The following is a 57,202-nucleotide window of genomic DNA, read 5'->3' on the forward strand; positions in this document are numbered from 1 at the left end:
AGAGAACAACTCCACCATCACCGGATCTGTCGCCGAGATCACCACCCGAGAAACGATACCCGTTGCCGCTCAACGACTTACGGGACATCCCTTAGTTCAGCTTCCTTACCAGAAGCCAAGGAGCGCGAGTAGTTGTGGTGCGCGTGCCTGTGCAGACGAGAGGCCTCGTTCGATTTCTGGCGCAGCGACCGTAGTAGCTCATGCCCAAGTTGAACGATCGACAGACCGCACGCGCCCAACATGGCCTCGCTGCTACCAGTCGAGATCGCCGGAAGCTCCCACGCTTTGCATCTATTCTGAGCCAACATTCCCTGGCGTGTGATGGCGCCGGGGGTCGAGCCAGCCGGACACCGCATTCCAATCGGCCGGTGTCATACGACTGCTGAGGCTGTTCCCGCCACTGTGGGCGCAAAGATGCCGCTGTTGCTCAGCGACGTACTCCATCCGTTTTCCACACCACCGGCACTTCTCAAGTTCCAACTTTACTTTCTTCACCTCTTCTACGCACAGTACTAAGTTCGTTCCGAACTGCTGAATATGATCAACTTAATGGGAATTCTCCGCTACGAGCAGCTACAAGTAAGTTCCAAGATCACCTTAGGACCGCCCCTCTGCACACTCCTCTGCTACAATAATTTCAATCGTCGTGAACCACCAAACCTCGCGACTGCCAGAGCCAATTCGAGAGCCACTACCGCTGTACCGGCATAACAATAGCTCACGTATAAACAGTCACAGAGGTGAGGCTTCATCCTTGGCTAAGATCTGGTAGGACCCGCGAGATGGATCTGTGCGTTTTAGCGTCACCAAGCTACACCATTCCGTCAGTAACGTTATGATGCCAAGCTTATTAAAATATTCGACAGATCCCCTGACGCATCTAGCCCGACTGATCGGCAGATCATGAGCCGTCGACTCAGGGACTACTGTACGGGCACTCGTCTATTACGGCTCCAGGGCACGGCCAACAATATATGGAATATGAGTCAAGATATCTAAAGTCACTTCTTTGCCACGGAAGAACGGATAGAGTTAAGCCACTCAACGGTGGCTTTCTTGCCGTCTATCCAATGTTTTTCAATTAGCGAAGATGCTGACTTGAGATCCGACTCTTGAACGGCAGCCAATATCTGCCTGTGCTGACGATCTGCACTCTCCCGCGCGAGAACCTCTCGCATGTAAGTTAATTCGTACCGGGAGATGCGCATGCGGGACTGCCCCAACATTGAGATCAGACGTGAGTTGTTCGAGGCCTGGACAAGAGCACTGTGCCAGGCGCTATCAAGCCTCCATCTTTCGACCGCCTCTGTGCATTGCTCAAGCTCGTCGAGAACCTTCCCGAGTTCGACATAAGCGTCGGAGCCAAGGGGTTTCGATGATCGAACCGCGAGACTTTCTAATGCTGCATGGATCGGATAAATCTCTTCCGCCTCGTCGGCGCTGAGGGGGCGGACAGTAAACCCTCTCGCTAGTTTCGATACAAGGACTCCCTCGGATTCCAAACGTAGCAGCGCTTCACGGGTGGGAGTCCTGGAGACACCGAAGGCTTCGCTAATAGATGCTTCGGTTATAGCCTCGCCGGGGGTGAAGGCCCCTTCGGCGATGCCCAAGGCGATCCGTCGGTAGACCGACTCCCTGAGCGGTTCACCACGTGGAATCGGGTCCACAGACGCGATATTCAATTCGTTACCTCCAGGCCAGCAGTGAATGCCGAAGCGAGTTCTGCACGAGTCGTCCATCATATTCCAGTGGATCTCACGCCCCGGAAGCGGCATCAATCCCCAGTTCCGATGCCGGCGCCTGTTCAGGCGAGGGCCTCGGTCACCAATTCTCCGCCATGCAGGGCTCGAGCTAGCTCGTCGGAAATGTTGCTTCCTGTTAGGATCGTCCCCACGCGACCTCGACAGAGTCCGGGGTCTTCGATCAGGGCCGCAACACCCACGGCTGCGGCCGGCTCCAGGGTAAGGCCGAGCGTGTCGCGAACAAGCACCATTGCGTTGTAGATGCTGGTCTCGGAGACACTCACGACGTCGTCGACGGTCGCTTCCATCCAACTCAGTGCCGCTGGCACCGGGATCCGGATTGCGATGCCGTCTGCAATCGTCGCGGCCTGCGCAGGTACCTCAGCCTTTCGCTGCCAGCTAAGGAGCATCGACGGTGCTGCCTCCGCGACGACACCGATAATCCGGGTCTGAGGAGAGCGAACTTTCATCCATGTGCCGACGCCAGTCACCAGAGCCCCATTTCCCAGAGGGACCAGGAGTGTATCGAGGTCTTCATGGGCTAGTTCGAGCCCGATCGTTCCCGCGCCCTCGCTGATCGCGGGCTCCCGACCATCCTCTACAAACAATCCGTCAGGATGGCTAGCAGCGAAGTCACGCGCGGCGGCCTTGGCGCTATCGAAATCGTCTCCAACCAGGGTGACTTCCGCACCGAGGGCGCGCATCCTGTCTACTTTTCGCTTGTTGGCTGTTCGCGCAGCAAAAACGCGGACGTCCAAAGCCCGGGTTGCACCCGCCCACGCGATGGCTTGTCCGAAGTTTCCCGCAGACGCCGTGATCACAGGTCGCCCCTTCTCCACCTTACTCATGCAGTAGTCCGCACCCCGCCCCTTGAATGAGCGAAGTAGGTTCATGCACTCGACCTTGACGACCACTGGAGTGCCGAAGTGATCGGATAGCCCAGGATCTTCAAACTGCGGAGTATCGGTAAACCTCGGGCTTATCGACAGCGACGCTTCTTCGATGTTGGCAACGCTAAGTTCTGAAACCATCTGTCTATCGTATACGATAGACAGACAGGACGGAAGGGGTACAAGCTGCGCAGACTCTCATCACCGCTAGACGATCTCAAGCACAGTCAACTAACAGCCGCTGTGAGCATGCCGCGCCATCCCGATCGGCGCCACAGCCTCTTCGCCTGCCCGGAGGTAGGGCAGAAACAGGTATGTCCCCCGTGGTTCGGCGGTAGCGTCCGCCGCAAGCATGTATCAGAGTGTCGAGAAAGGGCAGGCCACACATGCGGAGACTTTTCGGAGAGAATCCCTCCGATTCGGCCGACCGGCTTAAGCGGGAGGCCAGCGTGAGTAGAATATACAACCGCGAGTAGGACTGAGTGTTGCCCCGAGGGCCAAGGGCCTGGAGGCGACCAGGTCGGTAAGTCGACCAAATCGGTGGACCGGTCAGTACGGAAGAGGTGCGACCCGGTTGACGGTTCGCTGGGCGCCGTTCGGTGGCGCCGGCGTAGATGGTCCGCTCATCAGTCCCGGCGCCACTCATTGGCGATTCATGCAGGTTGCTCCGCGACTCGTTGCAGCCGCGCTTCTGTGAACACCAGGACGCACGAATACCGGATGCAAATCTCCTGGATTCGCTCTCGTGTTCTTGGCAAGCGCATGCAGGTTCCGCAGCCCCCTTTCTCGGACGGTGGCTGCAGCCCTCATGGCGAACACTATCTTCGTGGCTGGCGCGCCGCAGAGCTCCGCAGAGACCGTGTATGAAGCCCCCGGCAGCGGTCAAAACAGCGGCTGTCAGCCGCGGAGAGGCCCCATGACAGGAGCCCATTCGACAATTCGCGTTGATTCCAACAGATTGAGACGAGCGAAGGGATCTTGAGCGAAAAGCTCGTACGCTGTCGCAGCGTCGGTCGCGACGATAACGATGAATGCTCCGGTTTTGTCGGCGAACGGTCCTGATGCAACGATCGTACCGTTCTCGACAAGGCCTTTGAGCCACTCGCGATGCTCAGCACGGTGCGTATCTCGCGCCGAGACGGTCTCGGCCGAATAAGTGTACTCCACGACGAAAAGGGGCATGTTCTCTCTTTCATTGTTGGGTGAATAGTCGAAACTGGTCGGTGCCATAGCCGACGCCGACGCTGAGTGCGCAACCGAGCACCGTCGCCGGATTCCACTTCGCCGACCTGCTGCGTCAGCGGCATCGCGCAATCCATTCATCGTCTTGACACCAGTATCGCCTGGTCGAGGTGGCAGTTCCGAGGCAGAGTTCAAACCGCCAACAGCGATCTGGTCATAAATGGTTGTCCTCCATCCTCCGCCCTCCGATGTATCTTGCGCCGCTGTCACATCCAACTTGTCCGTTAGTTCCAGGAAACCGAGGCGCGTATCGTCTAATATTGCACTGATCCGAACCCACCGGGATTGGGACGGCAGTGTTTACTTCATTGCTTGGACGTAACCAGCCAGCGTCTGCCGCGACCTGGCGGCCTGGCTACTCAAGCAAGAGTCCTACACTGCGGACCGACTACACGCATTGCCAAGTGGGATGCCAGGTCCGGCTCGGTACCATCTGACAGCAGGCATGCACCTTCGTCGCTAAAAATCACTAGAAAACGACGTGCAAGGGCCCATAGGAGCGATGACTAAGTGCGCGGAAGTGCGGCGCCTCCTCCTCGGGGTCGAGGCGCACCTCCGGAACACGGTTCATAATTGCCTTCATGGACTCTCGCATCATGAGCCGAGCGAGCCACATGCCCAGGCAAACTCGCGGGCCGACGTTGAAGGCGAGATGGTCGGCCGGAGACTTTCTCTCCAAATCAATCGAATGCGGGCAAGCGTAGTGCTCCGGATCCCGATTAGCGGCAGCGTTCACAAGGCACAGCGTGTCATTTTGCTTCACCGCGGCACCCCCGAGCGTCAAGTCCCGATTAGCGACCCTGTACCTCCACTGGACAGACCCTAGGGATCGTAGTGTCTCTTCGACACATCGATTGAGACCGGCTTCATGGTCACTTGACGCGGCGTCACGGATCTCCGGGTTGGTCAAGAACAGATAGAACAGATTCGCGATGGCGTTCGTAGTAGTTTCCCCGGCGGCGATCTCGATACCTCGCACAATCGCCAAAACATCATCGACGCTAACCGGCCCGTAGTATTCCGGTGCTTGGGTCCAGATCTGGCTGATTATGTCGTCACCGCGCTCATCCCTACGCGCGAGAACTAGAGGTCTGAAAACTTCGTTCAGCTTGTCAGAAGCCAGCTTCGCTTTCCGAGTGACTTCCTCGCCCGAGTAGCCCATTCCAACCCAGGTTACAATATCGCCATGCCATTTCTCAATGTCAGCGAGAAGTCCATCATCCTTCCAAGGCAGCCCGAACATAGATGCCATAATTCGAGCCGGCACCACTTCCGAGAATTGACTAGAAAGTTCGGCCCTTCCCGCGTCAGCGAACCGGTCGATGGCATCATTGATTACGGGGAGAACATGCTCATCACGGTACTTCGGCATCATCGAGGGGCCCAGGAGGTTCAGGTAGAGTCGACGCATACGGGTATGGTCGTCTCCGAGCAGTGAGCTAACCGCCGTCTTCCCGCCCTTAATTTCGAACGACAGAGGAGGCGCGTCCGCCACGACGATTCGATATGTACCTTCGTCTGATTCGACTTCTTTGCAGAGCTCATAGCTCAACACGAGCCAGCAGTTCATTCCAGGGTCCCAAATGACAGGGCCCCTCTCTCGCAGAATCTCGTAGGCCGGGAACGGATCGATATCCGCTAGCGAGAGCATCGACCATTGCGCGGACAACGGTGAAAGCTTGGCGGTACTCATGGTGTAAATCCTTGTCTTTGGTCCAAGAATGAGCGCCGTGCCGGGCGACGCTTTACTGAACTGCAATCAGTTGGAACCGTGAGTGCATCGGCTTTATCGACCGCTGGCGGGTTCCCATGGGAGTTTTCAATCACTGCGTGCCCGAATTCCCGGAACAAGCAGGTGTAACAAGCGGACGAGCCGAACGCGCCCCGAACTGGGATTCTTTTCATTGTCTGGACGGCACGCTCGGCTCACCACTCCTACCTTGAACATTGCGCGACCTTGCTGGCCAAGAAAATCCAGCCTCAAGCCGACGCAATATATCAGAGATCCACAATGGGCAGTTTCTCGGGCGACACCTCGGTCAGGAATTCCACACCGTTTGACCTGACTCTGATTACTTCCTCCAACTCGAAAACGCCACCGGCAGCCACAAGCTTGGGCTCAACGTGGAGGATCATGTCCTCCAGAATAGTTTCCGTAGACCCGGGCGCCAACGACGGAGGCTCGGTAATCCCGACTCCTGAGCCGTGTCCTACGCGGCCCGCACCGGGCGTCAACCCGTCAGCCGCAACGTTTCGCGCAGTCCAGGTATCTTGGAACATTGAGAACACGTCACCGCCAGTCATTCCAGGACGAATCCCTTCGGCCACGCGGAGAGTTACCTCTCGAACGAACTGATACAACCGCTCCTGTTCGGAGGTGGCCTTACCAACCTTGGCAACCCGGTTCAGATCACTGATTGAGTCGCCGCGGCGAGCGCCGAAGTCAACCCAGATGAAATCGTCCACCTCTAGTTTGCTGTCACCATTCGGCTGAGTGGGACTCTTGACTTCCTGCTGAAATCGGACCGGAAGCCAGTCGACCGTATCAGCGCCGAGAGCGATAAGGCGCTGCTTAAGGATCTGACCGTACTCGTACTCGGTCATTCCGAGGCGCAGGTCCCCCAGGCCCGCATAATAGGTGTCCGTGGCAATCTTGCAAACGATTCGCTTCGCCTCGAACTCATGCTCGCTCTTAATGACACGCTGACTCCAAATTACATCGTCGGCGTCCGTAAGCCGGAAGTTCTTGGGTTCAGCTCGAAGAAGGTCGGTCAAGGCAATCGAGCCACGTCCGAACATGTTTAGGCCGTAGTCGAATCCGACAACGGAGCCGCTCGGCAGGCTATCGAGGCAAGCTGCCGTGCTTTCCATAGCTACATTGACAAACCCATTATAGAAAACTGGATGAACATTGGCGTTGCGGCCGCAGTACTCATTGTGGCCTTCAATCTGGCTAATCACTAGCGCAATCCCTGGCGCGTCGGGCCGCACGACTGCGAGCATCGGACGCGTGCTTCCCGACCAGAGAAGCGTCCTAAAACCCGTGTAATACTCGATGTTCTGCTGAGAGGTAAGGATCAGTCCATCTAGCTGCGCTTGCGCCATGTTCTCCTTCAGGCGATCAATCCGCGCGTTGATTGTAGACTCACTTGGCCAAACAGGATTAGTTGCCGACATGCTATGCTCCGTTGGTAGTCGTTATATAAGTTCATCTTGAGCTGCAAGAATTAGGACGTGATCGCTTCTATAGTTCCACTTATATGTGATCCCCGTTCGCCTCGTGTTGGCCAAGCTTAAGTACCGTTTGCTTCGGGCTCCATGACTAAAATTGCACCCATCAGTTCCATACTGGTACCGGTCCAGTGCGAAGACTTGCACTCGCAAGGCAACCCTCCGATACTCCGGCCCAGTCGCCGCTGCGGCTTGACACGATCATTGAGAGTCCTTTTCGGATGCATAGCCGAGGAGTTGTTCGACTCACCGGTGCACTCGCCGGACCGGATGTGACTGAGACTGCGCAGCCGCTCCCCGCGCGATGAGCCCATCGGCTGCTTCGGGTGTTAGACCTGATTCGATCAACAACTCGCGAGTGTGACCGCCGAGCGCGGGAACATCTCCCATGGCAGCCTCGACGTCGGAGAAGGTAACTGGAGGAAGAAGCGCGGGCACAGCAGCGCGTTCAGTGCCGACCTTGCGCCAGCGATCGCGTGCGGCCAGCTGGGGGTGATCGACCATCTGCGCCACCTGCTTGATCTGCGCAGAGGGCACTCCTGCCCGGCGTAATGCCTCATCTAGATCGGCGGTCGCCCATCCGCTGGTTCGCGCGGCGACCAGAGCATCGCATTCGAGACGGTGCCGGACTCGGGCGACGTTCTCAGCGAAACGCGGGTCGTCGGCTAGTTCGGGACTGTCGAACACGTCGGTGACAAGAGACCGCCACGCGCCGTCGGTCTGGACGCCGATGAGGATCTGCCCGTCGCGCGTTGGGTAGGCGTCATATGGTGCAATCGCGATATGCCCCAACCCCATTCGCGGCGGCTGATTTCCGGTGTACATCTGCGTGTACATGGCGTGCCCCATCCATTCGACAGTGGATTCGAGCATCGACACATCGATGGTGGCGCCCTCGCCAGTCCGGGAGCGGCGTAGCAAGGCCGCCAAAACACCTTGGGCGCAATACATGCCGGAGGCGATGTCAGCGGTGGGGATGCCGGTTTTCACGGGCGTCTCCGGGGTTCCGGTGATCGAGATCAGACCCGACTCGGCCTGTATCAGCAGGTCGTAGGACTTGTGTTGCGACATCGGCCCCCTGTCACCGAAACCGGACAGATTCACCACCACCAACTCGGGCTTGTCCCGCCGCAGTTCCTGTGCACCCAAACCGAGCCGTTCCGCGGCACCCGGCGCCAGGTTCTGGACGAAGACATCGGCTGCGGCGATCAGATTCCGGATCACCTTGTGTCCTTCGGGCGTCTTCAAGTCGAGGGCGATCGACTCCTTGCCGCGGTTGAGCCACACGAAATGCGCGGCGGTACCCTCCACGATGTGGTCGTATCCGCGAGCAAGATCGCCACCGCTGGGGTTCTCCACCTTGATGACACGGGCTCCCAGATCGGCAAGGTTGCGGGTCGCCAAGGGGGCGGCGACCGCCTGCTCGATGGCGACCACGGTGTATCCCTCAAGTGGGCGGATCATGCCGCCCTCCGCTGTTCGGCCCGTACCAGTCCCCCACCGATGATCAGACGCTGAATCTCACTGGTGCCCTCGTAGAGCCGGAGCAGACGGACGTCGCGGTAGATACGCTCGACCGCTACCTCGCGCATGTAACCCGATCCGCCATGGACCTGCACGGCGAGGTCGGCCACTCTTCCCACCATCTCCGTGCAGAAAAGCTTGGCAGCCGACGGTGCGATCCGCCGATCGGCACCGGTAACCCAGGCCCGCGCGGCGTCGCGCACCATCGCGCGGCCGGCGGCGACCCCGGTGTACTGGTCGGCCAGCATCGCCTGGACCAACTGGAATTCACCGATCGCGACGCCACCCTGAGTCGCGGTGGCGGCGTAGGCGACCGATTCATCCAGCGCGCGCTGAGCTTGTCCGACCGCCAGGGCCGCGATGTGTACCCGCCCCCGCGCCAGGGAGGTCATCGCCGCCCGGTAGCCGACCTCTGCATCGGCGCCCACCAAACCGTCGGCGCCCACGCGGACACCGCTGAATGTGACATCGGCGGTGCCTGCGCCCTGCTGCCCCATCTTGGCGTCCTTGCCGCCAACTCGAACCCCGGATGCATCGGCGGGAACGAGAAAGACAGCGATGCCGTTCCCGGACTTGGATGCCGGATGAATACGGGCGAACACAAGGAAAAGGTCCGCGATGGGGGCGTTGGTGATAAAGCATTTACTGCCGTCGATTACCCAGGCACCGCCATCCGCCCGCGCGGTCGTGCGTAAACCAGCGGGGTTCGACCCGGCACCCGGTTCGGTCAGCGCGAATGACGCCGTAATGTCTCCCGAGGCCATCCCGGGCAGCCAGCGGGCGCGCTGCTCATCGGTACCGAAGCCGACCAGCACTTGCCCCGCAATCCCGTTGTTGGTGCCGAACATCGACCGGAAGGCCAGCGAGCTGTATCCCAGCTCCATCGCGATCTCGACGTCCTGGATCAGGTTCAGTCCCAGTCCGCCCCATTGCTGGGGCAACGCATATCCGAACAACCCCATATCAGCGGCTCGAGCCCGCAGGTCGGCGGGGATCGAATCGGTTTCCATGATCTCCGGTTCGCGCGGCACCACGCTGGCGCGCACGAAATGGCTCACCTGTCGACGGACGTCCTCGAAGACGTCATCAGGCACCTCCGGATTCAGCGTGTTCATGCGAACTACTATCACCCAGCCCTTTACGATCGGTCCAATACTTAATCGGTAGATGTGCAATACCAAAAGTGCAATAATCGTCGACATGGAGATCGAACAGCTCCGGGCGTTCCTCGCCGTCGCGGAAGAACTGCATTTCGGACGCGCTGCAGAGCGCTTGCATATCGCCCAGCCTCCTCTCAGTCGCACGATCAAACAGCTCGAGCGAGACCTCGGCAGCACACTGTTCGACCGCAATACCCGTTCGGTGAAACTGACCGAGAGTGGTAAGGCGTTGGTAGGTCCCGCGAAGGAAGTTCTCGGTGCAGTACGCCGCGCCCAGGCCTCCGTGCGCTCCGCCGACAACGGCGACGCCGGAGTAGTGCGCATCGCCTTTGCCGGAGTGTCGACCCACCGCTTACTCGCGCGGTTGGCGCGCGAAGTCCGATCTCGACGGCCCGGCATTGAACTGGAACTGTCCAGTCAGAATTTCGCCCAGCCCGCTATGAAGAAGCTGATCGACGGCGAGACCGACCTCGCGCTGGGGCGCTGGGATATCATTCCGCCTGGAATCTCCGCACATGTCGTCATGCCGGATTCGCTGGTGATCGCCGTGGCCGACACCCATCCACTGGCCGGTGCCCGAGAGGTCTCGATCGTGCAGTTCGTCGACGAGGCGTTCGTGTCGCTGACCAGGCACGAGGGAGCTGTGTTGCCGGATCGATTGCGGCGACTGGCCAAGGACCACGGTTTCGTCGCCGACATCGTACAAGTGGCACCCGACACCCAGACCGCATTGGCGCTGGTGAGCGCCGAGGTCGGCTGCCACCTCACGCTTGCATCGGTGGCCCACAACGTCAACGACCCGCACGTCATCTTCCTGCCGCTGGCGGATGCGGCTCCCGACGTAGATCTGCGAGCCGCTTGGCGCGCCGACGACACCAGCCCGGCTCTACGTGCGGTCCTACTCGAGGTCACGGCCCTGGACCCGGTCTTCGTCCACCAGCTTTGAGCGTGCCACGTGCTCTCGTCGGTATTGAGGCCACCGGAGGCAGCCTCCGGTGGCCCGGAACCAGGAAACCGAAGACCGCGGTGGGCGCCGAGTTGGTGGGGCCGGCTCATGGCCCAGGCTCGCGCGAGCGGGCTGCAGCTGACAGGCGAGGGCGGGCTGCTGGGGCAGTTGACCAAGCTGGTCACCGAATCCGCCTTTCGACGGCGAGATCACCGATCATCTCGGTTACTACCGCGGTGACCCGGCTGGTCGGGGAACACCCAACTCCCGCAACGGAACCCGCTCCCCTAGCCCATTTAGCCGCAGACTGCAGCCGCGTCCTTGACACTTCTAAAAGACGACGTGCAAGGGCCCATAGGAGCGATGACTGAATGCGCGGAAGTGTGGCGCCTCCTTCTCAGGGTCAAGACGCACCTCCGGAAGACGGCTCATGATTGCCTTCATGGACTCTCGCATCTTGAGCCGAGCGAGCCACATGCCCAGGCAAACTCGCGGGCCGACGTTGAAGGCGAGATGGTCCGCGGGAGACTTTCTTTCCAAATTAATCGAATGTGGGCAAGCGTAGTGTTCCGGATCTCGATTAGCGGCCGCGTGCACAAGGCACAGCTTGTCATTCTTCTTCACCGCGGCACCGCCGAGCGTCAGGTCCCGATTAGCGACCCTGTACCGCCATTGGGCCGATCCTAGGAATCGTAGTGTCTCTTCGACACATCGATTGAGACCGGCTTCATGGTCACTTGACGCGGCGTCACGGATCTCCGGGTTGGTCAAGAACAGATAGAACAGATTCGCGATGGCGTTCGTGGTAGTTTCGCCGGCAGCGAGCTCGATATCCCGTACGATCGTCATCACCTCGTCGACGCCAACCGGACCGTAATACTCCGGCGCATGTGTCCATACCTGGCTGATTACGTCGTCACCGCGCAGATCCCTACGCGCAAGAACCAGAGGTTTGAAAAGATCATTCAGTTCGTCAGATGCCAGCTTCGCTTTCCGCGTGGCTTCGCCGCCCTCCTCCGGGTATCCCAATCCGATCCACGTTACGATGTCTCGATGCCACTGTTCCATCTGGGCGAGTAGACCGTCATCCTGCCAGGGCAGCCCGAACATGGATGCCATAATTCGAGGCGGCACCACTTCCGAGAATTGACTAACTAGTTCGGCCTTTCCAGCGTCGGCAAAACGATCGATGGCGTCATTAATTACGGGGACAACGTGCTCTTCACGATACTTCGGCATCTGCGAAGGGCCCAGAATCTTCTGGTAGAGTCGACGCATCCGGGTATGGTCGTCTCCGAGTAGTGAGCTGAGCGCCGTCTTGCCGCCCTTCACTTCGAACGACAGAGGAGGTGCGTCCGCGACGACGATTCGATATGTGCCCTCGTCCGATTCGACTTCTTTGCAGAGTTCATGGCTCAATACGAGCCAGCAGTTCATTCCTGGGTCCCAAATGACAGGTCCCCTCTCTCGCAGAACCTCATAGGCCGGGAACGGATCGTTATCCGCTAGCGAGAGCATCGACCATTGCGCGGACAACGGCGATAGGTTGGCGATACTCACAGTGAAATTCCTCCTGTACTCCGAGAACGAGCCCGTACCGGGCGACGCTTATTTAAACTGCAATCAGTTAGAACGGCAGGTACGCCAAAGCTCCAGCGACATCTGGCGGGTCCCGTGAGAGTTTCAACCCCGGCGCGCCCGAAAGAGCGGAAAATTCGGACCCAACTGACAAGCCGAATTCGCCCTGAAATGGCTATCGATTGAAGCGCCTGGAGGGCACGCTCGGCTCGCCACCCTGAACGTTGCGCGACCTGGCCGCGGAAAAGCCTAGGTATCAGGCCTGTCCGCGCAACCTGTCAGAGTTCCAAAACGGGCAGCTTCTCGGGCGACACTTCGCTCAAGAATTCCACGCCGTCCGACCGGACTCTAATCACTTCCTCCATCTCGAAAACGCCACCGGCAGCCACGAGTTTGGGCTCTACATGGAGGATCATGTCCTCCAGAATAGTTTCCGTAGACCCCGGCGCCAACGAAGGGGGCTCGGTACCGTCAACACCCGAGGCATGTCCGACGCGGCCCGCGCCGGGCGTCAATCCAGAAGGTGCAATATTCCGTGCAGTCCAGATATCGTGGAACATTGAGAAAACGTCACCACCGGTCATTCCAGGACGAATCCCTTCGGCCACGCGGAGAGTTACCTCTCGAACGAACTGATACAACCGCTCCTGTTCGGCGGTAGCCTTACCTACCTTGGTAACGCGGTTCAGATCGCTGATCGAGTCGGCGCGGCGGGCGCCGATGTCAACCCAGATGAAATCGTCCACCTCCAGCTTGGTTCCATTATTCGGCTGGGTTGGACTCTTGACTTCTCGCTGAAAGCGGACCGGAAGCCAGTCAACCGAATCGGCACCGAGACCAATGAGGCGCTGCTTAAGGAGCTGACCGTACTCGTACTCAGTGATTCCGAGGCGAAGGTCGCCCAAGCCCGCGAAATAGGCATCGGTGGCGATCTTGCAAACGGTCCGCTTCGCCTCGATTTCACGCTCGGTCTTAACGAGGCGCTGGTTCCAGATTAGATCGGCGGCTTCTGCAAGACGGAAGTTATTGGGTTCACTCCGAAGAATATCAATCAAGACGATCGAGCCGCGTCCGAACATGTCTTGGCCGTAGTCGAAGCCGATAACGGAGCCGCTCGGGAGGCCCTCGAGACAGGCTGCCGCGCTTTCCATGGCTACATTGACAAACCCATCATAGAAGACTGCATGAACATTGGCGTTGCGACCGTAGTACTCGTTGTGGCGTTCAATTCCACTCATGACGAGCGAAATCCCAGGCGTATCGCGACGGGCAACCGCGAGCATCGGACGCGACTTCGACACCCAGAAAAGTGTCCTGAATCCCGTAAAATACTCAACGTTCTCCTGAGAGGTGAAAAGCAGTGCATCAATCTTCGCCTGCGCCATGTTCGCCTTCAGGCGATCAATTCGCGCGTCGATCTCAAGCTCGCTTGGCCAAGAGGGAATGGTTATCGACATGCTGGCTTCCCTTTGTAGGTCGTTGAAGTGGTTTGTTCAGCTCAATCACGCGAGTAGCTGGTGGTGCTATGTGTCTCTCTAGCCCTGGTTGCGACATGACACCCGGACGCCGCGTGTGGCACCACACTAAGTACCGGTTTCCTCAGCGTCCATTACCAGTACTGCACCCAACAGTTCTGCATTGGTACCGGGCCAGGTGCGGAAGTGTGCACTTGCTGTACAGCAGCCCCACCTGGCCAACATCACGGCCAATCCCTGCCGCGTGGTCGGTGTCCACTTCTTCAACCCGGTGCCGGTGCTGCCGTTGGTCGAGATCGTCGCAACGCTGCACACCGATCGCGAGGCTGTCGACAAGGTCACCGCTATGCCCGCGACGTGCTGGGTAAACGCACCATCGACTCCTTCGCCAGCCACAAACGGCCCTTCGCTTGGGCAGTTGCGCCGCCCGCGTGAACAACGGTGTGATAACGGGGATATCCGGACAATGCAGCGGGATCGCGGACGAGGAATCCGGTGTGCTCCAGCACAGTGGAGAGTGCTTTGATCTGAAAGATCGCGTCGTCAAGCCCTCTTCGCCGAGATCTTCGTCGTCTCGCAAGAATTTGATGAAATCCAGGCAGGTGGGCGGGTCTTCCCCGGCGGGTTGGGCGGCGCCCAGACCCTCTCGCGCAGCGCAGAGTTGTCCGCTGGTGCAAAGTCATTCAGCATCTTGATCTCAACGACCCATCCGGGTGCGAAGAGACAGCGGTGCCGACGGGTACACACTCGCGCACGATCGATATCAAAAGAAGTGGCCTTTCACCAACACGTACACATATACCGTGCCCACCGTGTCGGTTGCCGCATGCGAACCACGTCGCCGCCACGGGTGAACATCCTCGCCCGACTTCCCTTGCCACGATGGCGGAGACTACGACCGCAACCGGCGGCGGCGAATGTAGACAGTGCGCCGTTGACAGCGAAATCCATCGCTCTAGACCTGACCGCCGGCCCCAGAACGGTCCGGCCGGCGGCAGGACCCGCATTGCGCGGATACGCGAATGGTGCTGTTGGCCAAATGTAATGCGTCTGCACCAGCGGCCGTGACTGGAGCCCTCGGAACGGGTCCAGCGGTTGTGGGAGTTCCTTTGCGCCACAATGGGTGCGGGAGGAGACGATCACACCATGGCACGACGTCGGCACACGCCCGAGCAGATCATCGGCAAGCTGCGTGACGGCGAGAAGCTGCTCGGACAGAATTCCTCCGTTGAGGATGTGTGCAAGCACCTCGAGATCGCCGAGGCGACCTGGCATCGCCGGCAGAACAGTACGGCGGCATGAAATCCGATGACGCCATACGGCCCAAGGAGCTGGAGAAAGAGAACACCAGGTTGAAGAAGATGGTCGCCGAGCAGGCCCTGGACATCGACATGCTCAAGGAACTGTCCTGGAAACTTCTGAGCCCGGATCGGCGCCGCAGGGCCGTTGTGGTGCTGCGGGATCGATTCGGGGTGTCCGAACGCCGAGCCGGCCGGGGGGCTGGGCAGTCACGCTCGGTGCAACAGCGACCACCGGCGATCGATGAGATCGAGCGGGTGCTGCGGCAACGTTTGCGGGCGATCTCACGAATGCATCCGCGGTGGGGGTGGCGCAAGGCGCACGCGCTGTGCCGTGTCAAGGGATTGGTGATCAATCGCAAACGCACGCACCGTCTCTGGCGTGAGGAAGGGTTGAAACGTCCGGCCCGGGTTCGGAAGAAGCGCCGGATCGGGCCGGGCCGGCATCAACGGCTACGAGCAAGGATGTGGGCGACATTGGGATCCGCTTCGGCAAGGGTCGATCACCAGAGAAAGGAGCTCGCGCATCGACGCACCGGGATCCGCCATCACCTGCTGTCAGTGTCACCGCACCCAGACCAGCGTTCCGGATGAGCGCCAGCCTTCCGGATGAGCGCGATCGGCTCCTCCGGGCTCAGGCCCAGGCGTGCCCGCTCTGCGGCTCCCTCACCGATCGTGGTGATCAGGTCCCGCAGCTCACACGAGGACAGACCAATCGGAGCTGGTACCCTGAACAGATTCCGCGCTCATCAGCCAACATCGGCACGAACGCGCTCCTGGCCTGCACCGGAGTTTCCGACGTAAACGGGCGTCGTGTGGTAGTTACCGGTCAGACGCTGCTGCCCGTACCCGGAGCCTGCCGAATCCAGCTGCTCTGAGCTTGTCCACGGCACCGGAAAAACTTCGGCTTCGACGGTCTGACGGCGCATGACGACCGGTACGCCTGGGCCGACGAGGACGTCCAGGTGGCCTACAAGTTGTGGGAAGGGTCATGGGACGACGGTGCGCTGATCCAAGATAAGGCATCGGGTCTGCACGGCGACTTCTCCAAGGTCCACAAGATCAATCACGACGGTGACCGCTACCGCGTCGAGGGTCCGCATCTGGTGGCCCCGTCCCCGCAGCGCACTCCGGTGCTCTTCCAGGCCGGATCCTCCCCCGCCGGTAGACGATTCGCCGCGCGGAATGCAGAAGCCCAGTTCATCATGTCGCCGAATCCGTCCGTTGCGAAGCGCCTGATCGAAGACACTCGGGCGCTGGTCGTCGAAAGTGGAAGAAAAGCAAACGACCTGCAGTTCTTCCAGGGTTTTTCCTTTGTCATCGGGTCTACCGAGGAAGAAGCCCACCGCAAGGCGGCCGAACTCGATGAGTACATCGACCTCGATACCATCGTCGCGCACTCCGCCGGCGGCATTGGGATCCACCTAGGGCACTACGACCTCGACACCCCCATCGGCACTGTCGAGACCGAAGGCTCTCGGAGCATACTGAAGTGGCTTCGTGAAGCGGTGCCCGGCAGAGAGCCGACCGTGCGTGACCTCGCCCAGCTGCGCAGCCGCAACGGCCGAGTCGTGGGCGCCCCCGAACAGATCGCCGACCACCTCGAGCAGTGGCGCCACGCTGGGGTAGGCGGAATCAACGTCGTCAACGCCACCATTCCTGCGAGCTATGTCGAGTTCATCGACCATGTCATCCCTGTCCTGCAGGACCGTGGACTCGCGCAACGCGAGTATGCAGAGGGCACTGTGCGTCACAAGCTCACAGGCTCGGACATCCTCCCGGACAGCCACCCCGCCGCCGCGTACCGCGGTGCATTCACCAGCTGAGGGCAAGCGGAGTTGGTTCCAGCCACACCCGAAATCATTCGGCTCGAACGGTGTGCATTTTCGGCGGGTGCAGATCAGCTCTTCGCTATCGGGGGCCATGTCGGCAGCGCTTCGGTCCACCGTGCCGCGAGCACAACCACCCGAAGCCCTTTGAGGCCACTACCAGTACTAGTCCCTTTCGACCCTGCCGAAACCGCAGATCACACCGACAGAAGGGGACCTTGACCGAACACTGGTTGGGCGGCGGGCGCCTTGTCCCGCACCTGGTCGGCCGTCTTGACAGGTTGTGATCGCGGCTCTCAACGCGCTTATTCTGGCTTGTGGTGGGATTGCTCTGCGGACCAGGCCGCAATCTGCGTCCGCGAGGTGAATCCCAGTTTGGTGAGGATGTGCTCGACATGTCCTTGCGCTGTGCGCTGTGAGATCACCAGCCGGGCGGCGATCGCCTTGTTGGTCAACCCCTCAGCGACGAGGTCGGCGACTTCGCGCTCACGCTTGGTCAAACCCGCCGATACACCTTCGGCTGCTGCCACGGCTTGATGCTGCTCACCCAGCGCGAAGTCGACCGCCGCCTCGAAACTCATCGCGCCACCCTCGCGGTAAGCGGAATCGTATCGCCTGCCGAGTAGGTCGCGGATGCGCCGCTCGCATTGCTGATGGTAGGTAAGAAACTGGGGATACACGATGCTAGAGGAGCCGATTGCGTGACCGAGTCCGTGGGCGGCGCCCAGCAACGTCGCCGCGCGCCGGGCATCATTCTTCTCGGCCATGATCCACGCCAGTATTTCCAAACCGACCGCGGCGACAAGCGGATTGTCCACCCGTCGCGCCAACCGAAGAGCCTCCTCCAACAGCTGCACCGCCCGCTCGCGCTCACCCTCCCGCCAGACGGCGAACGCCATGGGCCGCAGTGCCAGCGAGCGGAAGTAGGTCTCGCCGAAAGAATCCGAGACAGTCAGCACTTTCTCAAGGCAGCCGATAGCACCGGGCATGTCCCCCTGTAGCACGAAAGCCCAGCCGAGCGAAACAAGTGCCCTCATTCGGATTATCACCTCACCGCGGGCAGTGAATGCTTCGACGGCATCGTTCAATCGGGCGCTCGCGCGAGCGAGATCGCCATTGCAGAGAGCGGTGTACCCGTCGGTGAAGGCGAGCAAAGCAGCAATAGCGGGATCGGCCGTCTGCTCGGCCAGGGCGCGAAGCTCGGCCGTGCACTCCATTGCGGCCGGAAGGTCACCCAGATGCGCGGTGAGCACGCTGTTCGTGGTGAGAGCCTTGGCTCGGTCGACTGCCGGCGCGTCGAATGCGCTGGCAAGCATGCGGTCACACCATCGGCGCGCCTCGCCGAACCGCCCGCCCGAGATCCAGAAGAAATGTAGTGCAGCGGTGGTTCGTAGCCCGGCCTCGGCGACCTCCGATCGGCTGAACTCCAGTGCCTTGCGCAGATTCGGTAGCTCACGGGTGATTCGGGCGATCCATTCGAGCTGGCGTGGACTGACCCAGTCTGCCTCCGCCTCAAGCGCCAACTGCTCGTACCAGTCCCGGTGGCGTCGGCACAGTTCCGCATCCTCGCCGGCCTCGGTGAGCTTCTGCATGCCGTATTCCTGCACGGTCTCCAGGAATCGGAATCGGACTACGCCTCTGGCTTCCTCGCGGATTAGGACCGACTTATCGACCAGCGCGGACAACCTATCGAGGAACTCCGGCTCGGTTATCTCGCTGCCGCAGACGTCCTCGGCGGCGTCGAGTTCGAAACTGCCGGCGAAGACCGACAGCCGACCCCACAGCCGTTGTTCGGCTGGCGTGCACAGGTCAAAGCTCCAGCCGATGCACCACCGCAGCGTTTGCTGCCGTGTCGGTGCGCCTCGACTGCTGCGGGTCAGCAGGCCATACCGGTCGTCCAGACGCGCCAGGATCTCTTGCACAGACATGGTGCGCAGCCGTGCCGCTGCCAGTTCGATCGCTAACGGCAGCCCGTCCAGCCGGGCACAGATCCGGGCAACGTCGGCCCTGTTGTCCTCATTCAGGGCGAAGCTGGGCACCGCCGTTGCGGCCCGTTCGGCGAACAATGTCACCGCATCGTAGTGGACCACTTCTCGCAGCGTAGGTTCGTTGGCTTGTTGCGGAACTCTCAGCGGCGGCACCGGAAACACCGATTCCCCGCCGATATCCAGCGCCTCTCGGCTGGTCGCCAGAATCCGTGTCTGGGGGCAGGCCCGCAGCAGCGCCTGGGCCAGCTCGGCAGTCGCATCCACTATCTGCTCGCAGTTGTCCAGTACCAGCAATCTGTGCACGGACAGGAATTCCATGAGCACCTTGAGCATCGGTCTGCCGACCTGGTTGCGCAGACCGAGGGTGGCGGCCACGACGTCGACAAGCGACGCCGCATCGCGCAACTCACCCAACTCGACCAGCCACACCCCGCCCGCGAAATCCCGCCGAACCTTGTCAGCGACCCGTAGCGCTAGTCTGGTTTTGCCGACGCCGCCAGTTCCAGTCAGGGTTACCAAACCCGACCCCGCCAATAGGGTCTTCACCTCCGCCACCTCGCTGCGCCGATCCACAAAGGTGGTCAGCTCCCGCGGCAGATTCCCCATGCCATCGCCCGCCGAATCGAGGGCTCGACCTAGGATCTTGCTCTCATCCACAGTTGCGGGCGTTGCCTGTTCGGCTCCTGGTTCGGCCCGCAGCGCCATCTGATCGACACCGAGTCCATGCGCGCGCTGCACCCGCTGCAACTGCTCACCCAAAACCGCGGCCGTGGGACGCTCCTGCGGGTCACGCGACATCGCCACTTCGATCACCGCGCACACGTCCTCCGGGATTCCACACTCGCGCAGGTCCGGAACCGGCTGGGTCGTGATCCGCAGGAACTGCGCTACCACCTGTTCACCGCTGCGGCGCTCGAACGCCGCGTGACCGGTCAGCGCACAAAATAGTGTGGCGCCCAACCCGTACACGTCAGAACCGCGGGTCGGTGAATCCCCAGCAAGGACCTCCGGTGCGGTGAACGCCGGCGAACCGGTCACCGCACCGGTTGCCGTCCGGAAACCCCCGGCCAGACGGGCGATGCCGAAGTCGGTCAACGCCGACTCACCGTAATCGGTGAGCAGAATGTTCGCGGGCTTGACGTCACGGTGCAGAACCTCCGCGCGATGTGCCGTTTCCAGCGCACCCGCCATCTTCACCCCCAGGCGGAGCACTTCCTCCACCGACAGCGGGCCATCGCGGCGGATCCGCGCGTCCAGCGAACCCTGCGGGTGGTACGGCATCACCAGGTACGGCCGACCGGTCTCGGTTTCGCCGACCTCGAGCACCCCGATGATGTTCGGATGGCCGGTCAGCCGGCCCATCGCTTGTTGCTCACGAAAGAAACGTTCCCGATTCTCATCGAGTTCGCAGGTAAGGACCTTCACCGCCACCATGCGGTCCAGAACAGGCTGGATGCAGCGGTATACGACGCCGAAACCACCCCTGCCGATCTCCTCGGCATTTTCCAACCCGACAGCACTCAACTCCGTGACCACATCAGTGCCAAGATCACGTTGCGTCTTGAATAGATCGGAGTCCACCATTAGCCACTCACATCACACTGCTCGGCTTAACAAGACGATACCCCGCCCACATCGTGGCACGTGTGAATCGGGAGGTATGCGATTCTCCTCTCATCGTGGAGATTCATAGAGGGGAGAGGCCTGATGGCGGAGAAGAGATGCAAGTTCGATAGCGAGTTCCGCGAGGGAGCGGTGCGGATTGTGCGCGAGACGTCGCCCGATCGCGCAGGTCGCCCGGGAGCTGGACATCAACGAAGGCACGCTGACAACCTGGGTGGCCCGGGATCGGCAGGTTCGTGACGGCGCCGCCGGTGACCGGTTGAAGCGAATCAGAACAACGGCAGGAGCTGCTGCGGCGGCGCCGGGAGAATGCCGAGCTGACGATGGAGCGCGTTATCTCCGGCCCGTTGGCTGTCTGTCGTTGATACAGTCGCGCATACGCCCGCACCGTGTTCGGCGACCGCTCCACCGCATGGCAAGTACGCGAGAACATCTCGACCGGCTCCACAACCGCGCGGCGCCGCCCACCACCGTCCACGAGTCACGAGCCCGCGGCACGCGGCCAATCGGGCCGAGCCGCTGCCCGCGGCGTGTCCGCTCCTCTGCAGGATGAGCGTCGGCCAAGGCACGTTCCAATGTGACCGTCAAAAACGCGCTGATGCGCGGGTGCAGCTCCTCAATGCAGCCCAAAAGGACATGGGTGAGCTCGACAGGACGCAGATCACCAGCATCGATCATTGGCCGTCTCATGAGCCGACAGGTAAAAAGATATCTTTCATGGATTCTCCGGTGAGCAAAGCTTCCAGTAGAGATCGTCGATGGTTTCTGACGCTCAGCCGGCTGCCCGAATATCTGGAGGGCGGCCGCCATTTCTGCGACAGCTAGATTGCTCTTATTTGTTTGGCTTTTTATCCCGTTTACCGATACAGTCACCTTTCGATGCCGCCGGCGAACTAAACTCTAACTCCTGGGAATTGAATCGTGCTGCGATGTTTTTTTCTTTGTCTTATTCTTCGGCCTCAGATGAGTCACCCACCCATCGATCCTCGCCCTGATTTCTCATCGTTTTCTTCCCTTTAGCAAGAACTGCTGATATCGGGTTGGGTGGATGCTCCCTCGGGAGTCGCAGCGTCAGGCGCGCCACACCAGTGCCAACATCACAAGCGCCGCCGCCGCGGGCGCTGCACACGTGAACCACACGGCGATATAGCCGCTCATCGTCGGTGCGCCGGAAGTGGCTGAGGTGAAGCTGGACAACAGCGTGCCGAAGGACGCGGTTGCCACGGATGCACCCAGCACCTTCAACGTGCTATATGTTCCCGTCGCGGTGGCGACGTTATCTCTGGGCACAACCCCCGAGATATAGATCGGCAAACCCGCGATCAACAGTCCGCAACCGAAGTTTAGTGCCGCTCCCGCTCCCAGGATCATCCATACGGAACTATGGAAGAACACCATGCTAACGTAGGAAACTCCGGCGACACCGATTCCGATCGACAAAACAGATCGAACCCCGATCTTGTTAGATATGGGGCCAGAGAGTGACGAACCGACCACCAGAGCCACCAGGATGGCGGCGATGGACAGGGAAATCGCCGAGGAGGAGAACCCGAATCCGTAGCCGAGCTTCTTCGGGTCCGCGGATAGAAAGGTCACCAATGGTACCGTCTCGCCATAGACGACAACGCCATAGCACAGCGTGAGCAGCATAGCCGGCAAAATCGCTGTGCTAGCGAACAGACGCAAGTTCACCATCGGATGGTCAGTGCGCAGTTCCCACCAAGCCCACGCCACGAAAACCACCGACCCTGCCGTGATGCCAATCCAGATTCGCGGCGCCGCCCAGCCGGTACGCCCGGCCTGGAGCATGGTCAGCAAAATGGCAGCCAGCCCTAGTGACACGCTCAAGGCGCCAATCCAGTCGATCGGCCGATTGGTTCGGGTCGTGGACTCGGGAACGAGAAACATCGTCACAACACCGCAGAGGACCGTCAACACCACAGGTATTGCCAGTGTTAGCCGGATGTCACCGAGTACAGACTGAATCGAACCGGCGACCAAGCTGCCGAGAAGGTAGCCAGCGCTTAAAGAGCTGGCCAGAAGGCCGATCCCGGTGGTAGCCCGCGCTCCTGCGAGCTTGTCTCGCACCAAGGCGATCTCCAATGCGAGCCATACCAGGATCGGTGCCTGTATACCGCATCCGAGCAGAACGACGAGGAACGACGGTGCCAGGCAAATCAGAGCGGACCCCGCGGCTGTCGCCCAGACCGCTACATTGAGCAGACGGCGATGACCATAGCGATCGCCGAGCGCCGAGAGAATCGGTATCGAGACTGCCGCGCCCAGCAATCCGACACTGAAGAACCAGTTCAAGGGGCCAGCCGCGACATGGAGATGAGCGCCGATATCGGGCAGGAGCGGGAGATAGAAGCCTTGGATGAGGCCGGCCCCGAACTGGAGCGCCGCCAGGACGGCGACGACAGACCAGATGCTCAGCCTTGTGCCCGGCGATGGTGGCTCCGCGGCGTAGTGGGGGCCGGGGTTGGTATTCAATGGCATCGTTGCCGCTCCTCGTGCTTGCATCCGCGTCGCGCCAGTGCGGTGACCTCATCGGTGGCGCCGGCCTGCCGCAACGCAGCCACCAGCGCGACCGTGCTGCGAGCGTCGGTGAGGGAGAGGTCCTCCACAGATCAGGTTGCGGGCCGGCTATCAGTTCTGTCCAGCTGCTGCAGCGTGCGGATCAGCTCAGCCCTACACGACCTGCGAAAGCTGCTCAGCAATGGTCCCCGACCGCGCGGGACCGACGAGCAAAGACCATCCCACGGGCCGATTCTCTGCCTTGGTCGTTGACGGAAGCAACCGTCTCACTGAGCCACCCCGGTCAGTCTAGAGACTCGTCTTCTGTGCCAGGTCAGGAGACCAAGATCTGGGGGAGTTGCGCCAAGTGCAGAGCCAGTGCACCGGTCCGCCGATGGTGTCGGCTCGGGTTGTGCACGTTCGCCGCTTCGATAGTCGGTGAATATTCTTCAGCCACAACCGTTTTAGTGCCGTCGCGATGAATTCACAAGCGACGAGGTAGTCGTGGACGGGCGGGGCAACACATCTGCCGGTCCGCGTTCGCGAGCGAACACAACCAGATCCGCTGCTACGAGTGCAGCTGAAAACGACGGCAGGCAGTGGTATCGGCGAATTTCACCACGGCATTCGCAAGAGCCTCGGCGGCCTTGCTTCGATTGTCGCCGAACCGCTGCAGCGCCCGCGCAATGGCATCCCGCTCGCAATTTCGATCATCGTCCACCGCTACCGTGAACCCGCCTGCCGGATGGTGGCGGGCAGGCCAGCCGCTTGCATGATCCGTCCTGGCATACGCTTGACCAGCAGTTCGACGATACGGCGCAGCTCGGCGACCTTGCCCAGCCACGGCGATCGCATCAGCAGCTGCTGGGCTCCCGACAAGAATCTCGTGGTTCGTTCGGGCCGGTCCACACCTGCCCGGATCAGGCCGACGAACGCGGGGATGTGTTCGGGTATCTCGCGCAGGGCCGCCAACCGGACCTTCGTCGCCATCTGACAGACAAGTGCGCGCGGGTGATCGGGTGAGTCCGCGGCGGTCAAAGTGATGACCGGCGGTGCGCCCGAGGACGACGCGCACCGCACGAGGGCCTTTAGCCGGTTCCACGTCCGCGGGATCGAGATTCTGCAGATGTCGCAGGATCACGGCCCGACCGGGTCCGAAATGAACGCGCACTGGCACATCGAGGTGTTCGAGCACCTGGCAGTTGTCGCGCTCACCATGTCGATGCTCAGACAAACGAACACTCGCTCGCCTCAACCTACGCAGCGGGGCCTGACACGCCGCAAGGACTCTCAGTTCGAACCGACCGCATAGTTTTCGAAGATGGCGGCCAGGCCCTGGCCGCCGCCGATGCACATCGTCTCCAAGCCGAAGCGTGCCTGTCTGCGGTCGAGTTCACGCAATAGTGTCGCGAGGATGCGGGCGCCGGTCGCACCGACCGGGTGACCGAGCGAGATGCCCGAGCCGTTCGGGTTCAGGCGCGGGTCGTCGGGATCCAGACCCCAGGTGCGAGTCACGGCGAGAGCCTGAGCGGCGAAGGCCTCGTTGAGTTCGATGACATCGATGTCTGCCAGTCCCAGCCCCAGTCGGCCCAGCGCCTTCTCGGTCGCCGGCACCGGTCCGATGCCCATCGTCCGCGGCGCGACACCGGCCACGGCCCAGCTCACGAGCCGGGCCAGCGGACGCAGACCGAGCGCCTTCGCCTTCTGCTCGGTGGTGACGACCGCGAGTGCGGCACCGTCGTTCTGACCGCTGGCGTTGCCAGCAGTGACGGTCGAGCCGGGATCGATGTCGGCACGAATCGGCCGCAGCTCGGCCAGCGACGACAGGCTGGTGTCGGCGCGCGGGTGTTCGTCGGTGTCGACGACCAGCGCAGCGCCGCGGCGCTGCGGAACGGTCACCGAGACGATCTCCTCGGCGAAAATCCCGCTCCGCTGAGCCTCGACCGCGCGCTGATGAGACCTGACCGCGAGTGCGTCCTGATCGGCACGGCTGATGGCGAATTCGGCCCGCAAGTTCTCGGCGGTCTCGATCATGCCGCCGAGCACCGGATGATTCCGCCCGCCGGCAGTCACCCGTGCACGGGCGAGCCGGTCGTTGAGGGCCACCGCGTCACCGCGGATACCATAACGCATTCCCGTGGCGTAGAACTCGGCCTGACTCATGGACTCGACACCGCCGGCGAGGACCAGGTCGCTGCCGCCGGATTGGACCTGCATCACCGCTTGGATGATCGCCTGCAGCCCGGAACCGCAACGGCGGTCGACCTGCAGACCCGGGACATCCACGCTCAGACCGGCATTGAGTGCCGCGACGCGGCCGATCGCCGGGGCCTCGCCGCTCGGGGACGCCTGGCCGAGAATCACGTCGTCGATATCGGTGTCGGAAATACCTGTACGGGAGAGCAATTCGGCGATGACGGTGGCCGCGAGATCCTCGGGGGCGATGTCACGCAGGACGCCGCCGAAGCGACCGACGGGTGTGCGGAGAGGTTCGCAGATGACTGCTTCGGGCATGTCGTACTCCTTGTGCGGGCGAGAGGGGTCGGGAACCCGGTCATGCGACGATGAGGGTGACAGTTTCGGCGACCACGGCGGGCTTGTCGCTGCCTTCGACCTCGACCTCGAACCGGACAGTGAGGAAGGTCCCGGCCTCCACGCTGCGGCACTCGACCGGTGTGGCCGATGCCCGGACGCGGTGTCCAGCCCGGACGGGCGACGGGAAGCGAACCTTGTTGCTGCCGTAGTTCACCCGCGCCGATCCAACCGCCACCTCGTAGAGCCCGGCGGCGAGGTAAGGCAGCAGCGACAACGTCAGATAGCCGTGCGCGATGGTCGTGCCGTACGGTCCCGAGACCGCGCGCTCACGGTCGCAGTGGATCCACTGCCGATCACCGGTGGCCTCCGCAAAGCGGTCTATGCGATCCTGCTCGATGGTCAGCCAGGGACTGGGACCAATAGTTTCCCCAAGACTGTTCCTCACCGATTCGAGAGAATCGAAAACGCGTAATGCCTTCTTGGTCTTTTCCATTGCAGTCGTCTTCCCGGGGGATATCCCCTACATGTAGCGTCCGCCGGTCACTTCGGCCACAGTGCCGGTCATGTACGACGACAGATCGGAGGCGTAGAACAAAGCGACCGACGCGACCTCTTCGGGTTCACCGGCGCGCCCCATGGGGACCTCGGTCATCTTCTGGTCCCATACCCTCTGCGGCATCGCCTCGGTCATCGCCGTTCGGATGAGGCCGGGCTGAATAACGTTGATACGCACGCCGAGATGGGCGACTTCCTTCGCCGCCGCCTTGGACAAGCCGACGATGCCGGCTTTCGCCGCGGAGTAATTCGTCTGGCCGACGAAGCCGACCTTCCCCGAGATCGATGACAGGTTGATGATCGAACCGCCCCCGTTCTCGCGCATGATTCCGGCAGCGAGACGGGTGCCGTTCCAGCATCCTCGCAGATGAACGTCGATCACCTCGTCGAACTGCGTTTCGGTCATCTTGCGCATCGTCGCGTCGCGGGTGACGCCAGCGTTGTTCACCATGATATCGAGCCCCCCGCACCGGTCGGTCGCAGTGGCGAGCAGGCGGGTGACGTCGGTGGAGGACGTGACATCACAGTGCACGCCTAGCGCGTCGGTTTCCAGGGTCGCAGCGGCCCGCACGGCCGCTGATTCGTCGAGGTCTCCCAGCACCACCTTGGCGCCGTTGGCGGCGAAGGTGCGCGCGATGGCCAGTCCTATGCCCTGCGCGCCTCCGGTGATCACGGCGGTACGTCCGGTCAGCATGTGTATTCTCTTTTCGTCGGGTTACGCGGAGACGTCATCGGGTCTATCGGATTCGTGGGCCTGAAGCGCATGGTCGGCCACTATGAGAGGTTCTGCTGCGGCAGTGTCCATACCGGATTCGAGCAGCAGCGCGAGAGCGTGCCGACCGAGCTCCGGTAGGTCTCCCATGGACGCTTCGAGATCCGCGAAAGTGATGAGGGGGAAAGCAAGTCTTCGATGTCGGCATACTCGGTGCCCAGGATCCGCCATCGATCACGCACGCGCAGTTGCGCGTGTTCGGCAACCTTGTCGATTCCTTGACCTGCGCCACTGGGATTCCGGCAGCGGCGAGCTCGACGTCGAGTGCGGCCGTGGACCAGTAGATCGTTCGCGCGGCGACCAAGGCGTCGCACTCCGATCGGCGCCGGATCCGTTGCACATCGGTGGCGAATCGAGGGTCCTCGGCCAATTCCGGAGCGCCGGCCGCCTCGGTCACCAGGGCGCGCCGACCCGAGTCGCTCTGCACCCCGGTCAGTACCTCGCCATCACGGGTCGGAAACGCGTCGTATGGGGCGGTCGAGCTGTGGCTCAACCCCATTCGAGGCGGCGGACTGCCGGTGTGCAGCTGCGTGTAAAGGGCATGCCCCAGCGATTTCACGGTGGCCTCGAGCATGGAAACCTCGATGGTGGAGCCCTCGCCGGTGCGCGATCGGCGCAGCAGTGCCGCCAGAATCGCTTGCGCGCAGTACATTTCCGAAGCGATGTCCGCGGTCGGGATGCCAGTCGTGACCGAGGTCTCCGGGGTGCCCGTGATCGAGGTCAGCCCTGCCTCGGCCGGGACCAGCTTGTCGTAGGCCTTGCGATGTTCGAGCGGGCCACCGCTGCCGTATCCGAAGAGGTTGACCACGATCAGTTCGGGCCGCTTCGGCCGCAGTTCCGCGGCTCCGAATCTGAGGCGCTCGGCCGCTCCCGGCGCGAGGTTCTGAAGGAAGACCTCGGCCCGGTCATCGAGACGACATACGACAGCGCGGCCGTTGTCGTTCTTGATCTCGACGGGCAGCGATTCCTTCCCACGATTGAGCCATACGAAATGCGCTCCGATGCCGTAGACGACATGGTCGTCGCCGCGCGCGAGGTTGCCGCCATCCACCCGCTCCACCTCGATGACTCGCGTGCCGAGATCCGCGAGCCCGCGGGTGGCGAGGGGCGCGGCGACAGCCTGATCGAGGGCGACCCCGGTGACATCGTCGAGTGGATGGCTCATCGCGCCGCGTTCCTCATCAGTCCGCCAACCGATGATCAAGCGCTGGATCTCGCTGGTGCCCTCGTACAGCCGCAGTAGCCGTATGTCCCGGTAGATCCGTTCGACGGCGCACTCACGCACATAGCCGCTGCCGCCGTGCACCTGTACCGCCAGATCCGCGACCTTCGCGGCCATCTCGGTGCAGTACAGCTTGGCGACCGACGGTGCGATGCGCCGGTCCTCGCCCGATACCCACTTCCTGGCGACGTCGCGCACCAACGCGCGGTCCGCCATCACCCCGGTCTGCTGATCTGCCAGCATCGCTTGGTTGAGTTGGAAGTTCCCGATCGGTATGCCGCCCTGTGTCATGGTGGCGGCGAAGGCGATCGACTCGTCCAGTGCGCGCTGGGCCTGGCCGACGGCCAGGGCCGCGATGTGCACGCGGCCTCGGGCCAAGGAGGTCATGGCCGCCCGGTAGCCGACGTCCTCATTGCCGCCGAACAGCGCGGACGCGGGCACGCGAACGTCGTTGAAGTGGACGTCCGCCGTCCAGGAACCCTTCTGTCCCATCTTTCGGTCCTTGGTTCCGACCGACACTTCCGGCCCGTCGGCGGGTACGAGGGACTGAGCGACACCCGTGCCGTCGGCGTCCGCGGAGTGGGTGCGCGCGAAGACCACGGACAGATCCGCCAGCGGCGCGTTGGTGATGCGCTTCTGACCGCTGATGCGCCAGCCGTTTCCCTCACGCACCGCCTTGGTGGTGAGTCCTGCTGGGTTGGATCCCGTACTCGGCTCTGTCAGCGCGAAGGAGGCCACGATCTGGCCGGAGGCGATCGGGTCCAACCACCGGGCCTTCTGCTCGTCGGTGCCGAATCCGACTATGACCTGGCCTGCGATGCCGTTGTTGGTGCCGAACATCGATCGCAGCGCCAGCGCGGTATACCCGAGTTCCGTGGCCAACTCGACGTCCTAACTGAGAACGAGTCCCAGCCCGCCCCACTGCTGCGGGATCGCGTATCCGAACAGGCCCATGTCCTTGGGCCTGGTGCGAATGTCGTCGGGGATCGAGTCGCTGTCGGCGATCTCCTGCTCGCGCGGCATCACCACTTCGCGCACGAATTCGCGTGTCTGGCCGAGCATTTCAGCTAAGACGTCATCAGGTACTTCGGGAGCGGCGTGCATGCGATTACTATCGCCCGACATATTGCGATCAGTCCAATACCTAAACTGCGTACGATTGATATCAACTTGCTCATCAATGGAGGTCCGGGGCATGAATATGGAGCAGCTGCAATCGTTCCTGGCGGTTGCCGAGGAACTACATTTCGGGCGCGCCGCCGAGAAGCTGCATATCGCACAACCTCTGCTCAGCCGGACGATCAAATCAGCTCGAGCATGAACTCAGAGCCCGACTCTTCGAGCGAAACACCCGCTCGGTGAAACTGACCGCGAGTCGCGAGGCGCTCGTCAGCCCGGCTCGGGAAGTCCTCGAAGCCATCCGCCGGCTCGAGGCGGCGGTACGTTCGGCGAGCGATGGTGAGATCGGATTGGTGCGAATCGCCTTCGCCGGTGTCTCGACCCACCAGCTCGTCAGCAGACTCGCCCAAGTCATACGGTCTCAACGACCGGGTATCCAGCCCGAACTGTCCAGTCACAACTTCGCTCAGGCCGCGATGACGAGTTTGCTGCACGATGACACCGACCCAGGCCCCGCGTCGAACTGAGTTGAGGGGTGGCACCGCTGCGCGATGCCACCCCTCAACGGTTCTGCGGAAACTGTTGTCTGCGTTGGCGCATGGGTGAGGTGGTCACCGGCCGCGCCGTGCTGTCCGCTGCCCGCTGACCCGCTCCCCCGCCGCCCAGGTTGCCGAGGAGCTCACCGGCTTCGGCACCGCGCCGGCATACGGCTGCTCGCGGCGCTTCCGGTCCGGCCGGCCGCCATACCGCGATCCGCAACTGCCTTCCCCACCCGCACAGGGGGCCACCTCACATCACCACTAGGACGCGCACTGCTTCGGCGTGGTCTGAACTGCTCGCGGCAGCTCGGTCTGGCGCTCAATACCGTCAAACGCTATGCCCGAGTTCCGCAACCGGATCGGCTGCGCCGCCGCAATATCGCGCTTGCCTGGTCGACCCCTTCCAGGATCACCTGAGAACCCGGCGGGCACCGGCGACACCCCACGTCCAGCGCACCAACGGCAGTACCGCCGCCACGAACTGCGGTAGGCGCGCAACGTATTGGCTGCTTTGGCATTTGCGCGCCGCACCCCCATACGGACGTCATCGTCGTGCGTGATCAGCGCCGCGGCCGGTGACACGACGACGGCTCGGGGACGGCCCACGCGGGTCGGTGTGACATCGAGATGCGCCAGGCGCGCCCGGTCGGTGGCAGTGAGTGCGACCCCGGCCAGATCCGACCGTGCGTGCACAGTCGAGGGAGGCCGGTTCACCGTTCCGCCCAGGGACGTGCTGGTCCGGTTCAAATGACGCTGCGTGGCGCCGTGCCCACGACGATGGTGGTGCGGCCCGCGGTGAGGACCTCGACGGCCGCGCGGACGCGGGCGTCGGTCGCCAGGAGCGATGACAAGCGAGATTCACGGACCGGACCGCGAGGGGGCGGATTTACCCGGCCGGTGCAGCGGGAAACCCGCTGCGCAGCAGACCATCCCGCCCGTTTGAGGAACTCCTCGAGCACCTTCGCACCCGCGTGTTCATGCCGCCAGCGATGGACTTTGACCAGAGCCTCGTCCCACACCAGCCCGACTGCCCTGACCGGAGCGGCACCCTCGGCATCCACGCATTGAAATGCTGGAGTCGCCTTGCCCAGATCATGAACACCGCACAGCCACACGAACAACCGACGCCCAGCCTCCCCACTACCGGCCGCCTCGGAAACCTGCCACCGAACGGACTCGGCCAGATACTCGTCCCAGATCAACGCAGCAACAGCCGCGGTATCCAGCATGTGCGACAGCAGCAAGTTCACCGTGCCACCCGCACGACCAGCTGACTTACCCCACAACGCCGACAGCCACACCCTCTCCTGCTCAGGCAAATACGCCCAGCAATCCACCCCGGCAACCCCTCCAGTGGTCATAGCCGACACCATAGACACACCTACCGACACGAAACCTGGAACACCGTCCCGCGGGCCGACGAACCCACCCCCGCATGCGCGGGGCCGACTCGATAACCCGCCCCGGCCGACTCGACGAACTCGGACCATCCCCGCATGCGTGGGGCCGACGGCCATCGGCGGCGCCACCGTCGCCGACGACGCCATGCTGTCCATGGCCCTGCACCCCCTGCGCCAGCAGAACCACAGCCTGCGCGACATCGCCGCACGCCTGGTCATCAGGTCACCGAGTCGGCGACCGCGCCGGCGGCGTGCTGGTGTACCCGCACGATCGTCGAATCGATCCAGACCACCCAGTCCAGATCACCAGTGGTATCGGCCAACGCCACCAACGCGGTCGGCACCCGGTCCCAGGTGCCGTCAGCGGCGTAGCGACGGTGGCGTTTCCACACCGTCTGCCACGGCCCGAAGTGCGCGGGCAGGTCCCGCCACGGCAAACTGGTGCGCAGCCGACACAGCATGCCTTCGACCACCAGGCGGTTGTTGGCAAAGTTACGGCCCACGCGGCCTTCGGAGCGGATGTTCATACGGGTGACCAGCTCCTCAACGCGGGATGTCGAAACGCGGAATTTTGGGGAACGGTGGTGGGAGTGTAACAACGGCGCGATCGACGTTGATCAGTGGTGAATCCGAAAGTGGCTGGAGCGGAGGGCGATAGCCGCTGCCAGGAATGAACACGCGGCCCGACTGTGGTGGAAATACAGGGGCTTGATGTCGAGTCGGTGCGATGCCGCATCCGCTGTACATGCTCACTCGCTCTGCCGGTCGAGGACATCGCACAGTGCGGCCAGGCCCGCCCCCGACAGTATCGAGAAGTGGTCTCCGGGGCTGACGTAGACGGGAGTGCGGTGATAGGCGAGATGGTAGGCCACACTGTACTCAAGGCAATCGTCGATCGACATGTGGGTTTCGCGGACCCGCAGAGTCGTCTCTGCCGCCTCGAGCGACGGTGCGCCACTGTTCCCAGCTGGCCAGATCTCGATACGATCCGCCACCGGCTGCTGTACGGATCGACCCTCGAGGTCGATCCGTGGCGCACCGCGCTCGACGGAATCCGATCCCTACCTCCCGCGACCTGCTTCCAGGTCCAGCGGGGAACCGGACAGCGAGCCCCCAACGAACTCCAGGGTCATTTTTTAAAAAGGACCGGTAGCAACACCGGCACCGCGCTGCGGGCCGACTCAACCGGGGTCATCGGGCGCGGAGGAGGAGGTGAATGGTGCTGTGGTTGGCGAGTCCACCGAGGGCGGCCAGAGCCCGGAATGTCAGGGTGACGTCTGCGACAGCGGCGGTGTTGAAGCGGATCCGGAACGTGGCGTCCTGGCGGTGTTCGCCGGTGAGTTCGTGGACCGGTAGATCGAGGTCGATGCCGCGGACCGGTGTGGCTTCGATGGCTAGCGGGCCGGTCACGAATCCGTCGTTCACCACCGTGACGTCGATGGTGTGCCAGTCACCTGGAGTCAGCTCGCCGAGCGGCGCGCTGGTGCGCGCCACGTTGACCCGGGCCTCCGGGTTGATGACGACCGCGATCGGCGCGTCGGTCTCGACCGGCCCGCAACATCCGACGGCGGGTGCGCAGTGACTCATCAGTCGACCTCGCATTCGTCGCGCCGGGTCAGGTAGGCGGCCTGCGCGGCATCGTAGGCCTCCCGGGCGGCGCCGCGCTCGCTTTCACGGATGAACCCGGATTTCGCCTCCCACAAGGCGTCGACGCAGTCGTGTAGCCACTGTGCGCTGCGCCGTGAAGCGCGGATCGGGTTGCCTGCGATCTCGACGAAGATCGGCTGGGTGTGCACGCTGCACAGGATCCGCATCGCAACCCAGGATGAGCGCTCCAGCGTGACGTCGAACGCGACCTCGTGTTCGATGCCATCGGCAACGATCTCCTGCGATGCCACGGCGACACCGTTGACCACCAGTTCGAGCACAATCGTGCGGGACGCACCGATCCGGGCGCGCTCCAGGTGCCAGCCCGCCGGCGCGCTATAGGCCGGACGGCCTGGTGGTGGCGCAGGCGGCTGCTCGGGCAGCCAGGCCGTGATCGTCGCGGTCACCTGCACCGGGCCGGGCGCTTCGGCCATTTGCTCGCGATTGAGATCGCCGTTGACGGCGAGGTCGAACATGTGACTGCGGCCGTCACCGAAGTACGACGCGTCTTCCTTCAGACCGGTGATCCAGGCCTCCAGCGCCCGCTTTCCTTGCGGAGGCTCGGGCAGTCGGACGTAGGTGCGTCCGACGCCCGGGCCTTCGTCGTAGATGCACGGGTAGTCGGTCTCGCCGAGCATCAGGGTGCGGTATCCGACGTTGAGCAGGTGGTACCAGATGTTCAGCTCGGCGGTGGGGGCGAGCTGGGCACCGCATTGGAAATCAGCGGCGCCGAGCGGAACATCGACGATGATCTCGTTGGAACCAATCGCCCCGAACCCCGGGATCACGTAGTTCGGCAGCTCATCCGTGCCCACCGACAGCCCGAGTCCGCAGTGCGCGTAGCCCACCAGCGCGTCCTGCGAGTGGCCCCATCGCATGATCGGCAGATTCCACGACGGCCAATCCTCGATGAGGGTGGTGTTCGGGTAGTCCTGGTCGGTGAGCCCAAGCAAGATGGCGTGGCCGGAATGACTGGACGGGAACCCGGACACCTCCAGGTCGTATCGGAGCGTGCTCTCGCCGTCGCGGTCGGTCGGCTGCGGAGTCCAGGTCATGCCCTGGGCCTGCTGCATCTGCGGATACTCCAGCAGCGCCGCCGGGCTGATCGCCTCGCCGCTGAAGAACTGCTTCTGGTGGTAATAGCAGGGACCCCAGGTCAACACGCTACCGAGCCACAAGCCCTCGCCGCGGACGTGCCGGATCATGGTCTCCGGCGTGACGCCCTCCGTCGGCACGCTGTAATGCGAGCAACCACCGGCGTGGATGTGCGGATCGCCCGAATAGTAGCCGCGGCCGGCCGGGTCGACCCAGCGGTCGAGTACGACCGAGACCTCCTCGGTGCCAGCCTCGATATCCACATCCACCCGGACCTCGCGGTACTCCGGCCCACGCACCGCGCAGACCTCGTAGCGCCCCGTGGGCAGCCGGATCACCTCACCAGTGGCCCGGTATACGTGCTCGTGGAAGAACATGTCCGGGGCCAGCCGCATCGCCTTCGACGGGTACGACCGGCCGTGCGCGTCACGCACCGTGATAGCGGCGACGCAACTGCGGCCGTCGGGCTCGCGGACGTCGAACCTGATGTCCCGGGCCGGCACGCAGTCGAACTCGAAGTTCGCGGCGAACGCCGCGGTTTCGAACCAACGCCTGAGGAATCCGGCTGGCGTCTCCTCGATAGCGATGGAGAACTGCAGCTGCCCGGTCCGCACGCCGCTTTCCCGGCAGTACACGCTGACGACCTTGTACTCGACCTCGAGCCCCGAGAGCTCTGCCGGTGCGGCAAGCTTCGCCTCGAGCCAGGCGTCCCTGATGCGCGGCACGCTGGTCAGCGCGTCGGGCAATTTTGTTCGCGCCGCACGACTCTTCTGGTCAATCAAGCCGAACACACCCTGGGTCAGGTCGACCAGCGGCGCCTGGAACCGGTGCGGATTCACCACCCGCATCAGAAAGCTACGCCAGCCGTGCTGCACCAACCGCGGCGGTGCCACGCCCGGTGTGCAGGCACACATACCGTACTCGTCGATGTGAATGTCCACCAGTACGAACCTCTGCAGCAGCACCTCCAGCTCCCGGCAGAGCTCGCCGTCGGACAACGAACTGGCCTCCAGCTTCACCAGCTGAGTAACCACATGAGCGGGCAGCAGATCGCCGAGATCCTCCAACTTACGCACGGCGCGAGCTGCAGACGCAAAGACGGGCTGCGCAGCGGGGACAGACATCGAGATCCTACCTTTCTTCTTGGGTTCGATCGGGTCTTCTTGGGTTTGATCGGGCCAGTCGTAAGGCTTGGGGATCCCGACTCGCGTTCACGTCATACGCTGCGGGCCGACTACCACAAGCGTTGGCAAGCGGGGCCGACAGTCTCAATTCATTGGTGAAAGCTGTTGTCCGCGTTGGTAGTTGGGTGAGGTCTCAGGTAGGTGGTTTAACGACCGAGAACAACCGGAGACCTCGTGAACAGCGCAACGGTGGCGGGGGCGAGCGGACCTGACCGATGCTCAATCTGCGCGGTTCGGCGGCCACGATCGGATGCACCACCGCCGCCGCACCCTCAAGCACGCCAGCCTCGATGAGCGCTGGAACGCCGCCGGGTACCGGCTTCTCCGCGGGCTGAAAGAAGCCTGACTTCGCCGCGGAACGCCCTTTCGCAACGAGAGAGCCGTTGGCGAACCCGAGCAGGATTTCGGTGTGGCCATCGTGGCCACAGGCATGCATGACGCCGGGCCGGGTTGAGGCGCAACTGGTGCGGCTCTCCTCCTGGATTCGTAGCGCGTCGATGTCGGCGCGGATCAGAAGCACGGGCCCATCGATGTCGCCGCGCACACTCACGACAGCCGCTGTCTCGAGAGGCGTTGTGTAGGGCAACCGCCACTCGTCGAAGAGTGACCGGATGAACGCTGCTGTCCGGTGCTCCTGGACGCCCAGTTCTGGATGTGCATGAAGGTGACGTCGCCAGGAGCGCATCTCATCGCATATGGCGCGCTCGATGCGCTTGACCCAGTCGCTCCCTGGGCGGCTCACTACTGTGTTCCATTTGACCTCCTGGACGACGATGTCTCAGTGTCGGCGTGACCCGAGCTTCTAATGCTCTGACGGGCCCCGCTTTCCGTTGCGCCACCTGTGGTCCGCCGCCGCCTTCAGCACTCTGCAAAGCGAAACGACACACCGAACCGGTCACCGAACTGCCGTCCTTCTGGGTTCGCGAGTTCAGCCACCCGCTGTTGAGGCATGGTGGGTCGCAGGGCGGTGCACTCGCCTGCAACCCGAGGCGGCGTGTGCATATCGTATACGGTAAGCGTCCGGAGCGGAACCAGCAATCGCGTTCCGCCGCACCGACGAGTGCGTCTGCTTGCAGTAGCTGAGTCGAGTCATCCCTGTACGCCGCGGCTCGATCGATTCGGTCTCCAGAGTCCGGGTCTGGGCGACGCCGATGCCGGTTGGGCGCGGGCTGCAACGCACCCTCGCGCAGGTCTTGAGGACCGGCTCCAGCGAGCCCGCGTAACCCGCATCGGATGAGCGTTCCCGCAGGATGCATGAGCTCGACGCGCTGCCCGAGCGCGAGAGGCTCATCCTGCGCGCCAAGATCGACGCCTACTCCAACGACGAAATCGCCGAGCTATGCGGCTTCCCGTCAGCCAGTGCGGTCCGCGCGGTACGACAAACGGCTGCGCCGGAACATTCCGATGCTCACTGGCATTCTCGGGTCGGAGAACCAGGACCGATCACCACCGAACGCGACCCCACCGGCAGCGATCTACATCTCTTCGCCCGATGTCTCGGAGGTCGATAATCAACTCCTGTTGTCGGTGCCGGAGAGCTACGGTCTTGGAATGTTGGTCGGTCGGCGTTATGGCTTGTCTCTCACCGAGACTCAAGCGCAATCCGTGGCACTGATCGGTGACACCTGCCGCACCGTCTGGAATATCGGCCTGTGGCGCAACTCGTTGGTGACCCCGTTCCAGAGAGCCAGCGGCAACGTCTGGCGCGGAGTCGCGTCTCCTCCGCGGCAGCAGGAGTCGCGCAACTACTGGGGCTGGTCGGCCTATGACGTGGGCCGCGACCCGGCTGCGATGGTCATCGGATGCTCGCCGGGTCTCTGACGAAAGTTCGGCGTCAGCGGGCCAGCGCTCGAAATCCCGGGGACATCGGGATGTGCGGCAGCCCCGGGCGCAGGACGACTCCAGCGTCGGTTGTGTCCACGTTGGCCTGGGGGTAGACAACGAGGACTTGTTTGAGGGATGCGGTGAAGTCCTTGCGGAACTGGTGACGACGGCGTCGGTCGGAAGTGTCTGCGGCGGAACCAAATTGGGCCATCAGCGATTCCCAGGGCACGGTGGTCTCGCGTTTCACCGAGAACATTCGGTAGGTGAGCCAGGCGTAGATGTCCAGGCGCAGTGCGGATCCGCCGAGGGCTTTGATCGCGTTCATATCCAGGGGCACCGGGTGGGCGGTGACTTCCCGGAAGAACTCGTCACTGAGCCGGACGGTGGAGGTGAACAGGGAGGGCTGCCCGGTCTCGGAGTCGTTGCCACACCAGATGTTGTAGGCAGTGGCCACATAGAGTTTCGCGCCGATGCGACGGTTGGGGTCACCCTTGTATTCGATACTGAGAGTGGCGTTGAACAGGCGGTGGGATTGGTTGCGCATCCGGGTCAGCGACCCGTTCTTGCCACCGGTCGCAGTCAGTCCCATGCCGGCCATGAAGTCGGTGAGGCTGTCGCCGAGGACGACTTCGGGAGAGCCCGTGCGGACGGCTTCGGTCGACAGGAAGGTCAAGATCAGGCGTGGCATGGTGCCGTACGGGTAGCCGATCGACACGGGCCGGTTCTTCTCGTCGGTGGTCATGCCGGGCTGAACCGTCAGTGACAGATCGCCGTTGCGTCGGCCCCAGGCGGGGACGTCGCCCGGGTCTCGGTACGGCAGCGACGTCTGGGTGAATACACGAGCCAGGTACCCGACTTCCTGTTCTCCGTCCCACACTTCGGCCGCCGCCCGGACGATGTCCAATGGACTGCGTTTGGGGCGTGGCATGCCGCTTAGCATTCCAATATCCAGGCGGAAACTCCAGTTCTTCGCTATCCCGTGTCTGGTCGTGGACGCATATCTGGCGGACACTGTAAAGGCGGGAGAGGGCCGCATATCTTGCGGACAGGGGCCCTAGACGTCGGTTTTCGGTCCCGGCGGCGCGTCCGCGATGTCCGCGATGTGCGTGCATGGGGTAGATGATGGAGCGAAAACGCCGGTGGGGCGGGGATTCGTCACGCCCGACGCTGGCTGTCTCTCCGCCGCATTCTTCTGCGCATAACTCACGGACACAGGTATCTGCGCAGGTCGGACCACGCATACCTCGCGGACGGGGCGAGTTGACAGGAGCATCTCGAGGCGGTGGCGCAGCACGCATGACTGGCGGACATCCGACTCCCGGCGCGCATAACTCGCGGACGCTGATCGCACTGCTACGCATAACTCGCGGACGCTGAGGAGTTGTCCGCGCATAACTTGCGGACACCGAGGAGTTGTCCACGCATACCTCGCGGACGGTGGATAACTGTGGTCCGCGTGATATGCGCGGGAGGCCATATCACTGGTGCGCAGCCGAAGACAGTTCGTTGCAGGTTGATAGGGGTTTGCTACCGAATCGAACGCCTCGACGGCTCGCAGAGAATGCCAAGACGGCACGCATATCTTGCGGACTGTGGATCGCCGAAGTTATCCCCGCATACCTCGCGGACGTTGTCCACAGCTGTGACTGTGAAAAGGGTTCGCACCGTTGGTTTTTCACGCATATCTTGCGGACATGGGGCGTGCCGTTCGCCCAGGACGGCGCGCATATCTCGCGGACACGGCGCGCATATCTCGCGGACACGGGCCCGGTATTTCCGCAGGTGACACGCAGAAAACGCGGGCCCCATGTAGTTCTTTTCCTAAAAGAGATTCCTGTAGTAGGCTCGGCGACGGCTGTGGATAGAGACCTCGCACAGCCACTCCCCCAAATGTCATCCTCACCCGGGCTTTCCGGTTGCATCCGCGTTCTCGGCCTGGCTCTTTTATGCCTCTGACCTGGGCGAGAAGCGTTTTCGGCCGCCGTAATGGCTCTCGACCAATGCCCAGGTCCGGAGTCGAACGATCATCGCGGTCGTGTTCGGAGAATCCGTACGACCTCCGAACGCCATGACGCCGCTCCCCTACTCCCCTGCTGATTCCACCGTGTCGTCCTCGTCTGCTGCTTCGGCGATCTCCTCCGCGAGGTAGCGCTTGAGCGCTTCGTCGACCAGGGCACTCCGACTGCCTGCCTGCCATTCGATGACGAGGTTGTCGAGCAGTTCGATGTCGGGCGCGATGATGCCGGCCAGCGGGATCTTCACTGGAGGTTCGGTGTGTCGTCGCCGCCGCGGACGAGTCTGGTCCACACGCCGGAACAGACGTCCTGTCGGCTGTGCGTTGGCCTGTTCCTGGAAATGTGTACGCAGCTCGGTTTCGTACTCCTCGATGGCGTCGAGAACTACCTCACCGTAGCTGCGCCCCTTGCCTCGCTGTTGTTTTTCGCTGTGTGTGAGTTGGCGCAGCGCTTCGGCCACCCGTGCGGTGACGTGGGCTTCGGCGATCGTCTGGGCGGCTTTCGTCCGAGCCGGTGCGGTCCGGGGACGTTTTGTGCCCGCATCACCGCTACTCGTCGTTTTGGGCGCAGCGGCCTTTCGCGCGGACTTGGGAGCGGCTGGAGCGGGCCCGTTGCTGCTGTGTCCGTTGGCCGGCAGTTCGTACGCAGGTGCGGTGATTGTTGCCGCGCTGGGCGGTTTCGGGATCGTCGCGGCAGCTGCGGGCGGCGGGGACGGTTGCAGGAGCTCGTCGATGTCGTCGAGATCGTCGGCCGTGAATGCTCCTTTCCGAGCCATTTACACACCTTCTTTCGCACGTTCACCGGCCGCCAGGCGGACGAGTACTTCCCTGGTCAACTTCTGGTAGTCGGTAGCAAGCGGCTCGGTGTCGCGTGAGTATTTCTTCGCTGGGGCCTCACCGGGGTCTGCTGCGTCGCCGTTCTTGGGCGGGGCGAAGTCGATGAGTTCCTCGGCGGTTCGGTGAAAGGCGCGGGCGTCCAAGGCCGTTGCCTTGTCCTGGCGGACGAAGCTGCGGAAGGGTTCGATGCCGGTGCCGTCGAGCAGATCCATGATCTTGCCGAGTGTGTCCTCGTTACGGCGCACGGCGCGGGGGTTGCAGTCGAAGAGGATCATGCCCATCAGTTCGACCTGCGCACCGTTCTTGCGGGCCCAGAGATAGCGCCGGGCAAGCAGTTCCGCGCCGTCGATGCTGCCGTCATCTTCCTTGGTGGGAACGATCAGCCAGCTGACAACCTGGAGCAGAAGGTCGAGGACGCCACGGTCGCCTGGGCCCGAGTCGATGAGGACGAGGTCGTAGCCGCCGCTGTTGACGAGAGCCTCGAGTGCGACGAGCAGGTTCTGGCGGGGGTCGATGCCGTGCTGTTCGGCGCCGGCGACAACAGCGCCGGCCATGGCGAGAAGCTTTCCGCCGCAGACGACGTCGAGTCCCGGTCGTACATCGTGGACAGGTTCGAGCGCCGATCCGTACTGCAGGGTCATCGCGAGCGATCGGCCTTCATCGGAATCCTTCACCCCGAGGTCGCGGATAGTGCAGTTGCCCTGCTGATCGGCGTCGACCACGAGGACCCGCTTGCCCCTGCGCGCGACCGCGACCGCGATGGCCGCGACGATCGAGGACTTCCCCACTCCCCCTTTTTGGTTGGCCACCAATATCGTTCGTCGCACCGCACGGAGATCTGACAGCAAACGCGTACTCGTCACGCCGTGGACAGTACCGGAGGTAGTGCCGCAGGAACAACCATCTTGGAGGGGTGTGTCGCAGGCAGAGCGATGGTGATGGCTCGGCCTGAGTTCAGGGTTAAGGCTCGTGTAAGCCAATTGCTCTGAGCTCCAGCCAGACATTCACCGCTTTCCGTGGTGCAGGCTGAGATCGACGGACGCACAGGATCGCGTATCAGGTGTCGCGTACTTGCTCAGGTCATGGTGGATATCGCGGCTCGGCAACTATCAACTGCCTTGTTGGCAAGCGTTTTTGGTGGCAGATGGATGGCCGATGGCCTGGTCGGTACCGAGAGTCTTGCATGGATGGTAGCAACGGTAGTCGAGTTCGCCCGATATCTACCCTCATCCATTGTCTGGACATATGCGCTCATCTCGACGCCTCCAGCGTCCCTGTATGTCATACGGGGCATGAGCGGTTCTACGGGCGCAACACACGTCGGGATACTCGGCTGTGGATTTGCCAATGCAGCGGTAGTCCGGCAACTCGGAAACATGGCTCGTGTCAAGGTTTCTGCAATGGACTTGAGAAGGGTTGAAGCGATGGCGTGATGATTCCCCACCCCATGGGTATTCGTCAGGGTACGTAGTAGTGCAGCGGAGTCGGTCCAGAGAAGTAGCCTGAACCAGGTAGCACGACCAATAGCGGCTCGGTTCCTGACATGGATCGTGTAGGCGATCCTCTCAGTAGCTTCATGTCCGGTGCAGTATCGGGTGGAGTCGCCTGCCTTGACATAGGCAGAGGCAGTGGACGATTCCCATGTCATGGCGACGGCATCTGACCATTCCGCTGACCGGGTCCACGTCATTGCCAGCAGCATGGCACTGGTGACCGTACGTGGTATTGCCGCGTACCTGTCCCTTTTTGTTACCAGCGCACAGCGCAGGGAAATGACCTGACGATGTGTGCAGTTGACGGCCTGATGCGCGAGCGTCTGACCGGCCGTTCTCACCGCACGACCAAGAACCCAGTATCTGATGGTCTCTGTGACTGTCCTACCGACCCTACCTTCAACCATCATGTGCGCCTTGCCTGTAACAGGTGTTGTTGCCCTGAACGGCGCGCTCTCAACGGTAGTTGGAGGGATCGCTTGGAGGAACACTGCAACAGCCATCGACTCGATCGATCCAGCATCCTCATGAACAGTCAGAGCTCGCGGACATGCAATGGACTGTCTTAACGTCTTATGTGTCGTCTCATCATCTGTCGCAGGATGGGTCTTAAATACTGTCTCATGTAAGACGTTAAGTCCTGCCTGAGAGTGGGTCGGAGACGCGAGCTCACTCTCTGCAGTACACGATCTCCGCAGTTCAGATCCGATTTTTTCGGAGACATTTACTCTCCGCGAGGCCTCACACTTGGGTGGCACAGTGGCGTAGATCGAGCCGTTTGGGCGGCACGTCGGGCAGGGGAGGGCGGCTCGGCCGAACGGCGAGATCGCTTGTGCGATCATGGCGCTCACCTCCTACGGCAGTCTCGATCGTTCGTGCTTCACGGTGAATCCCCGTTGCCGCGAAGTCTAACTTCGATCGCCTATGCCATGCACGATCGAAGCGTCACAGTCGTGTCCCACGCTCAGCCCTATCTTGCTTGAGCGGTAGACACAGGCCCGTCGACTACTAGTGGGTCGTCTCGTCCGCCGATCACTGGGCGCTGCGTTCTTCAGCGGGACCAATACGCGATGGCTTCAAAGCGGCTGCGATGGAAGCGGGTAAGTTCCGCTGTGTGCATCTCGCTATTCGTCGCGGTGAAGTCCACGCCGCCGCTACCCGCGCGGCATTGGCGTGTCGAAGGTCTGGACCCCACACCGCGTCGTACTGATGCGAGGACCGAAGGGGTGTCAGCGTGAGTGGGGGGACATTTGGCGATCTCACCAACGCGGGTGAAGCAACCAACATTGTCGAGAGTGCGCCCCCGTCAAGCACTCCGGGACAGTCGAGAAGTCGATGCGCCGTGGACAGCGTCCGCCTCCTATGCGTTCCTAGTGATGCTGTCCGGTGAAGGGTCTCGCTCGTACGGGACTGGAACAGCGGGAGTGGGGGTATTCCGGTGCGCAACCGATTGCCTTCGTATGGCGAGCCCCCGGCGCTAGTTCGCCCATCGATGCACAACGTCCCGTTCAGTGCCGGCGTGGGTAGACGTGTCGGGACAGTTGTCGTGCCCAGACCTTGGCGAGTTCAACGCCTTATGGTGGGGGCAGCAAGCAGCGGTCCTTTGGGCGCGGCCTCCGTCGGCGGCCGTCGAACCGGGGCGGTGCGGAGGAAATACCTACAGCTGCGAGCCATGATCACGCAATCTATGGGGGGGCGATCTGAGTAGCCGGCGCTGTAGCTTCGATCATCAGTAGCTGAGGGTGGTGAGGGTCGGTGCCTGCGGCGGTTCATGTGCTGCAACGCTTCTCTCGTAATGCCGGAGCCTGCAGGTGATGGTTGTGCTGGTTCGTCGGTGCCCTGTGCTCGCGGATATACCTGGGTGGACGGCGGAAATTATCATTGTGCAAAGTCCGTACTCGCATTCGACCGATTGCGCGAGACCTGCTGCTCGCCCCCTGTATTGATGCGCTTCGCGGTGGGGCTCGAGGCGGCGCGGATCGTCTGTAACGACATCGCACTTACGTCGAGTGGACTGCGGCTCGGGGGTGCGAGAGATGACGCGAGCCCCGCCACCTAGCGTTTGCTGGCAGGATGCTGAAATCGGTCGATTTACGTCCAGTTTGACCGCTTTTGAATGCCTGGGGGACCCTTGTTGGGCCGAATTGCCCTCCAATCTGTCCATAGAGCGATCGGTACCCCGTTTTTAGGTATGGGCATGGGAATGGCCAGAAAAGTCCGACAGCGTTCGATCTGGCACAGTTTGCGGCCCTGGCCTGCGCCGATCATGGGCGGCCGGTGCGGACGGAGGCATGAGGGGGTCGTTCTCAGCGGGCGAGGACCGTTGTGTCGAGCCGCGTGCCCCACGGCCGTACCCCCCTCCGCCTTGGAGCCGCATTCCATCGTGAGACTCTCCGCAGCGGCCGCAGCGCAGAGCGATTCTGGTCGAGGCCGGTCAGGCTGGAATTGCTCACGGCCGCGGAGACCCGCGCCCATTCGAAGCCCGGCTAACTGCCATCGGACTGCGCGTCCACATCCCCAGACCCCCGTTGCGAAGTCTCCGGCCCGCCCGAGGGCGTCTACGGTGAGGTCGCCATCCCGCCGCAAAGACCGCGCCCTCACCTACGACGTGCTGTCAGCCGACACCGAACGTGAGCGACGGCGGATCGCCGACCAGGCGGTGCAGCTGTTCTACGACGGCCACACCCTCCCCGCCGTGCACAACTGACATCTTGGCCCGCGGCCATTCGCTGACGGTGCGATGCGTCGCGCAAGAACCAGCAAGTCCCGAACGGGGTGACAGGCGGCCGCCCACGGACCCCGCGGGCCCCGCGTAGCGCGTGGCGTACCCCGGGGGAGCCGAGCGGGGGACCGATGGTGGGCCGGCGGGGGTCAGGATGCTTTGGGGTACTCGTCGTTCTCGTGCTTTGCGATCACGGCGAGGAGTTCGCGGACCTACGCCGGGCGCTGCTCGCCGATCCCAGCCGTGGCGATGTCCCGTTCGATCAGCGACCGGATGTAGGCCGACTGCGATATGCCGAGGTGGTCTGCACGGCGCTTGCATGCGTTGTCGAGGTCGTGGGTCAGCATCACAGACCGGGGGACCATGATCGGCTCGGTGTCCGGGCCGGTCACAACCGGGGGTTCGATCGGTTCATCGGTATAGACGAGACGTTGGGCCATCGCCGCCACCTCGGCGGGGCTCATCGTGTCGAACGGCGGGCGGGGAGATCGTGCAGAATGCCCGGGTGACACCGTCCAGGCCAGCAGTAGAAACCGAGGGGAAGGTAACAGGTGCAGGTGGACGAGCGGATTCTCGCAGCGAGCGTGCGACAACTGATCAACGAGGTACTGGCGCGTTACGGGTCGGTCGAAGCATTCTGCGACTACCTGCGAAGCCTGCTCGAAGCGCCGACCGACCGGCTGCCCGCCACGGTCACGGAGATCCCGGTGTCAGCTGGCCGCCACGGCCGCCGGGAATCAGTGGCCTGATCTGGGCCAGGGCACACAGCAGATCGGTGCTGGATGGTGCGTCACTCGCCTCAGGGGAGTCCTGTGTGGTGTTGTCGTTTCCGTGGTGGGCGAGTTCACTCTGCGGCAAGTCGTCGGCGCGCTGGTCGGCCTCATTACCCACGACGCCGTGACAGGCCCAGGCCGGTAGAACCCCGAGAAAATTCGGACATGCGCATCATGCCGACCTCGTAGCTGACGGCCCCTGCATCTGGGCGGAAGAATGTGACCCGCGCGCCGGCGGCCTGACGTTGTGCTGATCGAGCCGACTCAAGAATTCGCCGCCGCGGTCACGCGGTAGTCGGAGACCCGCGACCCCGCGCGCGGCCGAGCACGTCGAGCATCGACATGGGGTGGTTCCCCCTCTGGTCTCGCGGATTCGTGGGAGGGAACGCCAGAGACCGGAGATGCGCGCGTTGCAGATCGTATTCGTCCAGTTCGTAATCGAATACACCGAAACATTTCCCGGGTGAGGAGGGTTCAGCGGGATGTGGAAGGCGTACGGTAGTGCGCGGCAGCGGGTGCGCGTTCGATGCGCCAGGTGTTGCCGGGCTTGACGTCGATGAGGGCACCGCTGGGGATGTCCAGGTGTCCGGTGCGGTCGGGGTCGACGTCAAAGCCGACACCGCCCTGGAGGGTGACGACGGCGCGGGGCCAGTAGATCATCTGCGGGGTGACCAGGCCGCCGACGCTACCGATCAGAGGCATGCCGCGGTCGACGACGTCTTGGGCCAGGTCGTCGCTGATGCGCCAGATGGAGGTGATCGCGCGGGCCCGCTGGTCGGGGGTGAGACCGTGGGTGTTGTGGTGGTCGTAGCCGGCGTGGGTGCGGTAGAGCGGCCAGGGCGGGTCGCGGTGGAAAGCCGGGCTGTTCGCGTCCACCGGGAGGAGTGAGACCCCCAGGTACTCGAACCCCAGCACGCGGCGGGGGTGGCGGATCAGCAGCATTTCGAGCTCTGTGGGGTCGATCCGGACGCGCTGGTTGGTGGAGCGGTTGGTCAGCAGTCCGGCGCCACACAGGGTGCGAATCCAGCGGGTGTGGGCCTTGAAGCCGGTACGGGCGCGGATCTCGTCGGCGGCTTGCTGGCTGCTCAGCAGCGAAGAGGGCATGACCCGAGGCTACATTCAAAGACATCTATGCATATCTTCAACTTCCCTGCCCAGTTCTCTGACGCAGTTCAGGTCGGCGTCCGATAAGGTCCGGGGCGGAACTGCGCGGCGTCGCCGTAGCCGGCGTCGGCGACCACGACCGGCGGCGCGGGGCATCCCCAGCGCAGCAGTTCGTCGATCATCTCGAGGGACTGTTCCCATTTGCGGCGATGCCGCTCGCCCTCGGGGACGGCGGCCTTGGTGCGGCGTGCGGTGATCGCCGTCTTCTGCTCGGGGGTGTCGGTGAGGGTGTCGTCCCAGCTCTCGGGCAAGAACAGTCGCCAGTCCCCCGGCGCGGACGCCTCGTCGGTCACCGCATGCACGCTGACGGCAACCTGGGGAGTTGCCGACCTTGCCGAGAGTGCCCGAGTACTGCCGTGCCACCCACGGCGAGGCGTCACCGTCCTTGGCGAACCCGGTGTCGTCGATCGCCCACGCCTGCGGGCCGATAATTTCACACGCCTTGGCCGACAACACTTTCCGCACCGCAGCCACATCCCATGGCGAGGTGGTGACGAATTGCTGCAACCGCTGGTGATCGGTCCGCAGCCGCTCGGCCATGGGCTGCATCGACTTCCGCTTGCCATCGAGCATCAGCCCGCGCACATACACCCCGGCGGTGGCGACACGGTCCTTACGCGACAGCGACGAAAACACCTCACCGACAAACGCATCCAGCAACGCATCGACCCGGGCCAGCTCAGCATGATCCACGCCCAGCATCGTCTCGAGAATCACCACGACACTCGAGCACGACACACCGACCTAACAAAGTCCTACTAGTGCTGCGTTCCTCAATGATCGTGTATCTTGTTGCTGGTCTTGGTGGTTCGGGTGTGGTCGAGGTGGGTTCTGCCGAAGGTGTTGGTTGCGCGGGCAGCACGGGATGTGTTGGAGGAGCGCAAGATTCGTAAGCTGGCTGCGGCTCGGCACGCACCTGGGGATTGGATCCGGCGTGCGCGGATGATCACGGCGAGTTGGGACGGTATGTCCACTGCGGAGATCGCGAGCGAGCTGGGCTGTCATCGGCAGACAGTGCGAGAACGGTTGCACCGGTTCAATACTCACGGCTTGGATGGTCTGGGCGATCGGCGAGGGGCAGGGCGTAAACCGCGGCTGACCGAAACAGAGCGCAGCCGGATCGTGGCCTTGGTCGCCACCACCCCGCCGGGGCGTTTGACCCGGCGATCCGACGGGGCTCTGGAGGCCGAGCAGGACGCAGCGCCGTCGAGCTGGACCCTGGATTCGCTCACCACGGCCCTGCGCGCCGAAGGCATTGTCGTAGGCCGTAGTCAGGTGCGCAGAATCCTTGCGGCAGAAGGTGTTCGATGGCGTAGACCGCGGTCGTGGACGACGAGCAAGGACCCGTACTTCGTCCCAAAAGGACCCACATCGTCGGTCTCTACACGCAGCCACCCGCAGGCGCCACGGTAGTCTGCGCCGACGAACTGGGCCCGGTCTCACCCCGAACTTTCGGACCAGCACCGGGGTGGTCGGTCGACGGGCACCGGATCAAAGCGCCACTGGAATACTCGCGCGGCCCGGACAAGATCTGGGTCTACGGATCGATCCGCGTCCGCGACGGCCACGCCGTCACGCTCACCGCGTCCTCCCGCAACAGCGTCAACTACCAGCGCTTCCTCGAACTGATCGAACAAGCCAATCCGACCGGTGACATCTACGTCGTCACCGACAACCTGTCCAGTCACAACAGCAAATCCACCCGCGAATGGCTCGAGGACCATCCGAGGATCAAGCACGCGTTCATCCCCGTCGGGGCGTGCTGGCTCAACCTGCAAGAACCATGGTGGCGGATCTTCCGGCGAGAAGCCCTCGCCGGACAAACCTTCGCCGACCACACAGAGATCGACCGAGCCACCCACCAAGCCACTGCCGCCCTCAATGCCCGCGCACGACCATGGATCTGGGGCCGACCAGCCCCGAAACCCCGAACCCTACGCCGCCGCTTTGTGTACCACCTTTGAGGAACGCAGCACTAGGAATCGAGCTGCGAACGCTTACCCGTCCAGGCTCCGCTACTGAACACGAGTACGAGACACGCCAATGTTCGAAGTCCCCTTCAATCAGAACCGCATCCGCACATCAGCACTGAACACGACTTCGAAATCTGACAACATCACTCCGGCTGGATCGCCTCCGCGCTGTGGCCTGCGAAAGCTCCGGATCGGAAGCCGATCACGGGTGGCGATTCATGGCGGCTGAGGTATCGGCGACGAATGCGGCTACGCGGCAGGCGGGTGTGCGACGGTCGACAGGACGCGCAAGACATCAGCGAGGTTGACGACGAGGCCGGGGTTCTCCGACGCCAGCCCCATTTCGATGTATTGGCGGATCAGCTCAGAAGCTGAGATGCCCTTGCGTTCGGCGGTCTCCTTGATCGCATCGTCGGTGGTGACGGACCATTTCACCGACCGCTTGACCATGGGCCCTTCGGCCGGGATCTCGCCGGGTCCGGGGAAATTCTCGGCCGGTAGGGTGTTAGCGAGGTCGAAAGTGATTGCGTCGATTCGGTTTTCGCTGTCGGTGCTCATTGGTTGCGCTCCCATTCGGTGAAGATTCCCAGTTCGTAGGTCCGCATGTCGTAGACGCTGCGAATCAGGTGGTCGACGATGCCGGTGTCCTCGTCCTCGTCCTCGTCGGGCCGCAATGTGACGATGATCGGGCGTCCCGTCTTGGTTCGACCCCAGAACAGCAGGACCGATTTGCCGTCGTCGGTGCCGGTCATGACTAGTTTCGTCGCGCTGTAAAGGACGTCGGTGACGTCGGCCGGGGTGATGCCCAGCGCGGCTGCCATGGTCCGCGCCTTCTGCGTCCAGTAGTAACCCATGTCCCCCACAGGATACCTCACTGGAGGTACCAGAGGTACTGTGCTCAGGTCGACGTGACGGATTGCGCCGTCGCCCGACCACGAAAGCCAGCGAGGCGCCACACCGTTCATGGGCATCCGTCCCGCGCTGGACCACAGACCGCCGACCTTGTCGGTGGCCTGTGGAACCCTTCGATGCAATGCCAGATGGCCGGAGCTGAACCGGACTGACAACTCGCCAGGATCGGCCAGCGGGTATCTGACGCGGGATATGATTGGCGCAGTTGATGATTCGGGGGCATGCATGGCCGATCTCGAGCAAGAACTGCTCACTCTCGCCGACCGATTGCGGTCATCGCACACTCTCGCGCAGTTCCGCGATATCCACGGCGACGTCGAGGCCCTGGCCGAACCCGTGGCCGCACTCGATCCCGAGCAAACCGGTCACGAGGCGGTGCGACGGCTCTACGCCTATCTCGATGCCACCAGCGCGGCCGCGGTGCGCGACGGAGCGCACGCGCTGCGCAGAGAGCACGGTGAGCTCGAGCGCGAGTTGCTCTACACCATCGACCAGTTCCGCCGGTCCGATGGCGGGATGGAACTGACCATTCCCCAGGTCGCGATGTTCGGGCTGGAGGAACGCATCCAGGCCCTCGAACCCGGTTCGGCCGAACAGTGGATGCTGGCCAGGCTCTACGAGTACGCCCATTGGCAACGCTGCCTGGCCAACGGTCGCGCCCACCAGCGGCTGACCAGATCCATCCGGCGCACACCGCGCGCCGCACCGCAGCACGCCGCCGAGACCATGCCCCACCGCGCACCCTCGATCGGCAAGAGGCGCGACAACGGCATCGGAATGTAGCCGTCGAATCCGGCGCCACGGACATCGTTGTCGCGCACCGGCACTGAACCAAGGGGGATCGCGTTGCCGAAATCCGAGACCCGCAAACCGAAGTCGAAAGACCGGCCGCGGACCGCGCCGTCGGGAGTCGCGTGGGACAAGCTCATGTCGGAATTGGCGGCAGCGCATCTGCTCACCGGCAGCCCCGGCGAGCGAGCACTCGGACTGGCGATGTCGGCCTGGGTCGGAGCGGGCGACCCGAACCGCGCCGAGGTCGAAATGCGGCAGTGCTGGCACGCCTGCTACATGATCGCGATGCTGCTGCGCGAGGCCGGCATCGCAGCCAACCCGCTGCCCGTCGAGGTCCAAGTCCTGCGCGACGGGCAATGCGTGGAGCGGATCGGCTCCCTCGAGCCACGGCACGAGAACGGCGGGAAGACCTGGAACGGGCATGTCGTGCTCCAGATCCCCGAGCTGGGCGTGGTTTTCGATCCGACCATCGGTCAAGGCCGCTTCGCCGTCACCGACCGGCTGCGTTCACCGGTGCTGATCCGGAATCCGCAACTCGTTCGACGCGCACCGGCCGGATCCCAGTTCCAGGTGCTGCGCCCTCCGCAGCTGAGCCTGGTCTACACCGTCACCCACAGCGGCGAACGGGTCGATCAGAACCCGCTGTACCCACTGCAGAAGCAGGAGATCGACGCCGCCGTACAGCGGTGTCGGCCGTTCTTCCTCGAGGGCGTGAACCGGCTCGAGGGCCTCACCCAGGCGTAGTGCCTCTCGCCCTACCGGCAATCCACCGATGACGATGGATTGCTCTGGGAGACCCGACTCGAAAGAGGGCGCAATGGGGCCGGGACTCCCGGAGAGCCCCGCACAGGCACCCGGGACAATTCGGTTCGCGGAGCTGTCACAGCCTAACCGGGTGGTCGGGGCGTTTGTCGCGAATTGCTTGTCACCGCAAAACATTCACGCTCCGGTAGTGGAATTGCTGTCGCATTGCAACGCTTTCCGCCGTCCCGGGCGAAATCCTCCGGCCTGGCGAGGCCCGCCGCGATCGATCAGGTAGGTGCAGCGGCCGGCGGGCATTCGCACGCGCCGTCGCGCCACCACCGGCGCCACGGGCACGGCACCGGCAGCGCGAGGAAGTCCCCGGAGATCATCCATTGATTGGGCGAGCGGCCCGGGGTCCGGATGACGGGCGGGTCCGCCGCGTCGACGAGGATGATGCGATCGGCATGGCCCGTGTGCGATGGCGGCGGGAGCCAGCTGCGGGATCGCGGTGATCGGGGTCGGAACCGCCGTGGGCAGCGTGCGGGCCCGCGCCGGGGCCATCGTCGTGGTGACGGTGTCCTCCGGCTCGCCGACGCCGCCGAGCCCCGCGACCACCATCTCAGCATCGCACGCCGCCACGACGGGTCTGCGCCGATGGAGTCGTCTCGTTCAGGGGCGGGCGGCGGATGCGTGACCGGCGGGGACCAGCCGCCAAGGGCCGCCGCCTGCGACCTCGATGAGCGCTCCGGTCGGCAGATCGGGATGGCCGAATCGGTCGGGGTCGACGTCGAATCCGACCCCGCCCCGCAGCGGCACCACCGCCCGGGGCCAGAAGATCGTCTGTGGGGTCACCAGGCCGCCGACGCTGCCGATCAGCGGCAGACCACGGTCGACGATGTCGTGGGCCTTGTCGTCGCTGATCTCCCAGATCGAGGTGATGGCGCGGGCGCGCTGCGCCGGGGTGAGCCCGAGGGTGTTGTGGTGGTCGTAGCCGGCGTGCGTGCGGTACAGGCCCCACGGCGCGGCGCGGTGGAAGGCGGGGCTGTTGGCGTCGAGGGGGATGAGGGAGACCCCGAGGTACTCGAAGGGCAGCACCGCCCGATACGGGTGGCGCACCAGCAGCATGTCGAGTTCGGTGGCGTCGATACGGACGTTGCGGTTGGTCGAGTGGTCGTGCAGCAGTCCGGCGCCACACAGGGTGCGAATCCAGCGGGTGTGGGGTTTGAAGCCGGTACGGGCGCGGATCTCGTCGGCGGCTTGCTGGCTGCTCAGCAGCGAAGAGGGCATGACCCGAGGCTACATTCAAAGACATCTATGCATATCTTCAACTTCCCTGCCCAGTTCTCTGACGCAGTTCAGGTCGGCGTCCGATAAGGCGTATTAACGGAAGGGAAACGCACCAAATGCCACGTCATAGCGAAGATTTGGGATAGGATTCCGCTGGTGATGTGGCCGGACCGTCAAAGCCCGGCGCGTGACTGCACGATACGAGCTCACACGCACCGCAGCCGGTCCGCCACGTGACGGGCCGGCTCCGCATGCAGAGAACTTCGAGGGGGAACCGTATGAACGCCACCGGTGAGGCCGCGCCGCATCTGGACCGCCCGGACCTGCGCGTCCTGGACGTCACCTGGGACGCGGGCATCGTCCGCCTGCGGGTGAACAAAGAACTGGTGCTGACCCTGTCGCCGGAGGCGGTGGCCTGGCTCACGGTCCAGGCACGCGTCTGCCTGCACGCCGCGCTCCTTGAGAAGGACCCCACGGCCACCGCCGGGGGATTCGTCCGCGAACTGCTGACCGGCGATCCTCGCCCGCTCACCGAGGACGAGTACCGGGCACTCACCGGCGCCAGCCCCCGACGTGGCGGACGGCTCTCCCGGAGTCGGCGGGCCGCGGGCAGGGGATCACTCGTGAGAACCGACGACGAGGTGGGCGAACTGGCCCGGCTGGCATTCCGCACGGCCGGGCAGGTGCGGATGCTGGCCGAGCGGATGGCCGCGCTGGACTTCAAGGCCGACGGCTACGAACAGGCTGATCTCGCCCCCTTCGCCGACACGATTCAGGGCATGGCGCTGCGCGCCGCAATGAGCATGGACGACGGCGACGCCCTGCTGCTCGAACTGACCGGCCGCCGGGTGCGCCGACTCGACACCGACGGCCCCACTACCTGACCACCGGCCCCGATCTGGGAAGGACTACCGTGCCCACGCCCGACGATGCAGCCCCGCAGGTACCTGACACGGCACTCGAATCACTGTCCGAGATCGGCGATCGTGTCACCGCACTGCTGACCCGCGCCGCGCGAATGCGACGTCCTACCCACCCGCGCGCCGCCGTCGGCACCAGCGACCCCGCCTCCGTCTCCACCGCGACCGTGCCGGTCGACTTCGCCGGATTCCTGGTGCCGATCCTGGCCTCGGTCGCGGCCAACCGCGGCGGGATCGCCGCCCTGCTGGCCGGGCGGCCCGACAGCTGGGAAGCCGAGAGGCTGCACGCTGCGCTGGAATCGCTGCTGGCCAGCGCGGGCTGCTGCGAGGAGCCCGAACAGCTCGCGCGCTTCCGCACCGAGCCGATCATGCTCGAGGTGCCGATCGAAACCATCCTGCTCGACGCGGCCGAGGCCGTGCCGGACCCGGACCGGCCCGGCCACACCCGGTGGCAGCCGCTGCTGGCGCCCGGGCAGGGCTACGATGACCAGCTCAACGAGCTCGAACTCGCCCGCGGCGACGCGATCGTCGCCCTGGAGAACCGCCACGTCGACGAGGATTACAGTCTGTGGTCGGCCGAAGCCGACAAGCTCGAAGCCGACTTCGAGGCCCGCTGCACCGACCTGCACCGCCGCTGGCAGGCCCGCTACACCCGCTACCTGGATGCCTTCGCCGCTCACGCCCGAGCCCACGCCGTCGAACGGTTCCTGGACCAAGTGCCGATCGAGGTCCGGGGCGAGACCGATCCGGAAAGGTCGTGGGACGCCTCCCGCGCCGTGAGCGACATCGGGGAGACCGACCCGCTGGCCACGCAACTCTACGAGCACGCGGTGCTGCACACCCCGGTCACCCTGCTGCTCACCGATGCGCCCGAGAGCGAAGCCCCGTGACCCGGTCCGCTAGCTCTGCACGCCCCGGCCGTCGACGCAGCGGCACACCACCGTTGCGGGTGGTGGCCGACGCCCTCGAACCCGAGGACGACGAGCTCGACGCCCGGGTGGCCGCCTACACCGCGGCCGCCGACGCCGACAACACCGTGCGCACCTACACCTGGGCATGGAACCGATTCGAAAACTGGTGTGAGACAACCGGACACACCGCACTGCCCGCGAGCGTGCGCACCATCAACCGGTACATGGTCAGCGCTGCCGACGACCCGGACAAGCCGGTCAGCCGCAGTACCCTCGAGGTGTTGCGCGCCGCGATCGCCTGGAAACACGCAGGGGCAGGTCTGGCCGATCCCACCGCCGACCCCCGCGCGCGGAAGACCCGCCGCGGCATCCGCAAGGCCAAGGTCGAGGCCGGGGAAACCGACAACCGCGCCCCGGCCGCCGTGGCCGCCGATGTCAGAGCCATGGTGGACACCGCCCGCATGCAGGCCACCACCTGGCGTCGGCAGGTCGCCGCGCGTCGCGACATCGCGCTGATCCTGCTCACCTACGACTTCGGCCGCCGCCGCAGCGAAGCCGTCGGCCTCAAGATCGGCGATCTGGATATCGTCACCGACAACGCCGAACAGGAGCCACGACTGCGAATCCGACTGCGCGGTGGCAAGACCCACCAGGACAGCACCCGCTACAAGTACCGGCCGCGCGGATCGGGCGACGGGCACACCTGCCCCTGGTGCGCGCTCGCCCGCTGGATCGAGGTCCTCAACGCCGCCGACGACGCCGCCGTTGCCGCGCGCGGTCAGGGCCAGGACGCGGTCACCGACGCCGTCTCGATCGCCGTGCAGCGCTTGCTGCGCCGCGACACCAGCGACCCGGGCCAACACTGCTGCACCGACGGGAACTGGCTCACCGGCCGGGCCCTTGCGTTCCTGTTCCGGCCGGTGAGCAACGGCGGAGTTCCCCACGGCCCCGACTCCGCGTTGTCCGGCCGCTCGGTCGGCACCATCGTCAACGCCCGCGCCCTCGCCGCCGGCATCGGACCCCGCCGCGGGCACTCCTTGCGAGGAGGGGTTGCCACGCAGATGTTCGACGACGGTGCCCGCGTCGAGGACGTAATGGCGCTGCTCGACCATGCCCTCGCCGAGACCTCCCTGCGCTATGACCGCAACCGCGAACAGCGCAGCGCCCAAGTGAACACCGGACTATGACCGAACCCCTTGCGCCGACACGGATTCCGGGCCTCCGGGGTGAGCAGGCCCGGGAATGGCGACAGTTCGTGTGCTGGGCGGCGGCCGCGGAGCTGCCCGCCCTGCCCGCCACGGCCGACACCGTGCTCGCCTACCTGGGCGAAAACCCCGGCACTGCGGCAACTCAGCGCGGCCGCGTCAGCGCCCTCAACGCCGCCCACAAGGTCAAGAAGATGCCGATTCCCGGTGCCGCCGAAGCCATTCGGCGCGCCCTGAATCCCGGCCGCGCGCAGCGACTGGCGAGTCTGCGCGCGCACGCGGACACGATCATCGCGCGCCTGCCGGTCACCGGCTGGCCCGACGCCCTGACCGGCCGCCGCGACGCGGTCATCCTGCTCTTGGCCACCGAAGGGCTGTCCTGGCACCAGATCTCGGCTCTGACCCAGGCCGAGATCACCCTCACCGAGCAGGCCGTCACCGTGGGCGCGCAACCGCTGCTGGTCCTGCCCGCCACCGACACCGCCGCCAGCCCCGTGCGGGTGTTCTCCCGCTGGGCTACCATCGTCACCCACGCCCCGGCCGCCACCGGCCACATCCGCCTCGAACAACTCCTCACCGTCACCGACCCCAGCGCGGCCGCCGTCGACACCGACGACGGAGATGCGGAAGTGTATGTGCCGCAGCAGTTCCCCGCCCGATACGCGGTGCAACCGGTGTTGTGCGGGTTCGATGCGCGCGGCATGGCGCACGGCTACATCGACGAACTTGAGCCGTTGCGGCCCGCCGACGTCGCCGATATCGCCACCGCCCACCTGCTGGCCCCGCCCGAGCCGGGCGCAGGCCCGGACCTCGATTCCGACTGGTTCGAGCGCGGGATCGCCGCCCGCTGGCGGATGAAGGCGGTCAATGACGAGCTCGACGACCTGCTCGACCGCGTCGATGCCATCGCCGCTCGGTATGGCATCAGCTAGGGCGACATCGTGTGCCAGTCGGTGCCGAGCACAGAAAAGCCCCGGCCTACCTGGGCAGGCCGGGGTTTCCGGATGCGCCGCACGGACGCCGACCTGTAAGCGGTTCCACTGCAACAGGATTCATCGCCAACTTTCAGCCGGATGACCGTGGCTTGGCTATGTCGACATCATGGCACCGTGGCGCAGCCAAATGTGACCGAACGCTATGACTTGCAGGGGAAGTGGAACTCGTTGAGTGGTGGTCCGTCGATCCCAGTCGGCGGAGTGAACCCCGGTGGCCATCGTCCCGTTGGAATCGGCCTGCAGAGTCGAATCCGCCTGCAGGCGTTCCGCGATCACCTCGCGGTAGTGACGGATGAGCAGATCGTTGACGGCCGTCCAGGACCGGTCGCGCACACTACGCACCGCGGTCTGCGCGGTCTGCTGGGGGTCGGAGATGAAGCGAGCCGTGTCCAAATGATCCGCCGAATACGAACCGTCGGTGTCTTCTGCGTAGAAGACAGCCTCGCTCAGGTCCGTGCCCTGGAAACAGGTGTCCGTCAGGTCCGTCAGGATGCGTGCGCCGATCATCCTCGACTTGGCGAAATTGGTGCCGCGAAGAACGGCGTTGTCCAGCTCGGCCTTGTCGAGTGTGGTGTCGTAGAAGGGGACGTTGCTCAGGTCGACACCTTGGAAGTCGGCTCCTGTGAGGTCTGCGTTCTGGAACAGGACACCTGAGGGCGGGTCTCCCGCTGCCCGGGAGTAGCGAGTGTCGTAGAAGTACGCGTTGTGCAGATTTGAATTGCCGAACGAGATGTCTTTTAGATAGGCGCCCTTGAGGTTGACGGCAGCCAAGCACACGCCCGTGAGGAAGGCGGGATCGCTCAGTTCGTAGGGTCGTCGCCCGATCACCGTGATCGCGGCCGGCACGTCCTCGGCGATCGAACTCTTCTTTACACATTCGCCTGGCGCACCGAGCGGGGCTTGGGTCCGGACGAAGGTCGCGAGAACTGCGACGATCGGGGTTCGCAGCTCGGGGGTGTCGATGGCGAGCTGTTCGAGGGAGTAGATGCCGCCGACATGGGCGTATATGCCTGAAGCGTTCAACGCCGCGACCGCCTTGTTGAATTGGTCGGTGAGAGCGACCCGGCGTGTGGCCTCGTTCTGGACGGTGGTCGCCTGCAGCGAACGGTTGGTGAAGAAGAGGCCCGCCAGGACACCGACCGCGGTGACGATCGCGCCTAGTTTGAGCCAGCCGTCCCAGGTCGCGGCCTTGCCGACGCCGCCGCCGATGCGGCTGAGTCGACTCCGTTCAGGCTCGGGTCCGGGTTCGGGTTCGGGCTCAGGTAGTGGCGTCTGCTAGGCGTCGATGAGGCGACGCAACCGTCCCCGAGGTGTAGGCATGCTCACCGCCTCATGATCGCAGCGAACCCGTTGCAGCGCAGACAGTTCCAACCGCGGCCCCGGCGACCGCTGGCAGGCGTCAATTCTCCAACGGGACCGTGACCGCCGCACCTGGACCGCCGGCAGTGACCGTGACAGCGCCGGTCGATCCCCGACCCCGACCTGCCCTCCCGCTACTGCGACAGCACCACCGGTCTGTCCGAAC

General features: G+C 63.5%; 52 protein-coding genes and 5 pseudogenes. 22 read left to right on the plus strand and 35 right to left on the minus strand.

Annotated elements, in window-relative coordinates; translation table 11 throughout:
• Nucleotides 1–1,001: 1,001 nt before the first annotated feature.
• The 7 genes from ACFXN1_RS36115 to ACFXN1_RS36145 all read right to left on the minus strand — a co-directional run bounded on the left by ACFXN1_RS36115 (nucleotide 1,002) and on the right by ACFXN1_RS36145 (nucleotide 9,744).
• Entirely contained in the window at nucleotides 1,002–1,682 is a 681-nt protein-coding gene (locus tag ACFXN1_RS36115; protein ID WP_379444862.1) for a GntR family transcriptional regulator, read from the minus strand.
• 122 nt (nucleotides 1,683–1,804) lie between these two features.
• On the minus strand, nucleotides 1,805–2,773 hold the full coding sequence (locus ACFXN1_RS36120) for a threonine/serine dehydratase (RefSeq protein WP_379444863.1): 969 nt from the start codon (nucleotides 2,771–2,773) through the stop codon (nucleotides 1,805–1,807).
• A gap of 756 nt (nucleotides 2,774–3,529) precedes the next feature.
• Complete coding sequence (locus ACFXN1_RS36125; protein ID WP_379463792.1) at nucleotides 3,530–3,862, minus strand: YciI family protein; 333 nt, start codon at nucleotides 3,860–3,862, stop codon at nucleotides 3,530–3,532.
• Nucleotides 3,863–4,343: 481 nt separating this feature from the next.
• Nucleotides 4,344–5,567 (minus strand): cytochrome P450, encoded by a 1,224-nt coding sequence (locus ACFXN1_RS36130; protein ID WP_379463793.1) that lies wholly within the window; start codon nucleotides 5,565–5,567, stop codon nucleotides 4,344–4,346.
• 305 nt (nucleotides 5,568–5,872) lie between these two features.
• The gene (locus tag ACFXN1_RS36135; protein WP_379446465.1) at nucleotides 5,873–7,051 is read right to left on the minus strand and encodes a M24 family metallopeptidase; all 1,179 of its coding nucleotides are present in this window, start codon (nucleotides 7,049–7,051) and stop codon (nucleotides 5,873–5,875) included.
• Between the two features lie 300 nt (nucleotides 7,052–7,351).
• Nucleotides 7,352–8,569 carry a CaiB/BaiF CoA transferase family protein gene (locus tag ACFXN1_RS36140; RefSeq protein WP_379446464.1) on the minus strand — a complete coding sequence of 406 codons (1,218 nt, stop codon included), beginning with the start codon at nucleotides 8,567–8,569 and terminating at the stop codon, nucleotides 7,352–7,354.
• Entirely contained in the window at nucleotides 8,566–9,744 is a 1,179-nt protein-coding gene (locus ACFXN1_RS36145) for an acyl-CoA dehydrogenase family protein (RefSeq protein WP_379446463.1), read from the minus strand. The genes ACFXN1_RS36140 and ACFXN1_RS36145 overlap by 4 nt, the downstream gene beginning before the upstream one ends.
• 85 nt (nucleotides 9,745–9,829) lie before the next feature.
• On the opposite strand from ACFXN1_RS36145, the gene ACFXN1_RS36150 reads away from it, so the two are divergent.
• Nucleotides 9,830–10,735: a LysR family transcriptional regulator gene (locus tag ACFXN1_RS36150; RefSeq protein ID WP_379446462.1), complete on the plus strand. Its 906-nt coding sequence runs from the start codon at nucleotides 9,830–9,832 to the stop codon at nucleotides 10,733–10,735.
• Between the two features lie 330 nt (nucleotides 10,736–11,065).
• On the opposite strand, the gene ACFXN1_RS36155 is transcribed toward ACFXN1_RS36150, so the two are convergent.
• Together ACFXN1_RS36155 and ACFXN1_RS36160 are read right to left on the minus strand one after the other, a co-directional pair.
• Nucleotides 11,066–12,295, minus strand: coding sequence for a cytochrome P450 (locus tag ACFXN1_RS36155; protein WP_379463794.1), 1,230 nt, complete (start codon nucleotides 12,293–12,295; stop codon nucleotides 11,066–11,068).
• A 296-nt stretch (nucleotides 12,296–12,591) separates the two neighbouring features.
• Nucleotides 12,592–13,770 carry a M24 family metallopeptidase gene (locus ACFXN1_RS36160; RefSeq protein WP_379444866.1) on the minus strand — a complete coding sequence of 393 codons (1,179 nt, stop codon included), beginning with the start codon at nucleotides 13,768–13,770 and terminating at the stop codon, nucleotides 12,592–12,594.
• Nucleotides 13,771–14,002: 232 nt separating this feature from the next.
• Here ACFXN1_RS36160 and ACFXN1_RS36165 point away from each other — a divergent pair.
• The 4 genes and pseudogenes from ACFXN1_RS36165 to ACFXN1_RS36180 all read left to right on the plus strand — a co-directional run.
• Nucleotides 14,003–14,172: pseudogene (locus ACFXN1_RS36165) on the plus strand (3-hydroxyacyl-CoA dehydrogenase NAD-binding domain-containing protein); the annotation flags it as partial.
• Nucleotides 14,173–14,934: 762 nt separating this feature from the next.
• Nucleotides 14,935–15,090, plus strand: a complete 156-nt coding sequence (locus ACFXN1_RS36170; protein WP_379444867.1) for a hypothetical protein — start codon at nucleotides 14,935–14,937, stop codon at nucleotides 15,088–15,090.
• A 59-nt stretch (nucleotides 15,091–15,149) separates the two neighbouring features.
• Nucleotides 15,150–15,680, plus strand: coding sequence for a hypothetical protein (locus tag ACFXN1_RS36175; RefSeq protein ID WP_379444869.1), 531 nt, complete (start codon nucleotides 15,150–15,152; stop codon nucleotides 15,678–15,680).
• A 302-nt stretch (nucleotides 15,681–15,982) separates the two neighbouring features.
• Nucleotides 15,983–16,912, plus strand: a pseudogene (locus ACFXN1_RS36180) (NtaA/DmoA family FMN-dependent monooxygenase); the annotation flags it as partial.
• Nucleotides 16,913–17,220: 308 nt separating this feature from the next.
• On the opposite strand, the gene ACFXN1_RS36185 reads toward ACFXN1_RS36180, so the two are convergent.
• Complete coding sequence (locus ACFXN1_RS36185) at nucleotides 17,221–20,487, minus strand: protein kinase (protein WP_379444870.1); 3,267 nt, start codon at nucleotides 20,485–20,487, stop codon at nucleotides 17,221–17,223.
• A gap of 588 nt (nucleotides 20,488–21,075) precedes the next feature.
• Here ACFXN1_RS36185 and ACFXN1_RS36190 point away from each other — a divergent pair.
• The gene (locus ACFXN1_RS36190) at nucleotides 21,076–21,351 is read left to right on the plus strand and encodes a hypothetical protein (protein ID WP_379444871.1); all 276 of its coding nucleotides are present in this window, start codon (nucleotides 21,076–21,078) and stop codon (nucleotides 21,349–21,351) included.
• Between the two features lie 246 nt (nucleotides 21,352–21,597).
• Here the strand turns inward: ACFXN1_RS36190 and ACFXN1_RS36195 are convergent, their stop codons facing one another.
• From ACFXN1_RS36195 to ACFXN1_RS36230, 8 genes and pseudogenes are all read right to left on the minus strand, one after another.
• Nucleotides 21,598–23,025, minus strand: coding sequence for an MFS transporter (locus tag ACFXN1_RS36195; RefSeq protein WP_379444873.1), 1,428 nt, complete (start codon nucleotides 23,023–23,025; stop codon nucleotides 21,598–21,600).
• Nucleotides 23,016–23,153: a hypothetical protein gene (locus tag ACFXN1_RS36200; RefSeq protein ID WP_379444874.1), complete on the minus strand. Its 138-nt coding sequence runs from the start codon at nucleotides 23,151–23,153 to the stop codon at nucleotides 23,016–23,018. Before ACFXN1_RS36200 ends, ACFXN1_RS36195 begins: the two co-directional genes overlap by 10 nt.
• Before the next feature lie 613 nt (nucleotides 23,154–23,766).
• Nucleotides 23,767–24,033 carry a hypothetical protein gene (locus ACFXN1_RS36205; protein WP_379444875.1) on the minus strand — a complete coding sequence of 89 codons (267 nt, stop codon included), beginning with the start codon at nucleotides 24,031–24,033 and terminating at the stop codon, nucleotides 23,767–23,769.
• Between the two features lie 300 nt (nucleotides 24,034–24,333).
• Nucleotides 24,334–25,557 (minus strand): acetyl-CoA C-acetyltransferase, encoded by a 1,224-nt coding sequence (locus tag ACFXN1_RS36210; protein ID WP_379444878.1) that lies wholly within the window; start codon nucleotides 25,555–25,557, stop codon nucleotides 24,334–24,336.
• 40 nt (nucleotides 25,558–25,597) lie between these two features.
• Nucleotides 25,598–26,071: a MaoC family dehydratase gene (locus ACFXN1_RS36215; protein WP_379444879.1), complete on the minus strand. Its 474-nt coding sequence runs from the start codon at nucleotides 26,069–26,071 to the stop codon at nucleotides 25,598–25,600.
• Between the two features lie 27 nt (nucleotides 26,072–26,098).
• Nucleotides 26,099–26,827, minus strand: coding sequence for a 3-oxoacyl-ACP reductase FabG (fabG, locus tag ACFXN1_RS36220; protein WP_379444881.1), 729 nt, complete (start codon nucleotides 26,825–26,827; stop codon nucleotides 26,099–26,101).
• Nucleotides 26,828–26,870: 43 nt separating this feature from the next.
• Nucleotides 26,871–28,070 (minus strand): CaiB/BaiF CoA transferase family protein, encoded by a 1,200-nt coding sequence (locus ACFXN1_RS36225; protein ID WP_379444882.1) that lies wholly within the window; start codon nucleotides 28,068–28,070, stop codon nucleotides 26,871–26,873.
• Nucleotides 28,067–29,231: pseudogene (locus tag ACFXN1_RS36230) on the minus strand (acyl-CoA dehydrogenase family protein). Before ACFXN1_RS36230 ends, ACFXN1_RS36225 begins: the two are co-directional and overlap by 4 nt.
• Nucleotides 29,232–29,322: 91 nt before the next feature.
• Between ACFXN1_RS36230 and ACFXN1_RS36235 the strand changes: the two are divergent.
• The 3 genes and pseudogenes from ACFXN1_RS36235 to ACFXN1_RS36245 form a co-directional block, all read left to right on the plus strand.
• The gene (locus ACFXN1_RS36235; RefSeq protein ID WP_379444883.1) at nucleotides 29,323–29,448 is read left to right on the plus strand and encodes a LysR family transcriptional regulator; all 126 of its coding nucleotides are present in this window, start codon (nucleotides 29,323–29,325) and stop codon (nucleotides 29,446–29,448) included.
• Nucleotides 29,449–29,485: 37 nt separating this feature from the next.
• A complete protein-coding gene (locus tag ACFXN1_RS36240) occupies nucleotides 29,486–29,773 on the plus strand; it encodes a hypothetical protein (RefSeq protein WP_379444885.1) in 288 nt (95 codons plus the stop codon).
• 228 nt (nucleotides 29,774–30,001) lie between these two features.
• Nucleotides 30,002–30,216, plus strand: a pseudogene (locus ACFXN1_RS36245) (ISL3 family transposase); the annotation flags it as partial.
• Nucleotides 30,217–30,528: 312 nt separating this feature from the next.
• Here the strand turns inward: ACFXN1_RS36245 and ACFXN1_RS36250 are convergent.
• From ACFXN1_RS36250 to ACFXN1_RS36275, 6 genes are all read right to left on the minus strand, one after another.
• Nucleotides 30,529–31,146, minus strand: coding sequence for a CRISPR-associated endonuclease Cas3'' (locus ACFXN1_RS36250; RefSeq protein WP_379445130.1), 618 nt, complete (start codon nucleotides 31,144–31,146; stop codon nucleotides 30,529–30,531).
• A 257-nt stretch (nucleotides 31,147–31,403) separates the two neighbouring features.
• Entirely contained in the window at nucleotides 31,404–31,784 is a 381-nt protein-coding gene (locus ACFXN1_RS36255) for a transposase (RefSeq protein ID WP_379445131.1), read from the minus strand.
• A gap of 150 nt (nucleotides 31,785–31,934) precedes the next feature.
• Entirely contained in the window at nucleotides 31,935–32,057 is a 123-nt protein-coding gene (locus ACFXN1_RS36260; protein ID WP_379445132.1) for a hypothetical protein, read from the minus strand.
• Nucleotides 32,058–32,376: 319 nt separating this feature from the next.
• Nucleotides 32,377–32,772: a hypothetical protein gene (locus tag ACFXN1_RS36265; protein WP_379445133.1), complete on the minus strand. Its 396-nt coding sequence runs from the start codon at nucleotides 32,770–32,772 to the stop codon at nucleotides 32,377–32,379.
• Nucleotides 32,772–35,003 carry a CehA/McbA family metallohydrolase gene (locus ACFXN1_RS36270; RefSeq protein WP_379445135.1) on the minus strand — a complete coding sequence of 744 codons (2,232 nt, stop codon included), beginning with the start codon at nucleotides 35,001–35,003 and terminating at the stop codon, nucleotides 32,772–32,774. The genes ACFXN1_RS36265 and ACFXN1_RS36270 overlap by 1 nt, the downstream gene beginning before the upstream one ends.
• Before the next feature lie 241 nt (nucleotides 35,004–35,244).
• Nucleotides 35,245–35,661: a M20/M25/M40 family metallo-hydrolase gene (locus ACFXN1_RS36275; protein WP_379445136.1), complete on the minus strand. Its 417-nt coding sequence runs from the start codon at nucleotides 35,659–35,661 to the stop codon at nucleotides 35,245–35,247.
• A gap of 854 nt (nucleotides 35,662–36,515) precedes the next feature.
• Between ACFXN1_RS36275 and ACFXN1_RS36280 the strand changes: the two genes are divergently transcribed.
• Nucleotides 36,516–36,932, plus strand: coding sequence for a hypothetical protein (locus ACFXN1_RS36280; RefSeq protein ID WP_379445137.1), 417 nt, complete (start codon nucleotides 36,516–36,518; stop codon nucleotides 36,930–36,932).
• Between the two features lie 13 nt (nucleotides 36,933–36,945).
• Here ACFXN1_RS36280 and ACFXN1_RS36285 read toward each other — a convergent pair whose 3' ends face one another.
• The 3 genes from ACFXN1_RS36285 to ACFXN1_RS36295 form a co-directional block, all read right to left on the minus strand.
• Nucleotides 36,946–37,863, minus strand: coding sequence for a replication protein RepA (locus ACFXN1_RS36285; RefSeq protein ID WP_379445138.1), 918 nt, complete (start codon nucleotides 37,861–37,863; stop codon nucleotides 36,946–36,948).
• A gap of 1,154 nt (nucleotides 37,864–39,017) precedes the next feature.
• Nucleotides 39,018–39,725: a hypothetical protein gene (locus ACFXN1_RS36290; protein ID WP_379445139.1), complete on the minus strand. Its 708-nt coding sequence runs from the start codon at nucleotides 39,723–39,725 to the stop codon at nucleotides 39,018–39,020.
• Entirely contained in the window at nucleotides 39,726–40,790 is a 1,065-nt protein-coding gene (locus ACFXN1_RS36295) for a ParA family protein (RefSeq protein ID WP_379445140.1), read from the minus strand.
• A 624-nt stretch (nucleotides 40,791–41,414) separates the two neighbouring features.
• Between ACFXN1_RS36295 and ACFXN1_RS36300 the strand changes: the two genes are divergently transcribed.
• Together ACFXN1_RS36300 and ACFXN1_RS36305 are read left to right on the plus strand one after the other, a co-directional pair.
• Nucleotides 41,415–41,567, plus strand: coding sequence for a hypothetical protein (locus tag ACFXN1_RS36300; protein WP_379445141.1), 153 nt, complete (start codon nucleotides 41,415–41,417; stop codon nucleotides 41,565–41,567).
• Between the two features lie 2,275 nt (nucleotides 41,568–43,842).
• Nucleotides 43,843–43,986 carry a hypothetical protein gene (locus ACFXN1_RS36305; RefSeq protein ID WP_379445142.1) on the plus strand — a complete coding sequence of 48 codons (144 nt, stop codon included), beginning with the start codon at nucleotides 43,843–43,845 and terminating at the stop codon, nucleotides 43,984–43,986.
• A 227-nt stretch (nucleotides 43,987–44,213) separates the two neighbouring features.
• Here ACFXN1_RS36305 and ACFXN1_RS36310 read toward each other — a convergent pair whose 3' ends face one another.
• Nucleotides 44,214–44,465 (minus strand): hypothetical protein, encoded by a 252-nt coding sequence (locus ACFXN1_RS36310; RefSeq protein ID WP_379445143.1) that lies wholly within the window; start codon nucleotides 44,463–44,465, stop codon nucleotides 44,214–44,216.
• A 93-nt stretch (nucleotides 44,466–44,558) separates the two neighbouring features.
• Here ACFXN1_RS36310 and ACFXN1_RS36315 point away from each other — a divergent pair, with 93 nt between their 5' ends.
• Complete coding sequence (locus ACFXN1_RS36315; RefSeq protein WP_379445145.1) at nucleotides 44,559–44,750, plus strand: hypothetical protein; 192 nt, start codon at nucleotides 44,559–44,561, stop codon at nucleotides 44,748–44,750.
• 498 nt (nucleotides 44,751–45,248) lie between these two features.
• Here ACFXN1_RS36315 and ACFXN1_RS36320 read toward each other — a convergent pair whose 3' ends face one another.
• The 3 genes and pseudogenes from ACFXN1_RS36320 to ACFXN1_RS36330 all read right to left on the minus strand — a co-directional run.
• On the minus strand, nucleotides 45,249–45,878 hold the full coding sequence (locus ACFXN1_RS36320) for a hypothetical protein (protein WP_379445146.1): 630 nt from the start codon (nucleotides 45,876–45,878) through the stop codon (nucleotides 45,249–45,251).
• Nucleotides 45,879–45,946: 68 nt separating this feature from the next.
• Nucleotides 45,947–46,231, minus strand: coding sequence for a transposase (locus ACFXN1_RS36325; RefSeq protein WP_379445147.1), 285 nt, complete (start codon nucleotides 46,229–46,231; stop codon nucleotides 45,947–45,949).
• Between the two features lie 88 nt (nucleotides 46,232–46,319).
• Nucleotides 46,320–46,640, minus strand: a pseudogene (locus ACFXN1_RS36330) (transposase); the annotation flags it as partial.
• Nucleotides 46,641–46,805: 165 nt separating this feature from the next.
• Here ACFXN1_RS36330 and ACFXN1_RS36335 point away from each other — a divergent pair.
• Nucleotides 46,806–47,351 (plus strand): helix-turn-helix domain-containing protein, encoded by a 546-nt coding sequence (locus tag ACFXN1_RS36335; protein ID WP_379445158.1) that lies wholly within the window; start codon nucleotides 46,806–46,808, stop codon nucleotides 47,349–47,351.
• Nucleotides 47,264–47,902, plus strand: a complete 639-nt coding sequence (locus tag ACFXN1_RS36340) for an IS630 family transposase (protein WP_354851642.1) — start codon at nucleotides 47,264–47,266, stop codon at nucleotides 47,900–47,902. The genes ACFXN1_RS36335 and ACFXN1_RS36340 overlap by 88 nt, the downstream gene beginning before the upstream one ends.
• A gap of 258 nt (nucleotides 47,903–48,160) precedes the next feature.
• Here ACFXN1_RS36340 and ACFXN1_RS36345 read toward each other — a convergent pair whose 3' ends face one another.
• Together ACFXN1_RS36345 and ACFXN1_RS36350 are read right to left on the minus strand one after the other, a co-directional pair.
• Nucleotides 48,161–48,469, minus strand: a complete 309-nt coding sequence (locus ACFXN1_RS36345) for a CopG family transcriptional regulator (RefSeq protein ID WP_379445150.1) — start codon at nucleotides 48,467–48,469, stop codon at nucleotides 48,161–48,163.
• A complete protein-coding gene (locus ACFXN1_RS36350; RefSeq protein WP_379445151.1) occupies nucleotides 48,466–48,765 on the minus strand; it encodes a hypothetical protein in 300 nt (99 codons plus the stop codon). Before ACFXN1_RS36350 ends, ACFXN1_RS36345 begins: the two co-directional genes overlap by 4 nt.
• Before the next feature lie 283 nt (nucleotides 48,766–49,048).
• On the opposite strand from ACFXN1_RS36350, the gene ACFXN1_RS36355 reads away from it, so the two are divergent.
• The 3 genes from ACFXN1_RS36355 to ACFXN1_RS36365 all read left to right on the plus strand — a co-directional run bounded on the left by ACFXN1_RS36355 (nucleotide 49,049) and on the right by ACFXN1_RS36365 (nucleotide 51,053).
• Nucleotides 49,049–49,606 (plus strand): hypothetical protein, encoded by a 558-nt coding sequence (locus ACFXN1_RS36355; protein ID WP_379445153.1) that lies wholly within the window; start codon nucleotides 49,049–49,051, stop codon nucleotides 49,604–49,606.
• A 63-nt stretch (nucleotides 49,607–49,669) separates the two neighbouring features.
• Entirely contained in the window at nucleotides 49,670–50,359 is a 690-nt protein-coding gene (locus tag ACFXN1_RS36360; RefSeq protein ID WP_379445154.1) for a hypothetical protein, read from the plus strand.
• A 478-nt stretch (nucleotides 50,360–50,837) separates the two neighbouring features.
• Nucleotides 50,838–51,053, plus strand: a complete 216-nt coding sequence (locus ACFXN1_RS36365; protein ID WP_379445155.1) for a hypothetical protein — start codon at nucleotides 50,838–50,840, stop codon at nucleotides 51,051–51,053.
• Here the strand turns inward: ACFXN1_RS36365 and ACFXN1_RS36370 are convergent.
• Nucleotides 51,029–51,646, minus strand: coding sequence for a hypothetical protein (locus ACFXN1_RS36370; RefSeq protein WP_379445157.1), 618 nt, complete (start codon nucleotides 51,644–51,646; stop codon nucleotides 51,029–51,031). The genes ACFXN1_RS36365 and ACFXN1_RS36370 overlap by 25 nt on opposite strands.
• A 278-nt stretch (nucleotides 51,647–51,924) precedes the next feature.
• On the opposite strand from ACFXN1_RS36370, the gene ACFXN1_RS36375 reads away from it, so the two are divergent.
• The 4 genes from ACFXN1_RS36375 (at nucleotide 51,925) to ACFXN1_RS36390 (ending at nucleotide 55,614) form a co-directional block, all read left to right on the plus strand.
• Nucleotides 51,925–52,530, plus strand: coding sequence for a hypothetical protein (locus tag ACFXN1_RS36375; protein WP_379445718.1), 606 nt, complete (start codon nucleotides 51,925–51,927; stop codon nucleotides 52,528–52,530).
• A gap of 29 nt (nucleotides 52,531–52,559) precedes the next feature.
• The gene (locus ACFXN1_RS36380) at nucleotides 52,560–53,456 is read left to right on the plus strand and encodes a hypothetical protein (protein WP_379445717.1); all 897 of its coding nucleotides are present in this window, start codon (nucleotides 52,560–52,562) and stop codon (nucleotides 53,454–53,456) included.
• 62 nt (nucleotides 53,457–53,518) lie between these two features.
• The gene (locus ACFXN1_RS36385; protein ID WP_379463795.1) at nucleotides 53,519–54,664 is read left to right on the plus strand and encodes a hypothetical protein; all 1,146 of its coding nucleotides are present in this window, start codon (nucleotides 53,519–53,521) and stop codon (nucleotides 54,662–54,664) included.
• Complete coding sequence (locus tag ACFXN1_RS36390; RefSeq protein WP_379445715.1) at nucleotides 54,661–55,614, plus strand: hypothetical protein; 954 nt, start codon at nucleotides 54,661–54,663, stop codon at nucleotides 55,612–55,614. Before ACFXN1_RS36385 ends, ACFXN1_RS36390 begins: the two co-directional genes overlap by 4 nt.
• Nucleotides 55,615–55,770: 156 nt before the next feature.
• Here the strand turns inward: ACFXN1_RS36390 and ACFXN1_RS36395 are convergent, their stop codons facing one another.
• The gene (locus tag ACFXN1_RS36395) at nucleotides 55,771–56,523 is read right to left on the minus strand and encodes a pentapeptide repeat-containing protein (RefSeq protein WP_379445714.1); all 753 of its coding nucleotides are present in this window, start codon (nucleotides 56,521–56,523) and stop codon (nucleotides 55,771–55,773) included.
• Nucleotides 56,524–57,202: the final 679 nt, after the last annotated feature.

It is taken from the genome of Nocardia sp. NPDC059154 (assembly GCF_042755705.1).
GTDB lineage: Bacteria > Actinomycetota > Actinomycetes > Mycobacteriales > Mycobacteriaceae > Nocardia.

Coding starts and splice junctions, on each gene's coding strand:
- ACFXN1_RS36125 (WP_379463792.1), bottom strand. CDS start 3,862: ATGGCACCGACCAGTTTCGACTATTCACCCAACAATGAAAGAGAGAAC.
- ACFXN1_RS36320 (WP_379445146.1), bottom strand. CDS start 45,878: ATGCCCTCTTCGCTGCTGAGCAGCCAGCAAGCCGCCGACGAGATCCGC.
- ACFXN1_RS36225 (WP_379444882.1), bottom strand. CDS start 28,070: ATGAGCCATCCACTCGACGATGTCACCGGGGTCGCCCTCGATCAGGCT.
- ACFXN1_RS36175 (WP_379444869.1), top strand. CDS start 15,150: ATGGTCGCCGAGCAGGCCCTGGACATCGACATGCTCAAGGAACTGTCC.
- ACFXN1_RS36345 (WP_379445150.1), bottom strand. CDS start 48,469: ATGAGCACCGACAGCGAAAACCGAATCGACGCAATCACTTTCGACCTC.
- ACFXN1_RS36160 (WP_379444866.1), bottom strand. CDS start 13,770: ATGTCGATAACCATTCCCTCTTGGCCAAGCGAGCTTGAGATCGACGCG.
- ACFXN1_RS36285 (WP_379445138.1), bottom strand. CDS start 37,863: ATGCCACGCCCCAAACGCAGTCCATTGGACATCGTCCGGGCGGCGGCC.
- ACFXN1_RS36140 (WP_379446464.1), bottom strand. CDS start 8,569: ATGATCCGCCCACTTGAGGGATACACCGTGGTCGCCATCGAGCAGGCG.
- ACFXN1_RS36190 (WP_379444871.1), top strand. CDS start 21,076: ATGAGCGTCGGCCAAGGCACGTTCCAATGTGACCGTCAAAAACGCGCT.
- ACFXN1_RS36150 (WP_379446462.1), top strand. CDS start 9,830: ATGGAGATCGAACAGCTCCGGGCGTTCCTCGCCGTCGCGGAAGAACTG.
- ACFXN1_RS36185 (WP_379444870.1), bottom strand. CDS start 20,487: ATGGTGGACTCCGATCTATTCAAGACGCAACGTGATCTTGGCACTGAT.
- ACFXN1_RS36355 (WP_379445153.1), top strand. CDS start 49,049: ATGGCCGATCTCGAGCAAGAACTGCTCACTCTCGCCGACCGATTGCGG.
- ACFXN1_RS36375 (WP_379445718.1), top strand. CDS start 51,925: ATGAACGCCACCGGTGAGGCCGCGCCGCATCTGGACCGCCCGGACCTG.
- ACFXN1_RS36295 (WP_379445140.1), bottom strand. CDS start 40,790: ATGTCTGGCTGGAGCTCAGAGCAATTGGCTTACACGAGCCTTAACCCT.
- ACFXN1_RS36280 (WP_379445137.1), top strand. CDS start 36,516: ATGCTCACTGGCATTCTCGGGTCGGAGAACCAGGACCGATCACCACCG.
- ACFXN1_RS36370 (WP_379445157.1), bottom strand. CDS start 51,646: ATGCCCTCTTCGCTGCTGAGCAGCCAGCAAGCCGCCGACGAGATCCGC.
- ACFXN1_RS36210 (WP_379444878.1), bottom strand. CDS start 25,557: ATGCCCGAAGCAGTCATCTGCGAACCTCTCCGCACACCCGTCGGTCGC.
- ACFXN1_RS36205 (WP_379444875.1), bottom strand. CDS start 24,033: ATGGCGACGAAGGTCCGGTTGGCGGCCCTGCGCGAGATACCCGAACAC.
- ACFXN1_RS36170 (WP_379444867.1), top strand. CDS start 14,935: ATGGCACGACGTCGGCACACGCCCGAGCAGATCATCGGCAAGCTGCGT.
- ACFXN1_RS36235 (WP_379444883.1), top strand. CDS start 29,323: ATGAATATGGAGCAGCTGCAATCGTTCCTGGCGGTTGCCGAGGAACTA.
- ACFXN1_RS36310 (WP_379445143.1), bottom strand. CDS start 44,465: ATGAGCCCCGCCGAGGTGGCGGCGATGGCCCAACGTCTCGTCTATACC.
- ACFXN1_RS36290 (WP_379445139.1), bottom strand. CDS start 39,725: ATGGCTCGGAAAGGAGCATTCACGGCCGACGATCTCGACGACATCGAC.
- ACFXN1_RS36145 (WP_379446463.1), bottom strand. CDS start 9,744: ATGAACACGCTGAATCCGGAGGTGCCTGATGACGTCTTCGAGGACGTC.
- ACFXN1_RS36120 (WP_379444863.1), bottom strand. CDS start 2,773: ATGGTTTCAGAACTTAGCGTTGCCAACATCGAAGAAGCGTCGCTGTCG.
- ACFXN1_RS36365 (WP_379445155.1), top strand. CDS start 50,838: ATGGCGGCGGGAGCCAGCTGCGGGATCGCGGTGATCGGGGTCGGAACC.
- ACFXN1_RS36390 (WP_379445715.1), top strand. CDS start 54,661: ATGACCGAACCCCTTGCGCCGACACGGATTCCGGGCCTCCGGGGTGAG.
- ACFXN1_RS36265 (WP_379445133.1), bottom strand. CDS start 32,772: ATGAGTCACTGCGCACCCGCCGTCGGATGTTGCGGGCCGGTCGAGACC.
- ACFXN1_RS36215 (WP_379444879.1), bottom strand. CDS start 26,071: ATGGAAAAGACCAAGAAGGCATTACGCGTTTTCGATTCTCTCGAATCG.
- ACFXN1_RS36250 (WP_379445130.1), bottom strand. CDS start 31,146: ATGACCACTGGAGGGGTTGCCGGGGTGGATTGCTGGGCGTATTTGCCT.
- ACFXN1_RS36195 (WP_379444873.1), bottom strand. CDS start 23,025: ATGCCATTGAATACCAACCCCGGCCCCCACTACGCCGCGGAGCCACCA.
- fabG (WP_379444881.1), bottom strand. CDS start 26,827: ATGCTGACCGGACGTACCGCCGTGATCACCGGAGGCGCGCAGGGCATA.
- ACFXN1_RS36350 (WP_379445151.1), bottom strand. CDS start 48,765: ATGGGTTACTACTGGACGCAGAAGGCGCGGACCATGGCAGCCGCGCTG.
- ACFXN1_RS36135 (WP_379446465.1), bottom strand. CDS start 7,051: ATGTCGGCAACTAATCCTGTTTGGCCAAGTGAGTCTACAATCAACGCG.
- ACFXN1_RS36130 (WP_379463793.1), bottom strand. CDS start 5,567: ATGAGTACCGCCAAGCTTTCACCGTTGTCCGCGCAATGGTCGATGCTC.